Source organism: Bradyrhizobium sp. 2TAF24, assembly GCF_052115025.1.
Classification (GTDB): Bacteria; Pseudomonadota; Alphaproteobacteria; order Rhizobiales; family Xanthobacteraceae; genus Bradyrhizobium_A.
Map to the genome: position 1 here is coordinate 55,444 of NZ_JBFRFW010000016.1, position 57,671 is coordinate 113,114.

The following is a 57,671-nucleotide window of genomic DNA, read 5'->3' on the forward strand; positions in this document are numbered from 1 at the left end:
CCGAATTGGCAGACGGGATAGTTGCCGGCGGAAGCGGGGGCCGTGCTCATCGCTGTCGCACCGATCCCGATGGCGAGGGCGGACATCGCGCCCAACACAATGCTACGCATTTCAACCTCCTGCCGACTCGCGGCGCTTCGAACTGTCCTCTGCACCAAGCCGCTCCCGCCGATTTTCGTCAAGACACGTTTGCGCGTGCCATCGTCGCAATGCAGCCACCTTCCGTCTTAGGCGCCCGGAGCGGCCGTTCCGTTCAAATGAAGATGAAAGCTCTGTGCGGCAGGCTCGGATTTCGGACTTGCGATGTCGGGGCGCGGCAACATATTGGGGCGATGGGACGTGCCTTGCACCTGACGATGTTCGCTGCCACCGCGCTCTGCTGTGCGGTGGTTCTCGGTTTTCTCGCTCACGACGGGCTCGGCTTCTCCGATCAGGTGATCCGGCGGGACGCGCTGGAGGGGGCAACCTTCGTCAGTCTTGCGCTGTTATGTGGTGTGCTGCTGCCCAGGCGCCGGTAATCCAGTCCACCACGGCCACCATCCAACCCGGTCACCGTTAACCAACCGCGCCGACTGTCCGCCGCAGCGTCGGAGGCTGCTTGACTCTTTGAACAAAAAGAGAACAATGTTCTTCATATGTTCCTGAGCTCTCCAGGCCAGGGGCGATCCGTCACCAGGTCAGATCAAGGGGTCCGCCATGTTGAGAACATTTGTCGAGGAAGCCGCCGCGCTGACGTCGATCGTTCTGTTCGTCGGAATGGTCGCGATCTGGGCCCAGGTGCTGCCGCAGCTCTGAGCTCGGGGCTCTGAGCTTTGGGCAAAGGGGCAGAGGATAAGGGGGATCGCAGGGCCACCTGCGCGATCCGTCGTGGACAGCCCGACGTCCGCACTTCACGATCGGTGGCCGAGTCGGCACAACACGGTTCGCGATCGATCGCGGGCCGGGCGTTCGCCGCACGGCCGGTCCCCGCGGGGACGTTCTCCAGCTGATCACTGTTGCCATGGCCTCTGCCGGTTTCGTCCATCTCCACGTCAATTCTGCCTATTCGCTGCTGCGCGGCGCGATGAAGATCGCCAAGCTTGCGGAACTGGCGAAGGCCGATCACCAGCCGGCGCTGGCACTGACCGACACCGACAACATGTTCGGAGCGCTGGAGTTCTCCGACAAGATGGCGGGGTCGGGCATCCAGCCGATCGTCGGCTGTGCCCTTGCGATCGACTTCGGCGACGTCGAGCAGGGCTCGCGCAGCATCCTTGCCAATTCCCACGGTCGCCTGGTGCTGCTGGCGGCGCGTGAGGCCGGCTACCGCAGCCTGATGCGGCTGAATTCGCGCGCGTTCCTGGAGACGCCGGTCAACCAGGCGCCGCACATCAAGTACGAGTGGCTGCACGGGGAGACCGAGGGCCTGATCGTGCTCACCGGCGGGCCGGACGGCCCGATCTCCCAGGCGATCGCCGCCGATCAGGCAGGTCTCGCCGCCACGCGCTGCGAGCGCCTGCGCGAGCTGTTCGGTGACCGCCTCTATGTCGAGCTGCAGCGTCACGGTCTCGACAAGGAGCGCCGCGCTGAGCCGGTCCTGATCGACATCGCCTATGATCAGGGGCTGCCGCTGGTCGCCACCAACGAGCCGTATTTCGCCAGCGCCGACGACTATGAGGCCCATGACGCGCTGTTGTGCATCGCCGGCGGCCGGCTGATCGCCGAGGCCGACCGCGACCAGCTCACGACGGATCACCGCTTCAAGACGCGCGCCGAGATGTCGGTGCTGTTCGCCGACATGCCCGAGGCGCTGGCGTCCACGGTCGAGATCGCCGAGCGCTGCGCCTACCGGCCGCTGACCCGCAAGCCCATTCTGCCGCGCTTCACCGTCGGCGCCAGCAGCGGCGGTGATGCGGCGGCGGAAGAGAACGCCGAGGTGCGGCGCCAGGCGGAGGAGGGCCTCGCGGCGCGCCTTGCGGCGCATGGCATGGCGCCGGGGCTGGCCGAGGAAGAGTATACCAAGCGGCTCAATTTCGAGCTCGATGTCATCACCCGCATGAACTACTCCGGCTACTTCCTGATCGTGTCGGACTTCATCAAGTGGGCGAAGTCGCAGGGCATTCCGGTGGGGCCGGGCCGAGGTTCGGGCGCCGGCTCGCTGGTCGCCTACGCGCTGACCATCACCGACCTCGACCCGATGCGCTTCGCGCTGCTGTTCGAGCGCTTCCTCAATCCCGAGCGCGTGTCGATGCCGGACTTCGACATCGACTTCTGCCAGGACCGCCGCGACGAGGTGATCCGCTATGTGCAGGAGCGCTACGGCCGCGACCAGGTGGCGCAGATCATCACCTTCGGAACGCTGCAGGCACGCGGCGTGCTGCGCGACGTCGGCCGCGTGCTGCAGATGCCCTACGGCCAGGTCGACAAGCTGACCAAGCTGGTGCCGCAGAACCCGGCTGCGCCGGTGACGCTCGCAGCCGCGATCGAGAGCGAGCCCAAGCTGCAGGCGGTGCGCGACGAGGATCCGGTGGTGGCGCGCGCCTTCGACATCGCCCAGAAGCTCGAGGGCCTCAACCGCCACGCCTCGACGCATGCCGCCGGCATCGTGATCGGCGACCGCCCGCTGAGCGAGCTGGTCCCGATGTACCGCGATCCGAAATCGGACATGCCGGTCACCCAGTTCAACATGAAATGGGTCGAGCCCGCGGGCCTCGTCAAGTTCGACTTCCTCGGCCTCAAGACGCTGACCACGCTCGACGTCGCGGTGAAGCTGCTGCGCCAGCGCGGTGAGATCGTCAATCTCAGCCAGCTCAAGATCGATGACTCCGAGAGTTATGCGATGCTGGCGCGCGGCGAGGTGGTCGGCGTGTTCCAGGTTGAAAGCCAGGGCATGCGGCGCGCGCTGATCGACATGCGCCCCGACCGTTTCGAGGACATCGTCGCGCTGGTCGCGCTGTACCGCCCGGGCCCGATGGCCAACATCCCGACCTACTGCGCGCGCAAGCACGGCGACGAGCAGCCGGAATACCTGCATCCGATCCTCGAGCCGATCCTCAAGGAAACCTTCGGCGTCATCATCTACCAGGAGCAGGTGATGCAGATCGCGCAGGCGATGTCGGGCTACTCGCTCGGCGAAGCCGACCTGCTGCGCCGCGCCATGGGCAAGAAGATCCGCGCCGAGATGGACAAGCAGCGGGTGCGCTTCGTCTCCGGCGCCGTCGAGAACGGCGTGCCGAAGGAGCAGGCCGACACCATCTTCGATCTGCTCGCGAAGTTCGCCGACTACGGCTTCAACAAGAGCCACGCGGCGGCCTATGCGCTGGTGTCGTTCCAGACCGCCTACATGAAGGCGCATTATCCGGTCGAATTCCTGGCCGCGTCGATGACGCTCGAAATGAGCAACACCGACAAGCTGTCGGAATTCCGCGCCGAGGCGCAGCGGCTCGGCATCAAGGTCGAGCCGCCGTCGGTCAACCGCTCCGGCGTCAATTTCGATGTCCGGGACGGCAAGATCCACTACGCGCTTGCCGCGCTCAAGGGGGTCGGCGCACAGGCGGTGCAGCAGGTCGTCGAGGCGCGCGGCGACAAGCCGTTCACCTCGGTCGCGGACTTCGCCTCGCGCGTCAATCCGCGCGCCATCAACAAGCGGGTGCTGGAGAGCCTGGCGGCGGCCGGCGCGTTCGATGACCTGGAGCCCAACCGCGCCAGCGTGTTCGCCGGCGCCGACGCCATTCTCGCGGCATGCCAGCGCAGCCATGAGGCGGTGACGAGCGGGCAGAACGACATGTTCGGCGGCCTTGCCGACGCGCCTTCGGTGATCCTGCCTGCGGTCGAGCCCTGGCTGCCGGCCGAGCGGCTGCAGCGCGAGTACGACGCCATCGGCTTCTTCCTGTCGGGACATCCGCTCGACGACTACCGCACCGTGCTGAAGCGACTCAACGTGCAGTCCTGGGCGGAATTCTCCCAGGCGGTGAAGAACGGCCGCACCGCGGGCAAGGTCGCCGCCACTGTGGTGTCGCGCATGGAGCGCCGCACCAAGACCGGCAACAAGATGGGCATCATCGGCCTGTCCGATCCCAGCGGCCATTTCGAGGCGGTGCTGTTCTCGGAGGCGCTCGGGCAATTCCGCGACATGCTCGAGCCGGGCCTTGCGGTGCTGCTGCAGCTCGCCGCCGAGCTGCAGGGCGAGGACGTTCGCGCCCGCATTAACAATGTCGAGCTGCTCGACCAGGCCGCCGCCAAGACCTCGATGGCGCTGAAGATATTCGTGCGCGATACCAAGCCGCTCGACTCCATCGCCAAGCGGCTGGCGATGTCCGAGGCGCCGCCGTCGGCAGTCCCCCGGGCGCCGGCGCCGCGGCCGGCCGCGCGGACCGGCGGCGATGGCGAGGTGACGGTGGTGATGATGCTCGATCTCGAAACCGAGGTCGACATGAAGCTGCCGGGGCGCTTCAAGGTGTCGCCGCAGATCGCAGGCGCCCTCAAGGCGGTGCCGGGGGTGGTGGACGTCCAGACCCTCTGACGCGACGGCTTGCCGCCGGTGGCTGCGGCGCGGGCACGCGGGATTGCGCAATCGGCAACGTTTCTGTTCAACTGGTGTTCAGCCAGCGATCCGCTCTATATGCGGATTGTCCGCCTCGTCACCGGGAAGAAAAGCCATGCCGCTCGCCCGCGTTCTGTCCGTCGTGCTCGCCTGCCTCGTCACGCTGGCCTCGGCCGGCCTGCCACGGACCGCATCCGCCCAGCAACAGGAGAAGCGCATCGCGCTGGTGGTCGGTGACGGCGCCTATGCCAGGTCGCCGCTCGCCACCGCCGCCAACGATGCCGGCCTGATCGCCCAGACCCTGCAGGCCGCAGGGTTCGACGTGACCGGTGCCCGCGACCTCGACGGCGATACGCTGCGCAAGAGTTTTCGCGATTTCGTGCAGAAGGCGGAAAGCTCCGGTCCCGGCACCGTGGCGATGATCTATCTCTCCGGCTATGGCGTGCAGCTTGCCGGCGAGAACTACTTCATTCCAGTCGACTCCAATGTCACGCGCGACACCGACATTCCGACCGAGGGGCTGCGGATCAGCGACTATGTCCGCCAGCTCGCCGCCCTGCCGCTCAAGGCCAATATCGTCGTGCTCGACCTCGCGCGGCAGCAGCCATTCGTCGAGGGCGGTCAGCCGATCGCCAGCGGCCTTGCCCTGGTCGAGCCGGACGCCAACACCCTGATTGCCTTCAACGCCGCGCCGGGCACCGTCGCGCCGCCGGAGCAGGGAGCGTACGGCATCTATGCGCAGTCGCTGGCGGAAATGATCCGCACCGGCGGCCTGCCGCTGACCGAGCTGTTCAACCGTCTGCGGCTGCGCGTCAACGAAGCCAGCAAGGGCGCCCAGGTGCCGTGGAACGCGCAGAAGGCCGATCTGCAGTTCACGTTCTTCGATCGCGGGCCGGATGCCCCGGCTGCGCCGCCGCCGGATCAGGTCGCGGCGATGCGCAGCCGGCCGATGCGCGACCTCGGCGTCCAGGATGCCTACGCCGCAGCGCTCGAGCGCGATACACTGCCGGGCTATGAGGATTTCCTTGCGGCGTACCCGACCGATCCGCTCGCCAAGCGGGTGAGGGCGATCGTCGCCGCGCGGCGTGAAGCCATCACCTGGCGGCGGACCTATCGGGCCGACACGCCGGAAGCCTACTGGTCGTACCTGCGCCGCTATCCGCGCGGGCCGCATGCGGCTGACGCGCGTCGTCGTCTCGCCATTCTCACCGCACCGGTCGAGCCGCCGCCGACCTTTGCCGCGATCGAGTACGATGTGCCGCCGCCGCCGCCGGACGAGATCGTCTATGTCGATCGGCCCGTGCTGGTGTTTAGCGATCCGGTGTTCGACTTCGTGCCGCCACCGCCGCCGCCGGTGTTCTTCCTGCCGCCGCCGCCGCCGGATTTCATCGTGCTGCCGCCGCCGCCGCCGCCGATCGGTCTGTTCGTGCTGCCGCAGCCGTTCTTTGTGCCGATCCCGGTCTATGTCCAGCCGCCGGTGTATGTGGCGCCGCCGCCGAACAACATCATCTTCAACAACATTCACAACACCACGATCATCAACACGGTGATCAACAACCGGCCTGCTGCGCCGGCGCCCGGTGCCCCGGGTGCTGCGCCAGGGGCGCCCGGAGCACCGCCGGTCACGCCGGGCGGGCCCGGTCAGGCTGCAGCCGCAACGTCCGCGGTGGGGCCGGCCCTGCCGGGCGCAGCCGCGCAACGGGCCTCGCTGATCCAGCAGGGCAAGCTGCCGGTTCCCCGCAGCCAGACCATGATGAGCCCGGCGTTCAAGCCGGGCACGCCCGGTGGGCCGGGGCAGGCGACCCAGCAGCCGGTGAGTGCGCCCGGTGGAGCCAGCACGGCGGCGCCGGCCAATACCCTGCCCAATACCCTGCCCAAGGCCAACGCCCTGCCGGTTCCGGGAACCAAAGGCACGCCGCCGCCGCCCGCGGGTACTGGCGGGGCCATCGCACCTCAGCAAGTCCCTCATCCGAATGCGACTCTGCCGGCCCAACAGGCACATCCGGGGCCGACCCCGCCAGCCGGCGCAGCGCCGCCCCATGCCACGGGAGGCGCCGGTGCACCGCCTGCGGCGGGGCCGAAACCGCAGGTCGCTCCGGGCAGGCCGGCGGGTGGGGGCTCGGCCGCCGCACGGGGGTCTAAGCCTCAGGTGACTTCGCCGCGGCCCCAGCCGCCGGCCCGGCCGCAGGTGCAGAACAGGCCTCCTGTCCAGCGTGCGGCCCCGCCACCGCGACCGGCGCCTCAGCGCGCGGCGCCTCCGCCGCGGCCGGCACCGGTCGCACGGCCCGCACCACCGCCGCGGCCGGCGCCGCCCCCGCGGGTCGCTGCTCCGCCGCGTCCAGCCCCCCAGGCGGCGCGTCCGGCACCGCCGCCACGGCCGGCACCGCCGAAACGGTGCCCGCCCAACCAGCCGAGGTGCTGACCGCTCCACGTGCCAATGCCGTCATCCGGCCGGGTTCCATTGTGGGATCCGGCCGGTCCTGTTCAGGGGCGGGGCCGGCCCCGATTGTGACGGGAAATCCTTGCTTTGCGGCCGACGCGCCGCTATACAGCGCGCCATCTCACACGGAAACATGGCTTGAAAGGCCGTCCGGTGGCATCCGGGCCGCGAGGCTCGTTATGCTCACACGTTTCCGGAGGAACCAACCGGAGAATACAAAATGTCGATTCCTGATTTTTCGATGCGTCAGCTGCTCGAGGCTGGCGTTCACTTCGGCCACCAGGCTCACCGCTGGAATCCGAAGATGGCCGATTTTATTTTCGGCACCCGCAACAACATCCACATCATCGACCTCGCGCAGACCGTGCCGATGCTGCACCGTGCGCTGCAGGCGGTGAGCGACACCGTCGCGCGCGGCGGCCGCATCCTGTTCGTCGGCACCAAGCGTTCGGCGCAGGATGGTGTGGCCGATGCTGCCAAGCGCTCGGCGCAGTACTTCGTAAACTCGCGCTGGCTCGGCGGCACGCTGACCAACTGGAAGACCATTTCCGGTTCGATCAAGCGCCTGCGCCACCTCGAAGAGATTCTGTCGTCGGCGGAAGGCCAGGCCTACACGAAGAAGGAGCGCCTCGACCTGCAGCGCGAGCGCGACAAGCTCGATCGCTCGCTCGGCGGCATCAAGGACATGGGCGGTCTGCCCGACCTGATCTTCGTGATCGACACCAACAAGGAAGACATCGCGATCCAGGAGGCCCAGCGCCTCAACATTCCGGTGGCGGCGATCGTCGACACCAACTGCGATCCGAAGGGCATCACCTATGTCGTGCCGGGCAATGACGACGCCGGCCGCGCCATCAGCCTGTATTGCGACCTGATCGCGCGTGCGGCGATCGACGGCATCTCCCGTGCGCAGGGCGAGGCGGGCATCGACATCGGTGCGCTGGCCAACCCGGCTCAGGAAGACCTGTCGGGCGCCGAGGGTGGTGGCTTCCAGGGCCTGCCGGGTCCGCGCGGCGTCGCCGACGACCTCAAGAAGCTCACCGGCGTGTCCGGCGCGATCGAGAAGAAGCTCAACGATCTCGGCATCTTCCACTACTGGCAGCTCGCCGAGCTCGACCACGACACCGCTCACCACATCGGCGAACAGGTCGGTCTGCCCGGCCGTGCCGACAGCTGGGTGGCCAAGGCCAAGGAACTCACCGCGGAAGCGGAGTAACAATCTGACGGTCGATTGTTTCGGGATGGTCGCCAGCGGCCATCCCGATGTCGGCTGTCGAGACAGGTTTCGCGGCCGGTACACACTGGCCGGCTAGTGTCCCGCTTCGCGAGTTCGCTGCATTTCCGATTCGGGACGTGACGTCGTTGATGGTCGCCGTCGGGCGGGCGGCGTTCGCAGGCAAAGGATATTCAAGATGGCAACGATTACAGCTGCACTGGTCAAGGAGCTGCGCGACAAGACCGGCGCGGGCATGATGGACTGCAAGCAGGCGCTCAATGAGACCGCCGGCGACATGGAGGCCGCGGTCGACTGGCTGCGCAAGAAGGGCCTGTCGAAGGCCGCCAAGAAGGCCGGCCGTGTCGCGGCCGAGGGTCTCATCGGCGCGATCGTCGAGGGCGCCAAGGGCGTGCTGGTCGAGGTCAACTCCGAGACCGACTTCGTCGCCCGCAACGACCAGTTCCAGGGCCTCGTCAAGATGATCGGCCAGGTGGCGCTGCATTCCGGCACCACCGACGTCGAGGCGATCAAGGCCGCCAAGGTCGGCAGTGCCACCGTGGAGACCGCGATTTCCGAGGCGATTGCGACCATCGGCGAGAACATGACGCTGCGCCGTGCGGCCGCGCTGTCCGTCGGGCAGGGCGTGGTGGCAAGCTACCTGCACAATGCCGTTACCGACGGCCTCGGCAAGCTCGGCGTCATCGTCGCGCTGGAATCGACCGGCCAGGCCGACGAGCTGACCGCGCTCGGCCGCCAGATCGCGATGCATATCGCTGCCACCAACCCGGCTGCGCTCGATGCCGCCGGCCTCGATCCGGAGGTGGTGCGCCGCGAGAAGGACGTGCTCGCCGACAAGTACCGCCAGCAGGGCAAGCCGGACAACGTGATCGAGAAGATCGTCGAGTCGGGCCTGAAGACTTACTACAAGGAAGTCTGCCTGCTGGAACAGGCCTTCATCCACGACTCCGGCAAGTCGGTCGCTCAGGCCGTGAAGGAAGCGGAAGGCAAGGTCGGTGGACCGGTGAAAATCACCGGCTTCGTGCGCTATGCTCTGGGCGAGGGAATCGAGAAGCAGGAATCCGATTTCGCCGCCGAGGTTGCCGCAGCCGCCGGACAGGGGTGATCCCAAGGCAATGGCGGCCCGCGAGGGCCGCCATTGTTCTGGTATGTAATGCAACGGCCTTGAATCGGACTCGTCGCTTTATCAGTTTGTTCGGGTAGGATCTTTTTCCGGTTGCGGCCGGAGGGCCCCCGAAGGGGAGCGCACCATGGGTGAGCCGGTTTATCGTCGTGTCGTGGTCAAGCTCTCCGGCGAGTATCTGGCCGGACCGCAGCCCTTCGGTATCGACCAGCCCACCATCGATCGCGTCGCTGGCGACCTGATCGCCGCCCGCGAGCTCGGGGTCGAGATTGCCGTCGTCATCGGTGGCGGTAACATTTTCCGTGGCGTGGAAGTCTCGGGCCGCGGGGTGTCGCGCCCCACCGGCGACACCATGGGCATGCTGGCGACCATGATGAACTGCCTCGCCCTCGAGGCCGCCCTCGAGCGCAAAGGGCAGCCGGCCCGCGCGCTCTCGGCCTTCGTGATGCCGCAGATCAGCGAACTCTTCACCCGCACCGCCGCCCACAATGCCCTTTCCGAAGGGCGCATCGTCGTGCTCGGCGGCGGCACCGGCAACCCGTTCTTCACCACCGATACCACGGCGGTGCTGCGTGCCGGCGAGATCGGCGCCGAGGCCGTGCTCAAGGCGACCAATGTGGACGGTGTCTACAGTGCCGATCCCAAGACCGATCCGTCGGCCAAGCGTTTCGAGCGGCTGACGCATTCGCAGGCATTGGAAGGCGGGTATAAGGTCATGGATGCGACGGCGTTCGCTCTTGCCCGCGAGACCGGGGTGCCTATCATCGTGTTCTCGATCGCCGAGCCTGGCTCCATCGGCGCGATTCTGAGCGGCGGCGGCCGGGGGACCATCGTCGCAGGCTAGGCGACGCCATGCATGGCCAGCCGGCCAGACGAACTTTCGATCAATAAGGACAAAGACCATGGCAACCGGGACTTTCGATCTCAACGAGTTGAAGCGCCGCATGCAGGGCGCGATCCAATCGCTGAAGCACGAACTCGGTGGCTTGCGCACCGGCCGAGCCTCGGCGTCGATGCTGGAGCCGGTCCAGGTCGAGGCCTATGGCAGTCACATGCCGCTCAACCAGCTTGCGACTGTCAGCGTTCCCGAGCCGCGCCTGCTGTCGGTACAGGTGTGGGACAAGTCGATGGTGCACGCGGTCGAGAAGGCGATCGTCAATTCCAACCTCGGCCTGTCGCCGGCGACCGAGGGCCAGGTGCTGCGCCTGCGCATTCCCGAGCTCAACCAGGAGCGCCGCAAGGAGCTGGTGAAGGTCGCCCACAAATATGCCGAGGCGGCCCGCGTGGCGGTGCGTCACGTGCGCCGTGATGGTCTCGATGTGGTCAAGAAGCTCGAGAAGAATCACGAGATTTCCGAGGACGATCAGGAGCGTTTCGCCAACGACATCCAGAAGGCGACGGACGCGACCATCGCGGAGGTCGATCAGCTGCTTGCGACCAAGGAAAAGGAAATCCTCACCGTCTGAGGCCGCACGCGATGTCCACCGTCGTTTCGTCCCATTCCGATGAGCCGGCCCGGCACGAGGCGCCGCGGCACGTGGCGATCATCATGGACGGCAACGGACGCTGGGCGGCCGCTCGCGGCCTGCCGCGCGGCGAAGGTCATCGCCGCGGTGTCGAGGCGCTGCGCCGTGTGGTGCGCGCCGCCAGCGAGCTCGGCATTTCCTACCTCACCATCTTCTCGTTCAGTTCCGAGAACTGGTCACGGCCGGCCACCGAGATCGGCGACCTGTTCGGGCTGCTGCGCCGCTTCATCCGCAACGACCTCGCGACGCTGCATCGCGACGGCGTGCGCGTGCGCGTGATCGGCGAGCGCGAGGGCCTCGAGCAGGACATCCGCGCGCTGCTCGCCGAAGCTGAAGAGCTGACCAAGGCCAACACCGCGCTGACGCTGGTCGTTGCGTTCAACTACGGCTCGCGGCACGAGATCGCACGCGCGGCCCAGCGCCTCGCGCGCGAGGTGGCGGACGGGCGCCGCAGCATCGACAGCATCACCGAAGAGGCGATCACGCAGAACCTCGACGCTCCGGATCTGCCCGATCCCGACCTGATCATCCGCACCAGCGGCGAGCAGCGTCTGTCCAATTTCCTGATGTGGCAGGCCGCCTACAGCGAGCTGGTGTTCGTGCCGATCCATTGGCCGGATTTCGACCGCGCCGCGCTCGAGAGCGCGATCGCCGAATACGCCCGGCGCGAGCGGCGTTTCGGCGGCCTTGCCGCCAAGACCGGATCGTGATCGGCGTGCCGCAGGACAACGCCGCGCCAGCCACCGCGACCGAGCAGGGCGCGCGCAATCTCTTGATGCGTGTCGCCGCCGCCGTGGTGCTGGCGCCTCTGACCATCGCTGCGGCCTATCTCGGTGGCTGGCTGTGGGCCGCCCTCGTGCTGATCGCCGCCGCCGGGCTCTATGTCGAATGGCTGATGATCGTCGGGGCCGCGGGCAACGTCGCGGTCCTCATTGCGGGATTGGCCGCGCTGATCGTCGCCGGCCTGTGCACCATGGGCTGGCTGATGATCGCGGTCGTGGCGCTCCTTGTCGGGGTCGCGGTCGTCGCCATTTTCGGCGGCGCCCAACGGCTGTGGGTCTGCGGCGGGCTCGCTTATGCCGGCCTTGCGCTGCTGGCTTCCGATCTCGTCCGGTTCGACGCGTCCGCCGGGTTCCTGGCGCTGATGTTCGTGCTGCTGATCGTCTGGGTCACCGACATCGGTGGCTATTTCGCGGGGCGCGGCATCGGCGGGCCGAAGCTGTGGCCGCGGGTCAGCCCGAAGAAGACATGGGCCGGCGCCATCGGCGGTCTTGCGGGCAGTCTCCTGATCGCCTTGGCGTTCGCAGCTCTCGGCTTCGGCCGCACCTGGCCGCTGCTGGGTCTCGCGGCCGTGCTGTCGGTCGTCTCGCAATTGGGGGATCTGTTTGAATCGGCGGTGAAACGCACGTTCGGGGTGAAGGATTCCAGCCATATCATCCCCGGGCATGGCGGGCTGCTGGACCGGCTCGACGGCTTTGTGGCGGCGATCGTTTTTGCCGTGCTGGTCGGAGCCTTGCGCGGCGGTATCGATGGTGTCGGCCGCGGTCTTATGGTTTGGTGAGGACGATGAGCGCAGTACCCTTGAAAACTCTCGACCAGACGCGGTCCCAGCAGGAGCGGGTGGTCACGGTTCTCGGCGCGACCGGATCGATCGGCGACAGCACCATGGACCTGCTGCGCCGCGGGCGCGATCGGTTCCGCGTCGAGGCCGTCACGGCCCACAGCAATGTCGATGCGCTGGCCAAGCTCGCCCGCGAATTCGAGGTCGGCTACGCGGCGATCGCGGACGAGACGAAATTCGAGGCGCTGAAGTCGGCGCTCGCAGGGACCGGCATCGCCTGCGGCGCGGGCGATGCGGCGGTGGTCGAGGCGGCGGCGCGGCCGTCCGACTGGGTGATGGCGGCAGTGAGCGGCGCGGCCGGGCTGAAGCCTGCGCTAGCGGCGGTCGATCGCGGCGCCACCGTCGCGCTCGCCAACAAGGAATGCCTGGTCTGTGCCGGCGAGATATTCATGCAACGCGCGGTGTCGGCCGGCGCACAGGTGCTGCCGGCGGATTCCGAGCACAACGCGCTGTTCCAGGCGCTGAGCTCCGGTAACCGCGAGGAGCTCACCCGCGTCATCATCACCGCATCGGGCGGCCCGTTCCGCACCTGGTCGGCCGAGGCGATCGAGCAGGCGACGCTGGAGCAGGCGCTCAAGCATCCGAACTGGTCGATGGGCCAGAAGATCACGATCGATTCCGCCTCGATGATGAACAAGGGCCTCGAGGTGATCGAGGCTGCGCACCTGTTCGCGCTGACGCCCGACGAGATCGACGTGCTGGTCCATCCGCAGTCGATCATCCACGGCATGGTCGAGTTCGCCGACCGCTCGGTGGTGGCGCAGCTCGGCGCGCCGGACATGCGCACGCCGATCGCTCACTGCCTCGGTTGGCCGGACCGCATTCCGGGCCCGGCGGCGCGTCTCGACCTTGCCGCGATCGGCCAGCTCACCTTCGAGGTGCCGGATCTGAATCGCTTTCCCGGTCTGCGGCTCGCTTACGACGCGTTGCGCGCCGGGGGCGGGGCGCCCACGGTCTACAATGCTGCCAACGAAGTGGCCGTCGCCGCGTTCGTCGATCGCAAGATCCGATTCGGCATGATCGCGCGCCTGGTCGAGGCCACGCTGGAGAAGGCACTCAAGGATGGGACGGCCAAGGCGCCGCACACTGCCGACGACGCGCTCGCTGTTGACCATGGTGCGCGATATATCGCTGCCACCCTCTTGCCTCAAATTGCCGCAAAGGCATCCTAAAGGTTTCCAGGCGGAGTTTCGGTACTCCGTGACGAGGATCGGATGATCGAGACTTTAATTCACAATTTCAATAGCTTGAGCCACATTATTGTCGGCTATGGCATTCCGTTCTTGTTCGTCCTGACCATCGTCGTCTTCTTCCACGAGCTCGGCCACTTCCTGGTGGCCCGCTGGACCGGCGTGAAGGTGCTCACCTTCTCCCTCGGTTTCGGACCGGAGATCGTCGGCTTCAATGACCGCCACGGCACCCGCTGGAAGATCTCCGCGATTCCGCTCGGCGGCTATGTCAAATTCTTCGGCGACGAGAGCGAAGCCAGCACCCCGTCCGCGACCTCCCTGGCGGCAATGACCGCCGATGAGCGTGCCCAGAGCTTCCACTATAAGAAGGTCGGCTCCCGCGCTGCGATCGTCGCGGCCGGCCCGATCGCCAATTTCGTGCTGGCGATCGTGATCTTCGCTGCTTTGTTCATGTCTTTCGGCAAGCCCTCGATCACCGCCCAGGTCGAGACGGTCGAGCCGGGCAGTGCCGCTGCCGAGGCCGGGTTCCTGCCCGGCGACGTCGTGACCGCCATCGACGGCACGACGATCGAGAGCTTTTCCGACATGCAGCGGATCGTGGCGACCAGCGCCGGCGAGATGTTGACGTTCACGGTGCAGCGGAGCGGGGCGACCATCACACTCAAGGCCACGCCGCAACTGCAAATGGTCAAGGATGGCTTCGGCGGCTCCCATCGTCAGGGGCTGCTCGGCATCAAACGGGGCGGCCCGGTGGAAGTGGCCGCCAAGCCGGTCGACCCGCTGAACGCTGTCTGGCTCGGGGTCAAGGAGACCTGGTTCCTGATCAAGCAGACGGCGCTCTACATCGGCCGTCTCTTCACCGGCCGAGAGGCGACCGACCAGCTCGGTGGTCCGATCCGAATCGCGCAGATTTCGGGACAGGTCGCGACGCTTGGACTGCCGGCACTGATTCACCTGGCGGGCGTGCTGTCCGTCTCGATCGGCCTTTTGAACCTGTTCCCGGTGCCGCTGCTCGATGGCGGTCACCTTTTGTTCTATCTGGTCGAGGCGGTGCGGGGGCGGCCGCTGTCGGAACGGGCCCAGGAGATGGGATTCCGCTTTGGCCTCGCCATTGTGCTGATGCTGATGATCTTTACGTTCTACAACGACCTGGTCCACCTGCCAGGTTCATGACAGGTTGATGTGAATCTTTTGCCGGCGTGGCCGTTAGGCAACGTGTTGGTGAGAAATTGGAAATACGGCATCAAACGCCGTTTGCCAGCCGGTGAAAATTGGCTACAAGCGTCGTCGAATTGGGGAATCTCCCGACCAGCTGGGGAGCAGGTCGGGACTTGGAATGATAAGGTCGCTTGGCGCATGAAAGTTGGTCTGCGAGTGCTGAGGCGGGGCATCCTTGCCGCCCTGGTCATGTTCGCTCTGCCGGTCACCGGGTCGGTGACGGGGGTGCTCGTTTCGTCGCCGGCAATGGCCCAGTCCGTTTCCTCGATCGTGGTTGAGGGCAACAGGCGTGTAGAGGCGGACACCATCCGCTCCTACTTCAAGCCTGGCCCCGGCGGCCGGCTGGACAGCGGGCGGGTCGATGACGCGCTCAAGGCGCTCTATGAGACCGGCCTGTTCCAGGACGTGAAGATCAATCAGGCCGGTGGCCGGATCATCGTCACGGTGGTGGAAAACCAGGTGATCGGTCGCGTTGCCTTCGAAGGCAACAAGAAGGTCAAGGACGACCAGCTGTCGGCGGAAATCCAGTCCAAGCCGCGCGGCACCTTCTCCCGCCCGATGGTGCAGTCTGATGCCCAGCGCATCGCCGAGATCTATCGCCGCTCGGGCCGTTATGACGTCCGCGTGGTGCCCCAGGTCATCGAGCAGCCCAATAACCGCGTCGACCTGATCTTCGAGGTCACCGAGGGCAACAAGACTGGCGTCAGGAGCATCAATTTCGTCGGCAACAGCGCGTACTCGTCGTACCGCCTGCGGGACATCATCAAGACCCGCGAATCCAACCTGCTCAGCTTCCTGGGCAACAACGACATTTATGATCCGGATCGCGTCGAGGCCGATCGCGACCTGATTCGCCGCTTCTACCTGAAGAACGGCTATGCCGACGTGCAGGTGGTGGCCGCGCTTACCGAGTATGATCCGGAAGGCAAGGGCTTCATCGTCACCTTCAAGATCGAGGAAGGCCAGCAGTACCGCGTCGGTTCGGTCAACTTCCGCACCAGCATCCAGTCGCTGGACGCGAATTCGCTCGCCAGCCTGTCGCGCGTCAGCGTCGGCTCGGTTTACAATGCCGAGGCGATCGAGAAGTCGGTCGAGGAAATGTCGATCGAGGCGTCGCGCCGCGGTTATGCCTTCGCGGTGGTGCGTCCGAACGGTGAGCGCAACTTCGAGGCGCACACCGTGTCGATCGTCTTCACGGTCGACGAGGGCCCGCGCAACTACATCGAGCGCATCAACGTTCGCGGCAACACCCGCACCCGTGACTATGTGATCCGCCGCGAGTTCGACATCTCCGAGGGTGACGCCTACAACCGCGCGCTGATCGACCGCGCCGAGCGCCGCCTGAAGAACCTCGACTACTTCAAGACCGTCAAGATCACCACCGAGCCGGGTTCGTCGAGCGATCGCGTGATCGTCAACGTCGACCTGGAAGAGAAGTCGACCGGCGAATTCTCGGTGTCCGGCGGCTACTCGACCTCGGACGGCTTCCTCGGCGAGGTCAGCGTCTCCGAGCGCAACCTGCTGGGCCGCGGACTCTATGCCAAGGCGTCGGTGCAGTACGGCCAGTATGCCCGCGGCTACTCGCTGTCGTTCGTCGAGCCGTACCTGCTCGACTACCGCGTCGCGTTCGGCGTCGACGTCTATCAGCGCCAGCAGCTCGCCAACAGCTACGTCTCCTACAACACCAAGACCGCGGGCTTCAGCACGCGCCTCGGCTTCCAGCTCCGCGAGGACCTGACGCTGCAGCTGCGCTACTCGCTGTTCCAGCAGGAGATCACGCTGCCGTCGCAGCTCGCCAACTGTAACAACAACCCGGCCAACACGCTCCTGCCGGTGTTCAACACGCCGACGGCGGCTCAGGTCGCGGCTGGTAACCTCCTGTGCTATTCGGACGGCGAAGCGTCGCTGCCGGTCAAGATTGAGCTGGCGCAGGGCCGCACGCTGACCTCGGCGCTGGGCTACACGCTGACCTTCAACACCCTCGACAACAACAAGAACCCGACCTCGGGCCTTCTGGTTGACTTCCGGCAGGATTTCGCCGGCGTGGGCGGCGACGTCAGCTATCTGAAGTCGACCGGCGACGTGAAGTACTACCAGCCGCTGGTGGCTGACATCGTCGGCCTGATCCACCTGCAGGGTGGCATCATGAACCAGCTCGGCGACAAGAGCATCCGCATGCTCGACCAGTTCCAGATGGGTCCGCAGCTGGTGCGCGGCTTCGCTCCGCAGGGTATCGGTCCGCGTGACATCACGCCTGGCACCACCAACGACGCCATCGGCGGCACCATGTACTGGGGCGCTTCGGCCGAACTGCAGGTGCCGTTCTGGTTCCTGCCCAAGGAAGTGGGCCTGAAGGGTGCCGTGTACGCCGATGCCGGTTCGCTCTGGAGCTATAAGGGGCCGACGTCGTGGGCGCAGACGGCGGAGACGATGACCTTCTCCGATAGCAACACCATCCGTTCGTCGGTGGGTGTGGGCCTGATCTGGGCATCGCCGTTCGGTCCGCTGCGGTTCGACTATGCGATCCCGACGACCAAGGGTCCGAACGATCGCGTCCAGCAGTTCCGCTTTGGTGGTGGAACCTCGTTCTGAGTGTGACCACGAGCCGGGCTGCGGCAGGTGGAATGACGGATCTGACATTCTTCGCGCAGCCGGCCGGGGCGACCCTGGCCGAGATCGCTACGCTGACCGGCGCCCAGCTTGTGGACGCCGGTCGCGCCGAGCACCGCATCGGCGGTCTCAGCCCGCTTGAGGGGGCGGGGCCTCGCCACCTCACGTTCTGTGACAGCAAGAAGTATGCGGGCCAGCTCGCTGCGACCCATGCGGGGGCCTGCCTGGTCTCCGAGCGCATGGAGGCGACCGTGCCGCCCCATGTGGCGGTGCTGCGGGTCGCCGATCCCTATCGCGCCTTTGTCCGCATCGCCCGCCAGTTCTATGACGACAGCCTGCGGCCGCGGTCGTCGTTCGGCAACGACGGGATCGCCCCGTCGGCGGTGATCCATCCGACAGCCCACCTCGAGGAAGGTGTCGTCGTCGATCCCCTGGCGGTGATTGGTCCGGACGTCGAGATCGGCGCGGGAACGGTGATCGGATCCAACGCGGTGATCGGGGCCAATGTGAAAATTGGCCGCGACTGCAGCATCGGGATCGGATCTTCGATCATCTGCGCCCTGATCGGCAACGGGGTGATCATTCATCCGGGGTGCCGGATCGGCCAGGACGGCTACGGCTTCGTTCCGGGACCGGATGGCCACCTGAAAATTCCCCAGACCGGCCGGGTTGTGATTCAGAATGGGGTCGAGATCGGGGCGGGAACCACGATCGATCGCGGCGCGATGAGCGACACGGTGATCGGCGAGGGGACCAAGATCGACAATCTGGTTCAGATCGGCCACAACGTGGTGATCGGGCGTCATTGTATCGTGGTCAGCCAGAGCGGCGTCGCCGGCAGCTCGGTCCTCGGCGACGGGGTGGTGCTGGCGGCGCGGATCGGCGTCAGCGACCATGCGGTGATCGGCGACGGTGCCCAGATCGCCGCCCGCAGCAGCGTGGTCGGCGAGGTTCCGCCGGGCGTGAAGTGGGGCGGCTCGCCGGCCAAGCCGATCAAACAGTTTTTCCGTGAGCTGTTCGAGGTCGAGCGCCTCGGACGTGAAGGATCGCCAAATGCAAAGATGTCCCGGGCAAGGACGTCGGGTGCCGACGACAAGGAAGGGCAGGGTTGATGGACGCGCCGATTACCATTGAGGCCGTGGATATCGCCCTGATCCTCAAGACGCTGCCGCATCGTTTCCCGTTCCTGCTGATCGACCGCGTGCGCGACATCCGCAGCGACTTCAGCGGCGTCGGCATCAAGAACGTCACCATCAACGAGCCGCAGTTCACCGGGCATTTCCCCGGCCGTCCGATCTTTCCGGGCGTGCTGATGATCGAGGGCATGGCGCAGACTGCCGGGATCATCGGCATGCTGTCGACCGGCGAGACCGAGCGGCCGACGGCTGTCTATTTCCTCACGATCGACAAGTGCAAGTTTCGCAAACCGGCACTGCCGGGCGACACCATCGAATATCACATGCGCCTGATCACCCGGAAAAAGGCGATGTGGTGGTTTCACGGCGACGCCAAGGTCAACGGCAACATCGTCGCGCAGGCCGATATCGGGGCGATGCTGGCCGACTGAGGCCGCTGTCATCGGACGTAACAATTGATGATTCCGCGCGTCGCCGGTTTCGTCGTAGGTCGTGGCGGCGTCGTCGCAAGACGACGTCCGCGGCGAAGCGATTGCTGGATAGCTGATTGATGACCAAGATCGATTCCACCGCCCGCATCGAGGATGGCGCCGTCATCGGCGAGGGCGTGACCATCGGGCCGTACTGCGTGATCGGCGCCAACGCGACGATCGGCCCCGAGTGCCAGCTGCTGTCGCACGTCACCGTGTCCGGGCACACCACGCTCGGCGCCGGCAGTGTCGTGCATCCGTTCGCGGCGCTCGGCGGCGCGCCGCAGGACATCGGCTATCGCGGTGAGCCGACGCGGCTCGATATCGGCGAGCGCTGCACCATCCGCGAATCCGTCACCATGAATGTCGGCACCGTGAAGGGCGGCGGCCTCACCAAGGTGGGCGCGCGCGGCTTCTTCATGGCCTACAGCCATGTCGGCCATGACTGCCAGGTCGGCAACGATGTCATCTTCGCCAATTCGGCGACGCTGGGCGGCCACTGCGAGGTCGGTGACTACGTCTATATCGGCGGCCTGTCCGCGGCCCATCAGTTTGTGCGCATCGGTCCGCAGGCGATGATCGGCGGCGTGTCCGGCCTGCGTGGCGACGTCATTCCCTACGCGATGGTCAGCGGCCAGTTCGCGCATCTTGAGGGCCTGAACGTCGTCGGCATGCGCCGCCGCAAGTTCACCCACGCCCGACTGCAGCTGGTGCGCTCGTTCTACAACGACCTGTTCCACGCGCCGGGCGTGTTTGCCGAGCGCCTCGCACGGGCGCAGTCTCGCGCCGGCGAGGATCCCGCCATCGCCGAGATCCTGGCGTTCATCGATGCAGGCAAGAAGCGCCCGCTGTGCATGCCGTCCGAGGTTTATGGCACGGCCAGCGACCGGACGACCGCCGAGACGCAATGAGCACGCCGCCGTCATCCGCGTCGGTCGGGGTGATCGCGGGTGCGGGCAGCCTGCCGTTCGCGGTGGCGGAGTCGTTGCGTGGGCAGGGACGTACCCCGGTGCTCTATGCCATCCGCGGATTCTGCGATGCCGCACGCGTCACCGCCTACCGCCATCACTGGGTCGCGCTGGGGCAGGTCGGACGCCTGACGCGCCTGCTGCGCGTCGAGGGCTGCCGTGACGTCCTGTTTATCGGCGGCCTGGTGCGTCCGGGACTGTCCGAAATCCGTCTCGACTGGGGTACGCTGAAAGTCATCCCGAGCATTGCCGCGGCGCTGCGTGGCGGCGATGACCATCTGTTGACGGGCATTGCGCGCATCTTCGAGCAGCATGGCTTTCGTCTGGTCGGCGTCCAGGACATCGCGCCAGATCTCCTGATGCCGGCGGGCGCTCTGACGCGTGCGACGCCGGATGTCGCGGCCCGCGCCGACATCGACAAGGGCCTCGCGGCGCTTCACGCCATGAGCCCATTCGATATCGGCCAGGCGCTGGTGGTGATCGACGGCCATGTCGTCGCGGTCGAGGACATCGAGGGCACCGATGGGCTGCTGGCCCGCGTCGCGCGGCTGCGTGACCAGGGCCGCATCCGTGCCAAGGCCGGCACCGGCGTGCTCATCAAGGCGCCCAAGAGCAGTCAGGACCTGCGCTTCGACCTGCCGACCGTGGGCCCACGCACCATCGAGGGCGCCATCGCCGCCGGCCTGCGCGGCGTCGCGATCACCGCCGGCCGCGCCATCGTCGCCGAGCCGCAGGCCATGATCGCGAGTGCCGACAAGGCCGGCCTGTTCGTCACCGGTGTCGCCGCATGAGCGCGAAACGCCGGATATTCCTGGTGGCGGCGGAGGAATCGGGCGATCGTCTCGGCGGGGCGCTGATGGCGGCGCTGCGGGCGCGCTGCGGTGACACGCTGGAGATGGTCGGCGTCGGCGGTCGCGACATGGCGGCCCAAGGCCTCGTGTCGCTGTTTCCCATCGAGGCGCTGTCGATCATGGGGCTGCTCTCGATTCCGCGAAAGCTGCCGATGATCCTGCGCCGCATTCGCGAGACCACGGATGCCGTGCTGGCGCGGCCGCCGGATGCGCTCGTGATCATCGACAGCCCGGACTTCACCCATCGTGTGGCGCGGCGGGTGCGGGCAGCCAATCCGGCGATCCCGATTGTCGACTATGTGTCGCCCACCGTGTGGGCGTGGCGGCCGGGGCGGGCGCGGGTCATGCGCCGCTATGTCGATCATGTGCTGGCGCTGCTGCCGTTCGAACCACAGGCCCACCGCGAGCTCGGCGGACCGCCGTGCACCTATGTCGGCCATCCGCTGATCCAGCAGCTCGACACCCTGCGGCCGAATGCTCTGGAGCAGGCGCGGCGCGATGCGTCGCCGCCGGTGCTGCTGGTGCTGCCCGGCAGCCGGCGGGTCGAGATTCGCCATCACATGCAGGTGTTCGGCGAGACGCTGGCGCGCCTGCGCGCCGAGGGCGTGCCATTCGAGGCGGTGCTGCCGACCACGGCGCACCTCCGCGACAGCGTCACGGCCGCGCTTGCCGACTGGCCGGTGCAGCCGCGCCTTGTCGTCGACGACGCCGAGAAGCGCGCCGCCTTTCGCGCTGCGCGTGCGGCGCTTGCCAAGTCGGGCACGGTGACGCTCGAGCTCGCGCTCGCCGGGGTGCCGATGGTCACCGCCTACAAGGGCAGCGCGTTCGAGGCCTGGGTGGCGCGGCGCATGGTCCGTGTGCCGACCGTGATCCTTGCGAACCTCGTGATCGGCGACAGTGTCGTGCCCGAATTCCTGCAGGAGGATTGCGTGCCCGAGCGCCTCCTGCCGGCGCTGCGCGACGTGCTCGGCTACACCGACGCGCGCCGTCGTCAGGTCGAGGCCTTCGCCCGGCTCGATACCATCATGTCGACCGGGGCGCAGTCGCCGAGCGAGCGCGCCGCCGAGATCGTGCTCGCGAGCCTGCGTTCTGCGGCAGCCTGACGGCATCGGCCGTCTTATTCCAGATCATTGTGAATTGCGGGCGTGAGCCGGCGGCAAAAGCAAACGGCCGGCGCATGGGCGCCGGCCGTTTGTCGTCGATCGATCGGATCGAGGGATCAGGTCCGCTTGTCGAGCGGCACGTAGTTCCGCGAGGTGTCGCCGAGGTAGAGCTGGCGCGGGCGCGAGATCTTGTAGTTCGGCTCCTGGATCATCTCGTTCCACTGGCTGATCCAGCCCACGGTACGGGCGACCGCGAACAGCACGGTGAACATCGAGGTCGGGAAGCCGATCGCCTTGAGGGTGATGCCCGAGTAGAAGTCGACGTTCGGATAGAGCTTGCGCGAAACGAAATACTCGTCGTTGAGCGCGATCTTCTCCAGCTCCAAGGCGACCTTGAGCAGCGGGTCGTCCTGGTGGCCGGTCTCCTTCAGCACCTCGTGGCAGGTCTGCTGCATCAGCTTGGCGCGCGGATCGTAGTTCTTGTAGACGCGATGGCCGAAGCCCATCAGGCGGATCTTGCTGCTCTTGTCCTTCACCGCCTTGATGAAGTCCGGAATGCGGTCGACGGTGCCGATCTCGGCGAGCATCTGCAATGCCGCTTCGTTGGCGCCGCCGTGCGCCGGGCCCCACAGGCAGGCGATGCCGGCCGCGATGCAGGCGAACGGGTTGGCGCCCGACGAGCCGGCGCTGCGCACCGTCGAGGTCGAGGCGTTCTGCTCATGGTCGGCATGCAGGATGAAGATGCGGTCCAGCGCCTTCGACAGCACCGGATTGACCACGTACTCCTCGCACGGCACGGCGAAGCACATCCGCAGGAAGTTGGAGGTGTAGTCGAGCGAGTTCTTCGGATACACGAAGGGCTGGCCGACGGCGTACTTGTAGGCCATCGCGGCCAGCGTCGGCACCTTGGCGATCATGCGCATGGAGGCGATCATGCGCTGCTTCGGATCGTTGATGTCGGTGGAGTCGTGGTAGAACGCCGCCAGGGCGCCGACCGAGGCCACCATCACCGCCATGGGGTGCGCGTCGCGGCGGAAGCCCTGGAAGAAGCGGGCCATCTGCTCGTGCACCATGGTGTGGTTGGTGACGCGGTGGTCGAAGTCTTTCTTCTGCGCCGGGGTCGGCAGCTCCCCATACAGCAGCAGATAGCAGGTCTCCAGGAAGTCACCCTGGGCAAGCTGCTCGATCGGGTAGCCGCGATACAGCAGCACGCCGGCGTCGCCATCGATATAGGTGATCTTGGATTCGCAGCTCGCCGTCGAGGTGAAGCCGGGGTCGTAGGTAAACATTCCGGTCTGGGCGTAGAGCTTGCTGATGTCGATCACATCAGGGCCGACCGAGCCGCCATAGACCGGGAATTCGAAGCTCTTGTCATCGACCGTGAGCGTCGCCTGCTTTGTATTTTTTGCATCCATCGTGATTGTCCCCGGATGTGATCGTTAGAAACGCGACGAGCTCGGGAGCTTCAGAACGGAGCACGGCGAGCCAGCCAGATTGCCGGGATGAATGGGTAGCTTATTGCTGTGTGCACTGCAAGATGCGGACAAATCGGCTGCTTTACACCTTAAGGTGAGCCTGATCTGCCAGCCGTTCCAGGCATTCCGCCTGCCCAAGGACCGCCAGCACGTCGAAAATGCCGGGCGAGGTGGTTCGGCCGGTCAGGGCGGCCCGCAGCGGCTGGGCGATGGCGCCGAGCTTCAGCCCGCGCTGCTCGGCAAAAACCCGCACCGCGGCCTCGGTGGCCTGCGCCGTCCAGGGCGTGACGGCGGCGAAGGCGTCCCGCAGCTCGCCCAGCAGCGTCCGCGCCTCCGGCGTCAGCAACGCCGCCGCCTTGGGCTCGAGCGGCAGCGGCCGCTCGGCGAACAGGAACGCGGCACTGTCGACCAGCTCGACCAGCGTCTTGGCACGCTCTTTCAAGCCGGGCATCGCCTGCAGCAGCTGGGCGCGGGTGGCCTGGTTGAGCTTGGCCGTGGTGGCCTCGCCGCCGGGGATGTAGGCGAGCACGTCCTCGAACGCGCTCAAGAGCGCCGCGTCGTCGCTGTTGCGGATGTAGTGACCGTTGAGGCTCTCGAGCTTGGCGAAGTCGAACCGCGCGGCCGAGCGGCCGATCGCCGGCAGGTCGAACAAGTCGATCATCTCCTGCGTCGAGAAGATCTCCTGGTCGCCATGGCTCCAGCCAAGGCGCACGAGATAGTTGCGCAGCGCCGCCGGCAGGTAGCCCATCGCCCGGTAGGCATCGACCCCCAGCGCGCCGTGGCGCTTGGACAGCTTGGAGCCGTCCGGGCCATGGATCAGCGGAATGTGCGACATGCTCGGGGTGTCCCAGCCCAGCGCATCATAGATCTGCTTCTGGCGGGCGGCGTTGATGAGGTGGTCGTCGCCGCGGATGACATGGGTGACGCCCATGTCATGGTCGTCGACCACCACCGCCAGCATGTAGGTCGGGTTGCCGTCGCTGCGCAGCAGCACCAGGTCGTCGAGATTCTCGTTCTGCCAGACGACGCGGCCCTGGACCTGGTCCTCGATCACGGTTTCGCCGGTCAGCGGCGCCTTGAGGCGGATGGTCGGCTTCATTCCGGCGGGCGCCTCGGACGGGTCGCGGTCGCGCCAGCGGCCGTCATAGAGCTTGGCGCGGCCCTCGGCACGTGCCTTCTCGCGCATCTCGGCGAGTTCCTCGGTGGTCGCGTAGCAGCGATAGGCCCTGCCGGCGGCGAGCATCTGCTCGGCGACCTCGCGGTGCCGCGCCGCGCGGGCGAACTGGTAGACCGTCTCGCCGTCCCATTCGATGCCCAGCCACTTCAGGCCGTCGAGGATCGCCGCGATCGCGGGCTCGGTGGAGCGTTCACGATCGGTGTCCTCGATCCGCAGCAGCATCTTGCCGCCGCGCCCGCGGGCGTAGAGCCAGTTGAACAGGGCGGTGCGTGCCCCGCCGATGTGCAGGAAGCCGGTCGGCGAGGGGGCAAAACGGGTAACGATGGGAGCTGTCATTTCGGCGATAAATCGATCTCGGGAGACGGGGTTTCGCGGCATGTACCACAACCGTTCCCCCCTGTCTCACAGCGAATGCTGGTTGCCCCACTCCGCGCCCGAATCGTGAAATACGCAGCTGCCGCGCGCCCAGGGCGACGCCGGCGCGCCGGGTGCGGCGTGCTTCGGGCCTGCCTGTTCCCCGGCCCGGCCACGGGCTGCGCCGTGCGGTCCCGGCACTTGGCGCGGGGCCGCCGATTTGGCACATAGGTCCCAGCTTGAAAGGAATACGATGACGGACGAAACGGGATCTGAAGCCGGCCGCGACTTCATCCGCGATATTGTCGCTGCGGACCTTGCTTCCGGAAAGACCGGGAGTGTGGTGACGCGCTTCCCGCCGGAGCCCAACGGCTACCTGCACCTCGGCCATGCCAAGTCGATCTGCCTCAACTTCGGCATCGCCGAGGAGTTCGGCGGGCGCTGCCACCTGCGGTTCGACGATACCAACCCGACCAAGGAGGAGCAGGAATACATCGATGCCATCGAGCATGATGTGCGCTGGCTCGGCTTCGACTGGGGCACGCACCTGCACTTCGCGTCCGACTATTTCGAGCAGCTTTATGCCTGGGCGCAGGATCTGATCCGGGCCGGCAAGGCCTATGTCGACGACCAGTCCCAGGAGGAGATCCGCGTCAGCCGCGGCACGCTCACCGAGCCCGGCCGCAACAGCCCGTACCGCGATCGTTCGGTGGACGAGAACCTCGACCTGTTCGCGCGCATGCGCGCCGGTGAGTTCCCGAACGGCGCGCGGGTGCTGCGCGCCAGGATCGACATGGCCTCCGGCAACATCAACCTGCGCGACCCCGTGCTGTACCGCATCCTGCATGCGCACCACCCGCGCACCGGCGATGCCTGGAGCATCTATCCGAGCTACGATTTCGCCCATGGCCAGTCGGATGCCATCGAGCACATCACCCACTCGATCTGCACGCTGGAGTTCGAGGATCACCGGCCGCTCTACGACTGGTGCCTGGAGAACCTGCCGGTGCCGTCGCGGCCGCGGCAGTATGAGTTCGCCCGCCTCAACGTCACCCACACGCTGCTGTCGAAGCGGGTGCTGACGGAGCTCGTGCGCAGCGGGCGCGTCACGGGCTGGGACGATCCGCGGATGCCGACGCTCGCCGGCCTGCGGCGGCGCGGCGTGCCGGCGGCGGCGCTGCGTGAGTTCGTCAAGCGCATTGGCGTCGCCAAGGCCAACAGCACCGTCGACATCGGCATGTTCGATTTCGCCGTGCGCGAGACGCTGAACAAGACCGCGCCGCGCCGCATGGCGGTGCTACGGCCGTTCAAGGTGGTGATTGAGAATTATCCGGAAGGCCAGACCGAGGAGGTCGAGGCCGTCAACCATCCCGACGACGCCGCGCAGGGCGCGCGGCGCATCACCTTCGGCCGCGAGCTCTACATTGAGCGCGACGACTTCATGGAAGATCCGCCCAAGAAGTTCTTCCGTCTGGCGCCCGGCCGTGAGGTGCGGCTGCGCTATGGCTATTTCATCACCTGCCGCGAGGTGATCAAGGACGCGAGCGGCGAGGTGGTGGAGCTGCGCTGCACCTACGATCCCGCGACGCGCGGCGGCAATGCGCCGGACGGCCGCAAGGTCAAGGCGACGATCCACTGGGTCAGCGCCGCCGAGGCGGTGCCGGCCGAGGTGCGGCTCTACAACCTGCTGTTCAGCGATCCGTCGCCGGACGGGGCGAACTTCACCTCCCAGCTCAATCCGGACTCCCTGGAGGTGCTGCAGGGCTGCATGGTCGAGCGGGCGCTGGCGACCGACAATTCCGAAGCCGCCGTGCAGTTCGAGCGCCAGGGCTATTTTGTCCGTGACCGGGATTCGACGCCGGGCAGGCTGGTGTTCAACCGCACGGTGGGCCTCAAGGATACCTGGGCCAAGGTGGCGGGCGGCGGGGCTGGCTGAGCGCCGTCCGGAGAAAAAATCGCCGGCCGTCTCCAGATGCGGCTGGCGGGCGCCGGCTGCTGAGATAGCATCGCCTCCTCGGGCAGTCTGGGGATCGGCGGACGGTCATGGCGCCGCAAGGGGGCAGGGGACGCAGCCGCACGCGAACGTGGCCGGTGCCGACCGGCCCGGTCGTGCCGGCGGTCGTCGGCATCGGCGCCGGCGTCACACCCTGGACGGCGTGGCTCAGCCGCCTGCTCGACCTCGTTCGCGCCGAAGCCGGACCCGGGCGGCTGCTGCCCTGGGTTCCCGTCGCCTTCGGAACCGGCATCGCCATCTATTTCGCGGCGGATCACGAGCCGGTGCTGTGGATCGCCGTGGCGACGGCTGTCGCGCTCGCCATTGCCTGCATCCTGCTGCGTCGCCATGCGGTGTTTCCGCTGATGGTGATGCTGGCGGCGGTCGCGGCGGGGTTTGCCAACGCGACCATCAGGACCGCGCGCGTCGCCCATCCGGTCCTGACGCGGCCGACGGCCGCCCTCAGCATCAAGGGCTTCGTCGAAACCTATGAGGTGCGCGAGCGCACCGATCGTTTCGTGCTGCGCGTGACCGAGATGGAGGTGCCGCGGCATGAGACGACGCTCTCTCGCGTCCGCCTCTCGGTGCGCAAGGGAGCGGGACCGGCCGTCGGCAGTTTCGTCGAACTCAAGGCGCGGCTGTCGCCGCCGATCGCGCCGCTGCGGCCCGGCTCCTACGATTTCGCGCGCGACCTGTTTTTCCAGGGGATCGGCGCCTCTGGATTCGTCATGGGGGCGATCAAGGTGACGCAGGCGCCGCCGCAAGGCGGCGGGCTGTGGCTACGCTATGCCGCGGCGCTGCAGGGCATGCGCGATGCGATCGATGCACGCATCGGCACCACACTGAGCGGCGACTCCCGGGCGATCGCCACTGCGCTGCTGACCGGGCGGCGTGATGCGATCACGACGCCGGTCAACGACGCGATGTTCATTTCCGGGCTCGGCCATGTGCTGTCGATCTCCGGCTACCATATGGCCGTGGTCGCCGGTGCGGTGTTCGGCATCGTGCGGGCGCTGCTGGCGCTGATCCCACAGCTTTCGGCGAGCCATCCGATCAAGAAATGGGCGGCCGGCGTCGCGCTCTTCGGAGCCGCGTTCTACCTCGTGCTGTCGGGTTCGGAGGTGGCGACGCAGCGATCCTTCCTGATGACGGCGGTGGTGCTGCTGGCGATCATGGTCGATCGTCGCGCCATCACCTTCCGCACGCTTGCGATCGCGGCGATGGTGGTGCTGGTCGTCGCACCCGAGGCGCTGGTGCATCCGAGCTTCCAGATGTCGTTCGCCGCGACGCTGGGGCTGGTGGCACTGGTCGCCCATGGCATGCCGCGGCTGTTTGCGACGGCCGACAACTCGCTTGTCGCGCGGGTGGCGCTGTGGGGCGGTCGCGAGCTGGTGGTGCTGCTGTTTGCCTCCTTCGTGGCAGGGCTCGCCACCACGCCCTATGCCGCATTCCATTTTCATCGCATCACGCCCTATGGCGTGCTCGCCAATCTCGCCGCGATGCCGGTGGTATCCGGGCTCGTCATGCCGGCCGGCCTGCTCGGGCTGGTGGCGATGCCGTTCGGGCTCGACGGCATCTTCTGGTCGCTGATGGATGTGGGGATCGCCTGGATGGTCCTCGTGGCGCAGTGGGTGACGGCGCTGCCCGGGGCGATCGGGCGCATGGCGGCGTTCGGCACCGGGCCGCTGCTGCTGGCGACAGCGGGGATGCTGGTGCTGGCGCTGTGCCGCACGGCGCTGCGCTGGAGCGGCGTGGCCGTCATGGTGGGGGCAACAGTCTGGGCGCTCGTGACGCCGCAGCCGGACGTGCTGGTGTCGTCGGACGGGCAGAATGTTGCCGTGCGGGGCAGAGACGGTCGGCTGCACCTGATGCGGCTCGGCAAGGACGCGTTCCTGCTCAAGGAGTGGCTCGCGGCGGACGCGGACGCCCGCCTCCCCACCGATCCGTCGCTCGGCGAGGGCGTCTCCTGCGACGTGACGGGGTGCATCACGGCCTTGCGTGACGGCGCCCTGGTGGCGCTGTCGATCCGGCCTGACGGCTGGGCGGACGATTGCGTCCGGGCCAGCCTGATGGTCTCGCGCGCCCGCCCGCCGCCGAGCTGTGCGGCACAGGTGATCGACCAGGCGCGGATCCGTCGCTTCGGAGCGCTGGCCCTGCGGCGGACCGACGTGGGCTTTGCTGCGGACGCCCAGAAGCCGACGGGGCGTGACCGCCCATGGTCGCCGGAAGTGGCTGGCGAGGACAATGCCGGCCCGATTGCGGCAGGACGGCCTGTCGATGCGACGCCGGTCGATGCCGATCGCCAGTCCGATGACTGATGGGCGTTAGTCACCGCGGTACAGGCTGATCAGCCTGCCGTGGGGTGCGCACGCGGCTCCGCGGCAGGTTTCAGTGCACCAGTCATGCGCGCATGGCTGGCGTTGACACAATTACAGGTGGAACACAGTATCTGGCGGGGTGTCGCTCAGTGGGGGGATTGAGTCGTGCCAGGACCGCTTCATCGCTTGGAATCGCCGACTCAAACGGTAGCTGACGCGCAGGCCCAACAAAGTTCCATGGAAATTTGGGGTAAGCCGGGATCGAATACGGCCCAAAGCAGCTTACCTGCGGTTAAGGCCTACAAGAGTAGCTTGCCAAGTGGGAAGCGGGGTGTTGAATTCGACACGCCGGTCAGTCCCACCCCCGGGTCTGGAACCCCATTTGAAGCGAGATGGTATCTTGGAACTTCGGGGGTGCTGCAACGAACAGACGCGAATGGCACGACATGTGCTGCAATCCCGCTGTCGAGGTTCGTGAATGGCCAACCGTGACTGGATTGGACTCAAATGATCAAGCCAATCGAGTGTCTCAGCGTCGAGGTCATCCCGCAGGCGATCATTTCGTTGCCGGTTGATCAAATTCTTTCAGGACGAGCCAAGATCACGCAAGGGGTCGATGATCTCGACCACTTTGAAGGAGCATCGTTCAGGCTGGACAACGGTATCGAAGTTGCGGTTCGCCATTATCGTGGCCATCCCAAGGATACCGCGACGATCTATATCGACAGCCGGCAGCGGGACGTGGAGCGCATCACGCATCTTGTTCGCCGGATTCTCAGAGATCTCCATGTCCCCCTCACGGCGCTTAGCTGGGAGCGTCAACAGAATCCAGAAATGTGATTGATCGGGAACTGGGCCGCTGACGTCGGCGGCCTGTGGCGGCCGGCGCTTGCGGTCGAGACCCTGAAGCCGAAAGGGCGGGATTGGCCGCCGTCGCTGGAGGTGCTCAGCGACAAGGATTTGATAGGCGGCGCCGGGCTTTGGTGGCCCGTCGATGCGACGCCGGTCGAGGCCGATCGCCAGTCTGATGACTGAGGTGGCCTCAGTAGCGACGGTACAAGCTGATCAGCTTGCCCTGGATGCGCACGCGGTTGGGCGGCAGGATCCGCACTTCATAGGCGGCGTTGGCCGGCTCCAGCGCGATCGAGGCGCCGCGACGGCGGAAGCGTTTCAGCGTCGCCTCTTCCTCGTCGATCAGGGCGACGACAATGTCGCCGGTGTCGGCGCTCTCGGTGCGCTGGATCAGCGCCATGTCGCCGTCGAGGATGCCGGCCTCGACCATCGAGTCGCCGCGTACTTCCAGCGCATAGTGTTCGCCGGAGCCCAGCATCTCGGGCGGCACGTTGATGGTGTGGCTGCGGGTCTGCAGTGCCTCGATCGGCGTGCCGGCGGCGATGCGGCCCATCACCGGGATTGCGACGGGACGGCCGCCTTCATCCTCGGAGGTGGTACGCACGACACGGCCAAGGTTGCCCTCGATCACGCTGGGGGTGAAGCCGCGGCGGGCGCCGCCGCCGCCGGAGGCGGCCTGCTCGGGCATCTTGATGACTTCGATGGCGCGCGCGCGATTCGGCAGGCGGCGGATGAAGCCGCGCTCCTCCAGGGCTGTGATCAGACGGTGGATGCCGGACTTGGAGCGCAGGTCGAGCGCATCCTTCATCTCGTCGAATGAGGGCGGCACGCCCGCTTCCTTCAGCCGCTCATTGATGAAGCGGAGAAGTTCGTACTGCTTGCGTGTGAGCATCTTAACCAATCCCCCAAATACGGTGCTGCGAACGCTGACCGTCAGACGTCTCGGGCGGTAAGGACTCGCTCGAAACAAATCATGAACGGACCCTATATGTTCGATATGTGTTCCGCAACCTCTTAATTTGACGTCAACAAAACACCGGCGGCCTACAGGGGAAGCTTAAGGATGACGCACGCCGAGCCCGCCGGGGCGGCTTGCGCGAACGGCGGGCGCACGATCAGGGCGCCGGCGGCCGCGAGGTGGCCGAGGAGCGAGCTGTCCTGCTGGCGCACCGCCGTGGCCACGGGAGGGCCATCGGCGCGCAGTTCGAGGCGGGCGCGCAGGTAATCCTGGCGCTGGTCGTTGGCCGGCAGGTCGGAACCGAGCACTGCCGGTTCCAGCGGCGTGTGCAACTCGCTGCGGCCGGCGAGGGCGCGCAGCAGCGGCACGACGAACAGGAAGCCGCAGACATAGGACGACACCGGGTTTCCCGGCAGGCCGAGCAGGCGCATGCCGCCGAGCCGGCCGTGCATCATCGGCTTGCCGGGGCGCAGCGCGATCTTCCAGAACGCGATGTCGACGCCTTCGGCGTCGAGCGCGCGCTTGACCACGTCATGGTCGCCGACCGAGGCGCCGCCGGTGGTGACGAGCACGTCGGCGCCGCTGTCACGGGCCTGCCGGATCGCTGCGCGGGTCGCCTCCATGGTGTCGCCGACGACGCCGAGGTCGAGGACGTCGGCGCCCTCGGCGCGGACCAGGGCGCGCAGCGCATAACCGTTGGAGTAGACGATCTGGCCGGGGCCGGGCTGGCCGCCGGGCATCACCAGTTCGTCGCCGGTCGCCACCAGCGCGACCTTCGGCCGGCGGCGCACCGGCAGCGCGGTGTGGTTCATGGAAGCCGCCAGCGACAGGGCGCGGTCGGTGAGGCGGGTCCCGGCGCGCAGCAGCACGTCGCCTTCGCGAAAGTCGACGCCGGCCGGGCGGATGTGGCGGCCGGCCACCGCAGCCTCCTGGACGGTGACGGTATCGCCGTCGCGTGCGGTGTCTTCCTGGATGACGATGGCGTCGGCCCCGTCAGGCACCACGCCGCCGGTGAAGATGCGCAGCGCCTCGCCCGGACCCAACTGACCTGCGAACGGCCGTCCGGCGGCGATCTCGCCCGTGACGGTCAGGCGCGCCGGCACGCTCGCGGCATCCGCCGCACGCACGGCGTAGCCGTCCATGGCCGACATCGCCGCCGGCGGCTGGGTGCGCAGCGCAACCACATCGCGCGCCAGCACGCGGTGATAGGCGTCGTCGAGCGTGACGGTTTCCTCGGGCAGCGGCTCGACACCGGACACCACCGCCGCGAGCGCGTCCGCAACCGGCATCAGCGCCATCGTTCAACTCCCTCGTGGGTGAGGCGACCACTGCCGCCGATCTGATCGGGCTGCGGGCGCGCCAGTTTCGGGTCCGGCGCGGATCAGGTCCGGTTGAACGGATCGTGGCCGAACTCGTCGTGACCAAACTAGTCTTGGCCAGATTTGTAATGCCCGGACTTGCCGCCTTGCTTTTCGATCAAGCGGATGGCGTCGATCCGCGCGCCCCGCTCGACCGCCTTGATCATGTCATAGATCGTCAGGCAGGCAACCGAAACCGCCGTCAGCGCTTCCATCTCGACGCCGGTCGGCCCCGTCACCTTGACGGTCGCAGTAACACGGCAGCCCGGCAGCGCGGCGTCCGGTTCGATGTCCACGGTGACCTTCGACAGCGCCAGCGGATGGCACAGCGGAATGAGCTCTGAAGTCCGCTTCGCCGCCATGATGCCGGCGATCCGCGCGGTGCCGAGCACGTCGCCCTTCTTCGCCTGGCCGGAGACCACGAGATCGAGTGTGTCCTTCGACATCACGACACAGCCTTCGGCGACCGCGAGGCGCTCGGTCGCCGGCTTGTCGGATACGTCGACCATGCGCGCCTCGCCCCTGGCGTCGATGTGCGTGAGGCCGGCCTTGGGCGCGTTGGTCATCGTTTCAACCGTCAGTGAGCGGCGGCGCGAGCTGCGGCATCACGCGCGAGCAGGGCGCGTGTCGCCGCGGTGACGTCCTGCTGGCGCATCAGGCTTTCGCCGACCAGGAAGGTCGACATGCCGACGCGGGCGAGGCGCGACAGGTCCGACGGCGTGAAGATGCCGCTCTCGCCGACGGCGATGCGGTCGTTCGGGATCAGCGGCGCGAGCGCCTCGCTGGTCGCCAGCGTCGTCTCGAAGGTGCGCAGGTTGCGGTTGTTGACGCCAAGCAGCGGCGAGCGCAGCTTGAGCGCACGGTCGAGTTCGGCACGGTCGTGGACTTCGAGCAGCACGTCCATGCCGAGCGCGAGCGCTGTGTCCTCGATGTCGCGCGCGGCCGCGTCGTCGAGCGCCGCCATGATGATCAGGATGCAGTCGGCACCATGGGCGCGCGCCTCGACCACCTGGTAGGTGTCGAACATGAAATCCTTGCGCAGCACCGGCAATTGCGTCGCGGCGCGCGCCGCCACCATGAAGTCGAGATGGCCCTGGAACGAGGGCGTGTCGGTGAGCACCGACAGGCAGGCGGCGCCGCCGGCCTCGTAGGCGCGGGCGAGCGCCGGCGGATCGAAGTCGGGGCGGATCAGGCCCTTGGAGGGCGAAGCCTTCTTGACCTCGGCGATCAGGGCATAGTCGCCGCGCGCGAGCTTGCGGCGGATCGCGTCAGCGAAGCCGCGTGGCGCAGGGGCGGCCTTGGCGGCTGCCTCCACCTCGGCGAGCGGCCGGGCGCGCTTGGCGGCGGCGATTTCCTCGCGCTTGTAGGTCTCGATCTTTGTCAGGATGTCGGACATCGGCGGCGTCACGCGTTGGAAACGGCGATGAGGTGCTCGAGCTTGCGCAGCGCCGCCCCGCTATCGAGCGACTGCTGCCCGAGCGTGACGCCTTCGGCCAGCGTGTTGGCGCGGCCGGCTACCATCAGCGTCGCCGCCGCATTGAGCAGCGCGACGTCGCGATACGCGCCGGGCTTGCCGTCGAGCACCGCCTGCAGGGCCTCGGCGTTGGCCTCGGCCTGGCCGCCCTTGAGCGCGCCAGGCTCGACGCGAGACAGCCCGACCTCTTCGGGGGTGATCTCGAAGGTGCGGATCTCGCCGCCTTCGAGCGCGGCGACGAAGGTCGGGCCGGTGAGGGTGATCTCGTCGAGGCCATCGGAGCCGTGCACCACCCAGGCGGCATCGGAGCCGAGGTTCTTGAGCACCTGCGCCAGCGGCTGCACCCACTGGCGGGAGAACACGCCGACCAGCTGGCGCTTGACGCCGGCCGGGTTCGACAGCGGTCCCAGCAGGTTGAAGATGGTGCGTGTGGCGAGCTCGGTGCGGGTCGGGTTGACGTTCTTGGTCGCCGGATGATGGGTCGGCGCGAACATGAAGCCGATGCCGGCCTCGGCGATGCAGCGGCCGACGTCATCAGGGGTGAGGTCGATGCGCACGCCGAGCGCGGCGAGGCAGTCGGCCGCGCCGGATTTCGACGACAGTGCCCGGTTGCCGTGCTTGGCGACAGGCGTGCCGGTGCCGGCGACGATGAAGGAAGCGCAGGTCGAGACGTTGACCGAGCCGGAGCCGTCGCCGCCGGTGCCGACCACGTCGACCGCATCCGGCGGCGCCTTCACCCGCAGCATCTTGGCGCGCATCGCCGACACCGCGCCGGTGATCTCCTCGACGGTTTCGCCGCGCACCCGCAGTGCCATCAGCAGGCCGCCCATCTGCGAGGGGGTGGCCTCACCCGACATCATGCGGTCGAAGGCGACGGCGGCTTCCTGCTGCGACAGCGTGGCGCCGGTCGCCACCTTGCCGATGATCGCTTTGAAATCGTCCATGGGATCAGTTGCTGTTGGCTGCGCCGGTCGCGACTGCGAGCGCGGTCTGATTGATGGTGACGCCCAGGTCGGTCTGGAGGCGAGCGATGTATTGACCGATCTGCTCGTCGGCGAGCGTCTGCCGCAGGCCGTCCTTCATCTTCTTGAGGTCATCGGCCGCGAGGTCGAGGGTCGGCACGCCGATCGCGGTGACGCGATACACGATGATTTCCGTCGACGAGGCGCCCGGCGACTGCCCATAGCCGTCCTTGGCCGTGCGGAAGGCGGCCTCGGCCAGCGTGGCCGGCACGCCCTCGCTGCGAGCATCGCGCTTCAGCGGTGCCGACGTTTCCACCTTGACGCCGGAGGCCGTGGCCTGATCGGCAAGGGTCGCGCCGCCCTCGAGCTTGGCGACCATGTCCTTGGCCTTGTCGCGCAGGCGGCTCGCGATCTGGTCGTCCTTCCAGCGGGTCTCGACCTCAGCCTTGACCTCGTCCAGCGTCCGGTCGCGCGACGGCGTGACGTCCAGCACGTCGTACCAGAGGTAGCCGCCATTGTACTGCTGCGGATCGTTCTCGACATTGACGTTGCTGGCGAAGGCGGCGCTCACGAGGTCGAAGCCCTGGGGCAGGCCCTGGACCTGCTGGCCGTTCGGCGTGCGACCGGAGCGGTCGACGGCGTCGATGGTGATCGCCTTCAGCCCGGCCTTCTGCGCCGCCTCGACCACGCCAGCGCCGCCGCCGCGCTCGTCTTCCATCTTGTTGTAGAGATTGCTGATCGCAGCCTTGGCCTGATCGAGCGCGAGGTCGCGCTTGAGCTTGGGGGCGACCAGCTCGTAGCTCGGTGTGGTGCCGGGCTCGACCTTGCTCACCTTCACGAGGGCGACGCCGAAGCGGCCCTGCACCGGCTGGCTGACTTCGTCGGCCTTGAGCGCGAACGCGGCATCGGCGATCGCAGCGTCGATGATGGCCGACTTCGCCACGAGGCCGAGATCGACGTCGGCGGCGCTGAGCTTGCGCTCCCTGGCGAGGTCGTCGAACGACAGGCCGCCGGCAATGCGCTCGCGCGCCGCCTTGGCTTCGTCCGCGTTCGGGAACACGATCTGCGACACCTGCCGCTTCTCCGGGGTCGACAGGCTGTCGAGCCGCTCCGAATAGGCTTTCCTCGCGTCCTCGTCGGACACCGCCGTCCACTTGGCGAGCTCATCCGGCGTTGCGATCACGACGGCGATCTTGCGGTATTCGGGCGCACGGAACGCGGCTTTGTGTTCCTCGAAATAGCTCGCCAGCGCCTCGGGCGAGGGCGCCTCGATGGCGCCGACCTGTGCCGCGGAAAGGCGCAGGAAGTCGACCGTGCGCTGTTCGTTCTGATAGCGGTTCAGCACGTCGAGCTGGGTCTTGGCCGGCTCGAGGTCGGCGTTGTAGGTCGCGGCGATCTGCCGGCGCAGCGACACCTTGCGCTGCTCGGCGATGTAGCGCTGCTCGGAATAGCCGAACTGGCGGATGATCTGGGCGAATCGGGCCGGGTCGAAGCTGCCGGTGGCGCCCTTGAAGTTGGGGTCGTTGTGGATGCTGCGGATGATCTCGGCGTCGGACTGGCCAAGGCCCATGCGCCGGGCGCCCTCGTCGAGGGCAGTCTCCGCGATGGTCTGCTGCAGCAGCTGGCGGTCGAGGCCGAAGGCGCGAGCCTGCTCCGAGGTCAGCGGACGGCCGAACTGGCGGCTGATCTGTTGCAGCTTGTCGTTATAGAGCTGGCGGAACTGCTCGGTCGAGATTTCGACGCCGCCGATCGTTGCGAGTTTGGACTGCCCGAAGCCGCGGAAGATGTCGGCAATGCCCCAGATACCGAAACTGATGATCAGCACACCCATGACCGTGGCCATGATGGTCTTGCCGAGCCAATTGGATGAGGCTTTTCGCATTCCTCGAAGCATCGCAACCGTCTTGTCTGGAGAACAGGGAACCGGGGCGCCTTATACGCGCCAGCACGTTGTTTTGCATCATAAAGACGGCCTTTACCCCCCGCAACCTCATGACGTCTCCCGCGTTGGCTCGCGCGCCACGCCGGATGTCTCTTTCCGGGAAGCGCGGGCTTGAAAAGCGGTACTGAAATCATGGATTTGCCCGTGTCGTTCGGCGGCGCTCGCCGGCTTCGGGTCGGGCGGAATCCGGTCGTGGACGGTGGCTGCGCCACTCTGGCGCGGTGGGGATGGGTCTGCTAGCTGACAGCCGGAACACATCAGGAGCCGCCATGACCGCCACGCTGCGTCCGCTGATCGCGGGAAACTGGAAGATGAACGGGCTGAAGGCGTCGGCCGTGGAATTGGCGGCGATTGCACAGGGCGCAGACGATCTCGGCCGCAAGGTCGACCTGATGATCTGCCCGCCGGCAACCCTGCTGTCGCGGGCGGCTGGCGTGGTGGCGGGATCGAAGGCGACCCTCGGCGGCCAGGACTGCCATGCCGCGGCCTCCGGCGCCCACACCGGTGACGTCTCGGCCGAGATGCTGGCGGATGCCGGCGCTACGGCGGTGATCGTCGGCCACTCCGAGCGCCGCACCGATCATGGCGAGAGCGATGCGGTGGTTCAGGCCAAGGCGCAGGCCGCCTGGCGGGCCGGTCTGGTCGCGATTGTCTGCGTCGGTGAGACACGGGAGCAGCGCGACGCCGGCGAGGCGCTCGCGGTGGTCGGCGCCCAGCTTGCCGGATCGGTGCCGGACGGTGCCACGGCGGGGAACCTGGTGATCGCCTACGAGCCGGTCTGGGCGATCGGGACAGGGCTGACCCCGACAGTGAAAGATGTCGAGGAAGTTCATGGCTTTATCCGTAAAAAGCTCAACGAGCGCCTGAGCAAGGAGGGGGCGGGCGTCCGCATCCTCTATGGCGGCTCGGTGAAACCATCGAACGCCGCCGAGCTGATGGCGGTCGAGAATGTCAATGGCGCCCTGGTCGGTGGCGCCAGCCTGAAGGCTGCCGATTTCCTTGCGATTGCAAAAGCCTGCCCCTAGATGAAGGGGGCCGGCGGAAAACCGGTGGCCAGCGTCGCGTTTCGTGCGTGAGGGGTGGCCATCGCGGCTTCCATCGTGTAGACACCGCGCAACCTCAAACTCCCGCAAGCGTTTCTGATCGCCGACGTCACGGCGGAGAATCGTGTGTGACGGAAGGATCCGATGCAGACCGTCATTATCGTCATTCATCTCATGATCGTCGCTACCCTGATCGGGGCCGTGCTGCTGCAGCGCTCGGAAGGCGGAGGCCTTGGGATCGGCGGGGGCGGCGGTTTCATGACCAGCCGCGGCACGGCGAATCTGCTGACGCGGACCACGGCGATCCTGGCGGCTGGTTTCTTCGTGACCAGCCTGTTCCTGTCGTGGCTCGCGAGCTACGACCGCAAGCCGTCGTCGATCATCAATCCCGGCCCGGCGCCGATCTCGGCGCCCGGTTCGGCGACGCCGGTGGCGCCGCCGACGAGCGGCGGCATTCTCGACCAGCTCCAGAAGCAGGAGCCCGCGCCGGCCCCGTCGGCGCCGCAACCGCCGCGCTCGCAATAACGCATTGCAGCCATCGGTTGTCCTGGTTCCGGGCGATCTGAAAAGGTCGCCCGAATTTCTTGAAATGGCTTCGTTTTCGAAGTCACCCACAGCGTAGAATTCTGGTCACGGCAAAGCGCGATTCGTTTTGCGAATCGCGCGCGGAGCGTTAAAGGTAAGGTCCCATGGCGCGGTACATCTTCATCACCGGCGGCGTGGTTTCCTCGCTCGGAAAAGGCCTGGCATCGGCGGCGCTCGGCGCCCTGCTGCAGGCGCGAGGCTACAAGGTCCGCCTTCGCAAGCTCGACCCCTATCTCAACCTCGATCCCGGAACGATGTCGCCGTACCAGCACGGCGAAGTGTTCGTCACCGACGACGGCGCGGAGACCGACCTCGATCTCGGTCATTACGAGCGCTTCACGGGCCGACCGGCGAGCAAGCAGGACAACATCACCACCGGCCGCATCTACCAGGACATCCTGACGAAGGAGCGCCGCGGCGACTATCTCGGCGCTACCATCCAGGTGGTGCCGCACGTCACCAACGCCATCAAGGACTTCATCCGCAGCGGCAACGACGACTACGACTTCGTGCTGTGCGAGATCGGCGGGACGGTCGGCGACATCGAGGGGCTGCCGTTCTTCGAGGCGATCCGCCAGATCAAGAACGACCTGCCGCGCGACCAGGCGATTTATATCCACCTGACGCTGTTGCCCTACATCCCGAGCGCGGGCGAGCTGAAGACCAAGCCGACCCAACACTCGGTCAAGGAGCTGCGCTCGATCGGCATCCAGCCGGACATCCTGCTGTGCCGCACCGACCGGCCGATTCCGAAAGAGGAGCGGCGCAAGCTCGGCCTGTTCTGCAACGTGCGCGAAAGCGCCGTGATCGAGGCGCGCGACGTCGACAACATCTACGCGGTGCCCGAGGCCTATCACGCCGCCGGCCTCGACGACGAGGTGCTGGCCGCGTTCCACATGACGCCGAAGAGTGCGCCGGTTCTCAAGAGCTGGCACGAGATCAATGAGCGCGTCCGCAATCCCGAAGGCCAGGTGACGATCGCCATCGTCGGCAAGTACACCGGCATGAAGGACGCCTACAAATCCCTGATCGAGGCGCTCGCCCACGGCGGCATCGCCAACAAGGTCAAGGTCAATCTCGACTGGATCGAGAGCGAGGTGTTCGAGAACGAGGACCCGGCGCCGTTCCTCGAGCACGTCAACGGCATTCTGGTGCCCGGCGGCTTCGGCCAGCGCGGCGCCGAGGGCAAGATCCGGGCGGCGCGGTTCGCCCGCGAGCGGCGCGTGCCGTATTTCGGCATCTGCTTCGGCATGCAGATGGCGGTGATCGAGGCGGCTCGCAATCTCGGCGGCATCGAGGCGGCGAACTCCACCGAGTTCGGCCCGACCACCGAGCCGGTGGTCGGCCTGATGACCGAATGGCTGCGCGGCAACGAACTCGAGAAGCGCAACTCGGCCGGTGATCTCGGCGGCACCATGCGCCTTGGTGCTTATCCGGCCTCGCTGGTGCGCGGCAGCCGGGTGTCGTCGATCTACGACAATGCGCTGGAGATCTTCGAGCGCCACCGCCACCGCTACGAGGTCAACACCGCGTACAAGGATCGCCTGGAGCAGCACGGCCTGCGGTTCTCCGGCCTGTCGCCCGATGGCCTGCTGCCGGAGATCGTCGAGTACGAGAACCATCCCTGGTTCATCGGCGTCCAGTTCCACCCCGAACTGAAGTCGCGGCCGTTCGAGCCCCACCCGTTGTTCGCCTCCTTCATCCAGGCCGCGGTGGTGCAGAGCCGCCTGGTCTGACGGTGCTCGTTTCGCGGCGCCTTTGACGGTTCCGCGGATTGCTGCGACAACAGCGCGCCTGCGCCGGATGGTCCGGTGCCGCATCCATGGTCGTCGAACCATCAGAACAAGGGGAAAAGCCCGATGATTTACGAAATGCGCACCTATCACTGCGTGCCCGGCCGTCTGCCGGCGCTGCTCAAGCGTTTCGAGACCATCACGTTGAAGCTTTTCGAGAAGCACGGCATTCGCCAGGCCGGTTTCTTCACCACGCTGATCGGCGAATCCAACCAGACGCTGACCTATCTGCTTGCGTGGGAGTCGCTTGCCGATCGCGAGAAGCGCTGGAATGCGTTCGTCGTCGATCCGGAGTGGACGACCGCCCGCGCCGAAACCGAGAAGGACGGCCAGATCGTCGATCGCATCGCCAACCAGTTCCTGGCGCCGACCGCGTTCTCGGCGGTGAAGTGAGCGCGTCGCGCGCAAGATAGCTCGTACCGGAAAGGATCGCCCGTGAACGCCACCGTCTCCGCAGCACCCGTGGTCGCCGTCGGATCCGTCCAGTTCGGCAATGCGCTGCCGCTGTCGATCATTGCCGGGCCGTGCCTGCTGGAGAGCCGGGCGCATGCCCTGGAAGTCGCGTCCGCGCTCAAGGAGATCGCGGCGCGGCTCGGCGTCGGCCTCGTCTACAAGACCTCGTTCGACAAGGCCAACCGCACCAGCCTGTCCGGCGCTCGTGGCGTCGGGCTCGACCAGGCGCTGGCGATCTTCGCCGAGATCCGCGCCTCGCTCGGCTTGCCGGTGCTGACCGATGTGCATGAGCCGGAGCAGTGCGCCCGCGTCGCCGAGGCGGTGGACGTGCTGCAGATCCCGGCATTCCTGTGCCGCCAGACCGACCTGCTGCTGGCGGCCGCCGCCACCGGCAAGGTGGTCAACGTCAAGAAAGGCCAGTTCCTGGCGCCCTGGGACATGAGCAATGTCGTGACCAAGCTGACCAGCGGCGGCAACCGCAATGTCATGGTCACCGAGCGCGGCGCCTCGTTCGGCTACAACACGCTGGTGTCCGACATGCGGGCGCTGCCGATCCTCGCCCGCACCACCGGCGCGCCGGTGATCTTCGACGCCACCCATTCGGTGCAGCAGCCCGGCGGGAAGGGCGGATCCTCGGGCGGCGAGCGCGAGTTCGTGCCGGTGCTGGCGCGGGCCGCCGTCGCGGTCGGTGTCGCCGGCGTCTTCATCGAGACCCATCCCGATCCCGACCATGCGCCCTCCGACGGCCCCAACATGGTGCCGCTCAGGGAGTTCGAGGGGCTGGTCAGGACGCTGATGGCGTTCGACCAGCTCGCCAAGTCGGGATCGAAGTAAGGGGGTGGAAGGCGAGCGGCCCGCGGATCAGCCGCGGCCGCGATAGGGCGTGACGCCCTGGTCCGGCAGCCACAGCCCCTTGGGCAGCTTGCCGGTCTGCCAGAACACGTCGATCGGAATGCCGCCGCGCGGATACCAGTAGCCCCCGATCCGCAGGAACTTGGGTTTGATCTCCTTCACCAGCCGCTTGCCGATCGCAACCGTGCAGTCCTCATGGAACGCGCCGTGGTTGCGGAAGCTGAGCAGGTAGAGCTTCAGCGATTTGGATTCGACGAGAAACGGCCCCGGCGCCATGTCGATGACGATGTGGGCGAAGTCCGGCTGGCCGGTGACCGGGCAGATCGAGGTGAATTCGGGCGTCGTGAAGCGCACCAGGTAGTCGGTGTCGGCCTGGGGATTGGGAATGCGGTCGAGCCTGGCCTCGTCCGGGGAGTTGGGCAGGTGGGTTTCCCGGCCGAGCTGCAGGGGCGCAGGGGTGGGCGCGGGGGCGGCTGAACGTGGCTTGCGTGGCATCATATGGTCTCCGTAAAGCCCTGATACCCAATCCAAACGCCCGGGTCACGGGGGACCGTGGCCGGCGGCCTTTTCCGCCTGCGGCGCTTCCTGTAGAAGCACCCTCGTTTTCCGACCTTGCAGCTCCAAAGGGATCTCCATGACCGCCATTATTGACATCATCGGCCGCGAAATTCTCGACAGCCGCGGCAACCCGACCGTCGAAGTCGACGTGGTGCTCGAGGACGGCTCGCTCGGGCGGGCTGCGGTGCCGTCGGGCGCCTCGACCGGCGCCCACGAGGCGGTGGAACTGCGCGACGGCGACAAGGCCCGCTATCTCGGCAAGGGCGTGCAGAAGGCGGTCGCGGCGGTCAACGGCGAGATCCTCGAGGCCATCGGCGGCATGGACGCCGAGGAGCAGGTGCTGATCGACGAGACCCTGATCGCCCTCGACGGCACGCCCAACAAGAGCCGGCTCGGCGCCAACGCCATCCTCGGCGTGTCGCTGGCGGTCGCCAAGGCGGCGGCGGAAGCCAGCGCCCTGCCGCTCTATCGTTATGTCGGCGGCACCTCGGCGCGTACCCTGCCGGTGCCGATGATGAACATCATCAATGGCGGCGTCCACGCCGACAATCCCATCGACTTCCAGGAATTCATGATCATGCCGGTCGGCGCCAAGAGCTTCGCCGAGGGCCTGCGCTGCGGCGCCGAGATCTTCCACACCCTGAAGGGCGAACTGAAGAAAGCCGGCCATAACACCAATGTGGGCGACGAGGGCGGCTTCGCGCCGAACCTGCCGTCGGCGGACGCCGCGCTCGAGTTCGTGATGAGCGCCATCGGCAAGGCCGGCTACAAGGCCGGCGAGGACGTCATGCTGGCGCTCGACTGCGCTTCGACCGAGTTCTTCAAGGACGGCAAGTACGTCTATGGCGGCGAGGGCAAGACCCGCACCCGTTCCGAACAGGCGCAGTACCTCGCGGACCTCGTCGCGCGCTATCCGATCGTGTCGATCGAGGACGGCATGTCCGAGGACGACATGGACGGCTGGAAGGAGCTCACCGACATCGTCGGCAGCAAGTGCCAGCTGGTCGGCGACGACCTGTTCGTCACCAACGTCACCCGTCTCGCCGACGGCATCAAGCACGGCCGCGCCAACTCGATCCTGGTCAAGGTCAACCAGATCGGCACCCTGACCGAGACGCTGGCGGCAATCGAGATGGCCTACAAGGCCGCCTACACCGCGGTGATGTCGCACCGCTCCGGCGAGACCGAGGACTCCACCATCGCCGACCTCGCGGTCGCCACCGGCTGCGGCCAGATCAAGACCGGCTCGCTGGCGCGCTCCGACCGTACCGCCAAGTACAACCAGCTGCTGCGCATCGAGCAGGAGCTGGGAACCCAGGCGCGTTACGGCGGGCTCGCGGCCATCAAGGGTGCTGCGGCGCGTTTCGGCAAGAACTGAAGCCCGCTCCGCCGGCCGCGTGACGGCCGGATGACGTCTTCCTGCGGTGGTCGCGCACAGCGCGATCACCGTTTTGTTTTTCTGACGCGCTTTCAGAGAACGTTAACTGCGCCGCGGCATCGTACCGGCATGGTTTCCCGTACCCGCCTCAAAGCGATCATGACCGGGCTCGCCCTCTATGCGATGGCGGCGGCGATGATCGCGTATTTCGGCATCAACGCCTACACCGGGCGGTACGGCCTGACCGCGCGGGTCGAGCTCGACCAGGAAATCGTCGCACTCACCAACGAGCTCGCGCGTCTCAAGAGGGAGCGCGCCGACGCCGAGCAGCGCGTCTCGCTGCTGCGTTCCGATCGGCTCGATCCGGACATGCTCGACGAGCGCGCACGCTTCCAGCTCGACTACGCCAACCCGCGCGATCTCGTGCGCATGGTGACCCACTAAGCCTTCGCATCGTCCGGCGTGGCCGCGGCGCATATCGTCGCGCATGCCTGCTCTGACGTGCGACGGAAATTTTGCGATCCGGCAGGATTCTGTTTCGTATGCGTGCGAATGATCCCGCGTGCTGGGTGGCTGCGTCGCCTCACCGCAGGGGCGTGCGTTAAATTTCAAAAAGCCATCGAATTGCTTGCACAAATTGCGTGCGGTGCGTCGCTGTCGTCGCTGCACTGCGAGATGAGTTGTCCGCGCGGCGGCATACACGGCTTTCACGCCGATTGGAGTTAAGGTAGAGAGGACTCACCCACAGTCTTCTTCTCTCATCCGGATTGATCATGGCCGCTGCCAAGAAAAGCGTCGCTCAGGAGGCGGGGAATGGCGCCCGTCCCATCGCAAATCTCAAGTTCACCAAGGAGCAGGAACTCAGCGCGTTGCGCGAGATGTTGCTGATCCGGCGCTTCGAAGAGAAGGCGGGACAGCTCTACGGCATGGGCGCGATCGGCGGCTTCTGCCATCTCTACATCGGCCAGGAGGCGGTTGTCGTCGGCGTGCAGATGGCGCTGAAGGACGGCGACCAGATCATCACCGGATATCGTGATCACGGCCACATGCTGGCTTGCGGCATGGACGCCAAGGGCGTCATGGCGGAGTTGACCGGCCGGCGCGGCGGCTACTCCAAGGGCAAGGGCGGCTCCATGCACATGTTCAGCAAGGAGAAGAACTTCTACGGCGGTCATGGCATCGTCGGCGCCCAGGTCTCGCTCGGCACCGGTCTCGCCTTCGCCAACCGTTACCGTGGCAACGACAACGTTTCGGTCGCGTATTTCGGCGATGGCGCTGCCAACCAGGGCCAGGTCTACGAGAGCTTCAACATGGCGGAGCTGTGGAAGCTGCCGGTGATCTACGTCATCGAGAACAACCGCTACGCCATGGGCACCTCGGTGTCGCGCTCCTCGGCGCAGCAGGATTTCTCCAAGCGCGGCGTGTCGTTCAACATCCCCGGTGAGCAGGTCGACGGCATGGACGTCCGCGCGGTCAAGGCCGCGGCCGATGCTGCGGTGCAGTGGTGCCGTGAGGGCAAGGGCCCCTATATCCTCGAGATGCAGACCTACCGCTATCGCGGCCACTCGATGTCCGATCCGGCGAAGTATCGCACCCGCGAGGAAGTCGAGAAGGTTCGCCACGACCAGGATCCGATCGAGCAGGTGCGCAATCGCCTTCTCGAACTGAAGGTCAGCGAGCAGGAGCTCAAGGCGATCGACGCCGAGGTGCGCGAGATCGTCAACGCCTCCGCCGACTTCGCACAGACCGATCCGGAGCCGGATGCGTCCGAGCTCTACACCGACGTCTATCGCTGATCAGCCCGCACGAGAGCCCCATGCCGATCCAAGTTCTGATGCCTGCACTCTCGCCGACCATGGAGAAGGGCAACCTCTCCAAGTGGCTGAAGAAGGAAGGCGAGACCATCAAGTCCGGCGATGTCATTGCCGAGATCGAGACCGACAAGGCGACCATGGAGGTCGAGGCGACCGACGAAGGGACCCTCGGCAAGATCCTGGTGCCCGAAGGCACCGCCGATGTCGCCGTGAATACGCCGATCGCCACCATCCTCGGTGACGGCGAGAGCGCCGACGATCTCGCCAAAGCTCCGGCGGCTGCGCCGCCGRCCAAGGCCGAGGCTCCCGCCGCCGACAAGCCGGCGCCTGCGCCGGCCACCCAAGCACCGGCGGCGCCGGCCGCGGTGGTCGCCTCCGATCCGGATATTCCGGCGGGCACCGAGATGGTGACCATGACGGTGCGCGAAGCGCTGCGTGATGCCATGGCCGAAGAGATGCGTCGCGATGGCGATGTCTTCGTGATGGGCGAGGAGGTCGCCGAATATCAGGGCGCCTACAAGATCACCCAGGGCCTGCTGCAGGAGTTCGGCGACCGCCGCGTGATCGACACGCCGATCACCGAGCATGGTTTTGCCGGCATCGGCGTGGGCGCTGCCTTCGCCGGCCTCAAGCCGATCGTCGAGTTCATGACCTTCAACTTCGCCATGCAGGCGATGGACCAGATCATCAACTCCGCCGCCAAGACGCTGTACATGTCCGGCGGCCAGATGGGGTCGTCGATCGTGTTCCGCGGCCCCAACGGCGCGGCTGCCCGCGTCGCCGCGCAGCACAGCCAGGATTATTCGGCCTGGTTCTCGAACATTCCCGGCCTCAAGGTGATCGCGCCGTATTCGGCGGCCGACGCCAAGGGCCTGCTGAAGGCTGCGATCCGTGATCCCAATCCGGTGATCTTCCTCGAGAACGAGATTCTGTACGGCCACAGCGGCGAAGTGCCCAAGCTCGACGACTTCGTGCTGCCGATCGGCAAGGCGCGCATCGCGCGCGCCGGTCAGCATGTCACGATCATCTCGTGGTCGAACGGCATGACCTACGCCCTCAAGGCCGCCGAGCAGCTCGCCAAGGACGGCATCGAGGCCGAGGTGATCGATCTGCGCACGCTGCGTCCTCTCGACACCGAGACCCTCGTCGCATCGGTCAAGAAGACAGGCCGTGCCGTGACGGTCGAGGAAGGCTGGCAGCAGAGCGGCGTCGGCGCCGAGATCGCCGCGCGGCTGATGGAGCATGCCTTCGACTATCTCGATGCCCCGGTGGCGCGCGTGTCCGGCAAGGATGTGCCGATGCCGTACGCGGCCAATCTCGAGAAGCTGGCGCTGCCGTCGGTCGACGATGTCGTCCAGGCTGCCAAGGCCGTTTGTTATCGCTGACAGAGCAGGGCTGTTCCCATGCCGATCAATATTCTGATGCCCGCTCTTTCGCCGACCATGGAAAAGGGCAACCTCGCCAAGTGGCTCAAGAAAGAGGGCGACAAGGTGAAGTCCGGCGATGTCATCGCCGAGATCGAAACCGACAAGGCGACGATGGAAGTCGAGGCGGTGGACGAAGGGACCCTCGCCAAGATCCTGGTGCCGGAAGGCACCGCCGACGTGCCGGTGAACAACGTCATCGCCGTGCTTGCCGGCGAGGGCGAGGACGTCAAGGCGGCAGCATCCGGTGCTGCGGCCGCGCCCGCCGCCAAGGCCGAAGCCCCGAAGGCGGAGGCGAAGGTTGAAGCGCCGAAGCCGGCGGCCCCGGCCGCTGCGCCGACGCCCGCTGCTGCACCGCAGGCCGCGGCTGCGGCGGCGCAGGCAGCCGCTGCTCCGGCCACCGGCCAGCGCGTGTTCTCCTCGCCGCTGGCGCGTCGCCTCGCCAAGGAGTTCGGCATCGATCTGTCGCGGGTGCTCGGCAGCGGTCCGCATGGCCGTGTCGTCGCGCGCGATATCGACGCGGCGAAGTCCGGCCAGGGCCTCAAGCCGGCGGTTGCACCGGCTGCCGGCGTTTCCGCGCCGCCCGCGGGGCCGACCGACCAGCAGGTCCGCGCGCTGTTCGCCGAGGGCAGCTACGAGGTCATCCCGCACGACAACATGCGCAAGGTGATCGCCCAGCGCCTGACCGCAGCCAAGCGCGACATCCCGCACTACTATCTCACCACCGACTGCGATATCGGCAAGCTCGTCGCCGCGCGTGAGGAGATCAACGCGGCCGCGCCGAAGGACAAGGACGGCAAGCCGGCCTACAAGCTCTCGGTCAACGACTTCGTCATCAAGGCGCTGGCGGTGGCCCTGCAGCGCGTGCCGGATGCCAACGTCACATTCACCGACGGCGCCATGCTGCGTCACAAGGTGTCCGACGTCAGCGTCGCGGTGTCGATCCCGAGCGGCCTGATCACGCCGGTGATCCGCAACGCGCATATCAAGCCGGTGTCGGTGATCTCCGCCGAGATGAAGGACATGGCGGCGCGCGCCCGCGCGCGCAAGCTGAAGCCGGAAGAGTACCAGGGCGGCACCACCTCGGTGTCCAACCTCGGCATGTACGGCATCAAGGACTTCACTGCCGTGATCAACCCGCCGCAGTCGACCATTCTCGCGGTCGGCGCCGGCGAGGAGCGGGCGGTGGTGCGCAACGGCAAGATCGAGATTGCGACCGTCATGAGCGTCACGCTGTCGTGCGATCACCGCGCGATGGACGGTGCGCTCGGCGCCCAACTCGTCGCCGCCTTCAAGGCGCTGATCGAGAACCCGATCATGATGGTGGTGTGAGCCCGCTTCGGCGGGTTCTCTCCCCCTCAGACCTTCCTGCCTTCAGACCTTTCTGACCAAGATCCAGCCAGACAGAGATCCAGAGAATGGCCGATACATCCTTCGACGTCGTCATCATCGGCTCGGGGCCGGGCGGGTATGTTGCGGCCATTCGCGCTGCGCAGCTCGGCTTCAAGACCGCGATCGTCGAGAAGCAGTATCTCGGCGGCATCTGCCTGAACTGGGGCTGCATCCCGACCAAGGCGCTGCTGCGCTCGGCCGAGATCTACCACTACATGAAGCACGCCAAGGATTACGGCCTGTCGGCGGACAACATCGCCTACGACCCCAAGGCCGTGGTGCAGCGTTCGCGCGGCGTGTCGAAGCAGCTCAATGACGGCGTCGGCTTCCTGATGAAGAAGAACAAGGTCACCGTGATCTGGGGCGAGGCTGTCATCGACGCGCCCGGCAAGTTCACGGTGAAGGCGTCGTCTGTCGCCGCGCCCAAGGGGGCGCTTGGCGCCGGCAGCTATGACGCCAAGCACATCATCGTCGCCACCGGCGCGCGGCCGCGCGTGCTGCCGGGCCTTGAGCCCGACAAGAAGCTGGTGTGGACCTACTTCGAGGCCATGGTGCCGGAGAAGATGCCGAAGTCGCTGCTGGTCGTCGGCTCCGGTGCGATCGGTGTCGAGTTCGCCTCGTTCTACCGCACCATGGGCGCCGAGGTGACCATCGTCGAAGTGCTGCCGCAGATCCTCCCGGTCGAGGATGCCGAGATCGCGACCTTCGCGCGCAAGGCGTTCGAGAAGCAGGGCATCAAGATCCGCGCCAATACCAAGGTCACCAGGCTCGACAAGAAGAGCGACAGCGTGGTCGCCACCCTCGATGATGGCAAGGGCAAGACCGAGACCATCGAGGTCGATCGTGTCATCTCCGCCGTCGGCGTCGTCGGCAACATCGAGGGCCTCGGGCTCGAGAAGCTCGGCGTCAAGACCGACCGCGGCTGCATTGTCATCGACGGCTACGGCAAGACCAACGTGCCGGGCATCTACGCCATCGGCGATGTCGCCGGTCCGCCGATGCTGGCGCACAAGGCCGAGCACGAGGGCGTGATCTGTGTCGAGGCGATCAAGGGTCTGCACCCGCACGCCATGGACAAGAACATGATCCCGGGCTGCACCTACTGCCACCCGCAGATCGCGTCCGTCGGCCTCACCGAAGCGAAGGCCAAGGAAGGCGGCCGCGAGATCCGTGTCGGCCGTTTCCCGTTCATCGGCAACGGCAAGGCGATCGCGCTCGGCGAGGATCAGGGCCTGGTCAAAGTGATCTTCGACAAGAAAACGGGACAGCTGCTCGGCGCCCACATGGTCGGCGCCGAGGTCACCGAGCTGATCCAGGGTTATGTCGTGGCGATGAACCTCGAGACCACCGAGGAAGAGCTGATGCACACCGTCTTCCCGCATCCGACCCTGTCGGAGATGATGAAGGAAGCTGTGCTCGACGCCTACGGCCGCGTGCTGAATATGTAGCCGTCGGGCTCGCCTGACTGCAAAATCATCAAGCCGTTCACGTTCGCGTCAAAGATGGCGCGAACGTCGCCGTGTCGCATGCCATGCGGCGACCTCAGCTCCTATCTGTCGGACGAGCGCGCAGGACATGTCCGCTGCGCGGCTGCCTGCGCGCCGGGCGCAGGTGACAGGGTGGAGATTCTCCATGACGTACAGGTCTTTTACGGTTCTTTCGGCCGCGGCGTTGCTGATCGCGGCGGCGCATTCTGCCACGGCGGGCGATCGTGGCGATGCGCGTAGGACGCGTGGCGACGTGACAACAGATTCTCAGCAGCGTTCGCCGAGCGCCCGCACGCGGGACGCCTACGATGCGTGGCGGCCGCCGGTGCCGGCGGCGGCGCTCGACGAGGCTGCGCGCTATCGCGGCACCGTTCCGCAAATCGCGGGACACTGAACGGCGTGCTCCTCTTCGGGAGGCGCGCTGTGCCTCAGCGGCGCAGCACGAACAGGTTGCCGGCCAGAACGAAGGCTGCGCCCACGAGGATGCGTGTGTCGAGGTGCAAGCCCTCGAACAGCGCCGACAATCCCAGCGCGATCACCGGAACGACGGCGAGGGCGTAGGCGGCCTGACCCGGCCCGGTGCGCCGCACCAGCTCGAAGTACAGCATGAAGGCGACGCACGACCCCGCGACGGTGAGGTAGGCGAGGCTCGCCAGATACCGGAGCGAGCCGTCGAGCAGGAGCGGCGTGCCGGTGGCGAGCGCGAACGCCGCGCTCGTGGCCGCGCCAACCAGCGCGGCCCAGCCGAGCACGGCGACCGGCGGCAGTCCGGCGCGCTGGTTGCGTGCGCCCGTGACCGTGCCGCCCGCGGTCGCGATCGCGGCGGCGAGGGCCCACAGATACCCCGCGGCGTCGCCGGTGTCGGCACCGTGGATCTGCGGCGCGGCGATGATGGCGACGCCGGCGACCCCGCACCCGGCGCCCCACAGGAAGCCGGGCGTCAGCGGCGAGCCGAGCACGACCCGCCCCAGCAGCGCGGCGAACAGCGACGACAGCGACAGGATCACGGCGGCGAGGCCGCTGGGGATGTGGTGCACGGCTTCGTAGAAGGCGACGAAGGCGAGCGAGAAGAACAGCGCGCCCTGCAGCGCCACATAGATACGATCGCGGCCCGGGATGCCGAGCGACAGGCCGCGCAGCCGGCCGTAGCCAAGCAGCAGCATACCGGCGAGCGCCATGCGCAAGGCGACCGACCAGGAGGCCGGCGTGATGCCGGCCTGCATGGCTGTCGCCAGCGCGCCGCCGCCCCACAGCAGGGCGGTGATGGCGAACAGGAGACTGGTCATCGCCGGCCTGTGCGCTGCGCCAGCGCCTGCCAGCCGTCGGTCTCGATGCGCCGGCTGGTCTGCTCGAGCTTGTCCAGCGCGCCATCCAGGCAGTGACGTTCGCTGGTCGTCAGCGGTGCCAGCAGATCGGCCTCGATCGCGTGGCCGAGCGCCGCGATCTCGGCAAAGGCGCTGCGGCCACGCGCGGTGATGCGCAGGCTGGCGACACGGCGGTCGCGCCCGGCACTGCCACGGGTCGCGAAGCGAAGTTCGACCAGTTGCGCGATGCCGCGGCTGACCGCGAATGCATCGAGGCCACATGCGCGGCCGATGTCGGCGGCGCTCGCGCCGTCGTGCTCGGCGATGGCCGCCAGGATCCGCCAGCCGGCCTGACTGAGCCCGAAGCGTTCGCCATAGAACGCGGCGAGGGGGCGGGCGATCTGCGCCGCGACGATGAACAGGCGATAAGGCAGCCACGCGCCGAGGCGCAGCGGCAGGTCGGGCCGGGGGCGAGCCGGATGGCGGGCGGCTGGGCGCGTCATGAGTCTCTGCATAATGCTTGCATTGTGCAAGTATACATCAGGCAACGGGCGTCCCGCGAGACCAAAATACGGGCGGTGGCAACACCCGGTCGGCGTCGGCGCGACCATCGTGACACAGCTTCGGTGGTGGGAAGGGCGGCGTCGGCCGGCGGTGCGATCGTCAGGCCGTCACGGTCAGCACCGGGCGGCCGATCAGCACGAACGGCGCCCACGCCAGCGCGTCGGCGACCGTCGCGGCTGGTGCCTCGTCGTCGAGCGGGCCGAGCGACAGGTCGCGCCCGTTGCGGCGCTGGCCGCGTTCGCCGGCGCCGGCCATCCATTGGCGCAGGGCGGTGCGGGCTCCATCCATCGCCGCGACGAGGTCGATGACGCCGTCGTCGCGCTGCTGCAGGATGATCGCATACAGCTCCGTCATGAAGTGCTCGGCGACCGCGTCCTCGACCGGCCACAGGCAGGCGATGATGCTGGAGACGCCGGCCTCGGCGGCGGCGCCGGCGACGCCGGTCAGTTCGTGGCCATGCAGCGGACCGGCCACGGCGGTGCTGCAGCCCGACAGCACCGCGAGACGGATCGAGACGTCGCGGGTGAACAGCTCATGCAGGCCCACCCAGCGCGGACCGTCGGCATCGGCCAGCAGCACGCTGGCGCGGGCGCCGCGCCGGGCATCGCCCCGTCCGTGCAGGGCGAGATGCAGCAACTGATGATGGCCCGCCTGGAGGCGCGCCCGGATGTTGATGGCGCTGCAGTCGCCGCCGACCAGCGGCTCGGTTTTCAGCAGGTCGGCGATGGCCGCACACTCGCGCGCGGCGTGGGGCAGGTCGTGGCGGGAGTCGCCGCCGACCGTTGTGAGATCGCGCGGCGAGACGTCTCTTGCCGCGTACTGCAGCACGCCGATCGCCGGGATGGTGCTGATGGCAAAGCGTTCGCACCATGGCCGGCCGTCGAGCGGCACGAGATGTAGCGGGACGTTGACGAGGAAGCCCGATGCCGACAGCAGGACGCGGCAGCGCTCGGGCAGCGCGGCGGCAATGGCGCCGACAAAGGCGCGGAGGTCCGGGTCCTCGAGGCAATACTGCACCAGGCGACGTGGACGCTCGTTGATGTCGCCGCGATCGGCTTGGTGGCCGGCCGCGACATTGGCGGCCACATGCACGGCGCGCACCCCGGCCGCATCGACGAGATAGGCGGTCAGACCATCTTTTTCGACTGACAGCTCGGCGAATACGGTCGGCGCGGCGCCGCCGAGGTCGGCGAGCAGGCGGATCGCGTCGGCGACACGGGGAAGCGTCTCGGATGCCGCTCCGGCGCGCTTGGCGGCAGCTTCGCCGACCCGCCGCGCCTTGATGGCCTGCAGCGTTTCGAACGCCTGGTCCGGCTGGCCTGCAAGGCGCAGCAGACGTGCAAGCTTGGGAAACACATCGGCATGGCCGCGCGCCACGTCGGAGCGGCCATCGCCGATCAGCACCTGTTGCTTGAGCGCCTCCGCCGCCGCGCAGGCGTCGCGGAAGTGCCGGATGGCCCGCGGCGGATCGCTGTCGGTGTAGTGGTCGCCCAGCATGCGCTGGGCGACGAGGCGTCCGCGGATGGTCATCTCGCCCTGTTGCTGCAGCGTCTCGATCTCGTCGGCGGCCTGCTGCGCGACCGTGCTCTGACCCGATGCGCGGGCCGCCGCCCACAGGCCGGCGAGACGGTTGGGCAGCTCGAACGGAATTGTCGGACGCTTGCCCTGCGCGAACTGGACCATCGTCTGGTAATTCTTCCGGGCGATCGGAATCGCCTCCTGGAAGAACTGCATGGCGAGATCGTCGGCGTGATGTTCGGCGGCCATCTTGGCGAGCTGGGCGGCGACCGCGCCGGAATCCGCGGTTTCGAGCAGGCGTGTCGGCGCATCGACAGGATATTCGGCGACAATCCGGACATGGGTTTCGTGCAGCACCTTCGCACGGGCGTAAAGTCCAAGCGGGCCGAGCGGATCGGATGTGTCGGCGCCGCCGAGCAGGATCGACGCCAGCGTGCCCGTCGCCATCATCTCGGAGCGGGCGAGGCCGAGCTGGCTCGCCTCGGTGCGGATCCGCTGGATCAGAGCCAGCGCCGGGCCGAGCCGGTTTCTGTCCGACAGCATGGCGGCTTCGTTGGCCATGAAGCGCAAGGCGAGGGCGACATCGCCGGCGATGCGTGCATCCCGTGCGCCGCGCTGGAAGGCCGCTCTGCTCTCTTCCCAGCGGTCGGTGTCCTTGGTGAGGACGCCGTCGAAGAACAGGCTGTGGATCGGATGCCCGTCCGCCAGCCGCTGCTTGAGCGCGCGGGCAAAGCCACGGCGGTAGTGCGCGACGTCGATCGATTGCCGCGCGGCGGTCATATAGAGATCATAGGCGGTGCCGAACCAGGTCGCCGCCGCCGGGCGATCATCCAGCGTGACGTTGATGTTCGACAGGCTAAGCGCGTTGACGGCGCGCTGGTCCGCGGGGCCGTCGCGCAGCAGCACCTCAGCGCGCGTCAGCAGCGCCCTGGCCGTGGCGTGGTCGCCGAGGCGCGACAGCGCCATGGCGGCGTTGTCGAGCGCGATCGGCAGTTCGGGGCCTCCGCCGATCTCATCGAGATCGTCCACCTGCTGGCGCAAGACATTGGCGGCCAGCCGCAATTCGCCGATGTCGCCGAGCACGCGGGCATCGTTGGACCGAATGATGCGGCGGATCCGCGGATCGGTTTCGTGCGCGAGCGCCTCGCGATAACTGGCGCGCGCCGCGTCGAAATCGCCGAGATCCGCGAGAATGTTGCCGAGATTGTCGTGGGCGATGGAAATCGCCTTGTGGTCGCCGGCTGCTCCCGCCAGTGCACTCGCCTCGCGGTAGAGCAAGGCCGCGCCGCGCAGGTCGCCCGATTGCCGCCTCATGATGGCGGTCGCGAGGACAGCACGGACTTTCGCATCCTCGCGTTGCACGGCCATGACGACTCCGTTCGGAAACGACAGTGTTCGGAAACAAGAGTGTTCGGAAACGACAGTGCAAAGTGCTTTCCCGCGTGCGGGGAAGGCTGTATTCTACTCCTGGCTGTGGGGCATGGGAAGCATCCCGTGCAGTGCGGGTGGTGCAGGGATGGCGAGGGCGTTGTACGCACTGCTGGTCGGCATCGACAAGTATCGCGGGCCGGTCTCGCAGCTCGATGGCTGCGTCAATGATATCGAATGTGTCGAGACGTTGCTGCGTGGTCTCGCAGGACGCGGCGACTTCGATTTGCGTCTCGTCCGCCTGACCAACGAGCAGGCGCTGCGCGCCGCCGTCATCCGCCAGTTTCGTGAGCACCTCGGACAGGCCGGCGCCGACGATGTCGCGCTGTTCTATTACTGCGGCCATGGTTCGCAGGAGAAAGCCCCGCCTGAGCTGTGGCATCTCGAGCCGGATCGCCTCAACGAAACGCTGGTTTGTCACGACAGCCGCGGCGGCGACAACTGGGATCTCGCCGATAAGGAACTGGCGTTTCTGATCAGCGATGTCGCGCGCACGGGCTGTCACGTGCTGTGCGTATTCGACTGCTGTCATTCCGGCAGCGGCACGCGCGATGCGGCAGATGAGCAGCATGGCATCCGCCATGCCCCGGCCCATCTGCGCGAGCGCCCGCTCGCGACGTTTCTCGATGGCGATCTGGCGGCGCGGCTGAAGCAGGGCGACGCGGCGGCGCCCGGCGGCTGGATCGCGTGGCCGACCGGCCGGCACATACTGCTCGCGGCGTGCCGCGCGAACGAGACGGCCAAGGAAGTGATCGCGGGCGGGGTGCCGCGCGGCGCCTTCACGGTCGCGCTCCTTGCCGCGCTCGAACAGGCGCAGGGCCGCATCGGCTATCACGACCTCATCAAGCGCGTTGAGAGCGAGGTCCGGCGCGTTGCCAGCCAGCAGGTGCCGCGGGCCGAGGCGACCGATCCGACCGATCTGCTCAAGGGGTTCCTCGGCTGTCCGGCCGCGGCGGACCGGCTTGCGTTCACACTGCGCTATGACACGCAAATGGGATGGGTCGTCGACGCCGGCGCCATCCATGGGGTGACCTGGCCGCGTGGCGCGGACACCGCATGGTTCGCGATCACGGCGATTGCGGCTGATGCCGCCGTGTCCTCGGGCGTTCAGGCCTATGCGCGGGTGGCGGCGGTGCGGCCCGAACTGAGCCAGGTCGAGATCGCGCAAGGGCCGCCCCCCGGCCTGCCGACGGCGCAGGCGGGCGATGGCATGCTCGATCCCGGCACGACCTATCATGCGACGCTGGTATCGACGCCACGGCCGCCGGTGGCGGTCCGGGTCGGCGGTGACGCGCAAGCCACGGCTGCGCTGCGTGCCGCATTTGCAGCGCGCGATGACTGGTCGGCGATGGTCCGCGAGGGCGAGGCCGCCGATGCCACCATCGAGGCAACGGCGGCAGGCGGGGTCTATCGCATCCGCCACGTCTCGCCGCGCCGGTCGGCTGCGGCCAACGACGATGTTGCGGAGGTGGCGGATGCGGCACGTGCCGCGGCGCTGATCGCCCATCTCGCGCGCTGGGAGCTGGTCGCCGGGATCGACAATCCCGGCAGCCTGCTCGGTCCGCAGGCGGTGCAGATCGTGGTCCATCTGCCGGTCGCGACGAATGGCGCCGAGAGCTGGACCGAGGCGAACGCCACCGCCGGCCTGCGGCTCGTCTATCGGCAGGTCGGCGGCAACTGGCAGAAGCCGCGGCTGCGCCTTGCGCTGCGCAACGACACCGACCACGACCTGTATTGCGCGCTGGTGTGGCTCGGCGAGGACCATTCCATCAGTTCGATCCTGATGCCGGGCGGCGCCGAGTTCATTCCGGCGAAGCGGCTGTTCGCCCTGCATAACGGACGCGACATCTACGCCTCCATTCCCGACGACAAGTGGCAAGCCGGGCGCACGGAAGTGCGCGATGTGCTCAAGCTGTTCGTCAGCACCGAGCCGTTCGATCCGACGCTGTTCGACCAGCCGGCATGGCGGAGCGTGGCGACGCGCGGAACGGGGCGGCCGCCGCGCAACGTGTTGGGCTGGCTAACGGCGCGCACCCGGGCGTTTTCGCTGACGCCGACGGAGACTTTTCCCGAATGGGCGACGCACGAGCTGCGCGCCGCCGTGATGCGACCGGCGGAGGGGGCGGATGCCCGGCCGGGCGGACGCCATGGACAGGAGACGATGCCATGACCCGGACGATTGCCGAATGCCTTGCGCGCCTGTCGCCCGATCCCTGGCGCGCTGCGGCGCCGTTCAGCCAGGAAATGTTGGAGGCCAACGACAAGCTGTACGCCGCGCGCGACGAGGCCGAGGCGATCGCGGCGTTGCGCATCTGGCTCGGCAAATTCCAGCCCTGCCTGTTTGGCCGCATCGCCGCCAAGTCCAGCCTTCTCAGCTACTGCATCCTGACCGAGCAGGACCTGCAGTCGGACGACGAGACGATCCGCGGCAAGATCCAGGCGGCCCGTCAGCGCTGGACCCGTGAGGGCTATGAGGGCAAGAAGAGCGGCTTTGTCGTGCTGGCGGTGTCGCGCCGTCTCGCCGAGGCCGAGCCGGACAAGGCGATGCAGGATTTCGCGCTGCGGCTGTGCGAACTGTACTTGCTGGACGAGTTCACCACCGACACCATTCTGCTCGACCAGATCTTCCTGGAGAAGCCGGGCAAGGAGCGGGCGACGTGGATGTGGCGCACGGGGGTCAACGTGTTCGCCGCCGCCGCCGACAAACGATGGTGGCAGGACCACCGCATTCCCGGCGGTCTCGGCTTTTCGGTCAATTCGGTCGGCCACATGGTGAAGTCGGGGCGGCTGGCGGAAGCGACCAAGGCGCTCGACGCGGCGTTCGACGACAGCAGTGAGCCGTTCGCGCAGGGCACCGTCGATACCCTGGAGAAGGCGCTGGAGTTCGCGATGCGCACCATCGCCAACGCCTCGCCCGCCGTGTCCGGCAAGGCGACCGAACTGTTGCCGCGGTCCGAGGGGCTGCCGGCTTGCCCGGTGGCGCTGCCAGCCTTCCTCGCCGACAAGAACCACTGTGCGTACACCGGCTTCTACCACACCGACATCACGGTGCCGTCGGACTACTTCCGGCCGGATGTGGAGCGGCCGACGGATGTGCCGCGCATTCCGCTCGATTTCACCTATCTGTTCAATTCCCACGTCGACAATCCGGCGTATCGGACCATGGGGACGGGGACCCGCATCCGTGGCGAGGCGGCACCGAC

General features: G+C 67.2%; 48 protein-coding genes (2 of these 48 only partly in view). 35 read left to right on the top strand and 13 right to left on the bottom strand.

Annotation, left to right across the window (positions count from 1 at the left end; translation table 11 throughout):
* Window positions 1-110, bottom strand: partial view of a DUF3551 domain-containing protein gene (locus tag AB4Z37_RS23660; RefSeq protein WP_441519195.1) — the 5' portion only. The gene continues 178 nt to the left of window position 1, outside the view; only the first 110 of its 288 coding nucleotides appear in the window; the start codon lies at window positions 108-110; the stop codon falls past the left edge of the window.
* A gap of 222 nt (window positions 111-332) precedes the next feature.
* On the opposite strand from AB4Z37_RS23660, the gene AB4Z37_RS23665 reads away from it, so the two are divergent.
* The 17 genes from AB4Z37_RS23665 to lpxB all read left to right on the top strand — a co-directional run bounded on the left by AB4Z37_RS23665 (window position 333) and on the right by lpxB (window position 22,012).
* On the top strand, window positions 333-518 hold the full coding sequence (locus AB4Z37_RS23665; protein ID WP_441519196.1) for a hypothetical protein: 186 nt from the start codon (window positions 333-335) through the stop codon (window positions 516-518).
* 482 nt (window positions 519-1,000) lie between these two features.
* On the top strand, window positions 1,001-4,501 hold the full coding sequence (dnaE, locus tag AB4Z37_RS23670; protein WP_441519197.1) for a DNA polymerase III subunit alpha: 3,501 nt from the start codon (window positions 1,001-1,003) through the stop codon (window positions 4,499-4,501).
* A 136-nt stretch (window positions 4,502-4,637) separates the two neighbouring features.
* Window positions 4,638-6,944, top strand: a complete 2,307-nt coding sequence (locus AB4Z37_RS23675) for a caspase family protein (protein WP_441519198.1) — start codon at window positions 4,638-4,640, stop codon at window positions 6,942-6,944.
* 238 nt (window positions 6,945-7,182) lie between these two features.
* Window positions 7,183-8,178 carry a 30S ribosomal protein S2 gene (locus tag AB4Z37_RS23680; protein ID WP_441519199.1) on the top strand — a complete coding sequence of 332 codons (996 nt, stop codon included), beginning with the start codon at window positions 7,183-7,185 and terminating at the stop codon, window positions 8,176-8,178.
* Window positions 8,179-8,374: 196 nt separating this feature from the next.
* Window positions 8,375-9,301 carry a translation elongation factor Ts gene (gene tsf, locus AB4Z37_RS23685; protein ID WP_441519200.1) on the top strand — a complete coding sequence of 309 codons (927 nt, stop codon included), beginning with the start codon at window positions 8,375-8,377 and terminating at the stop codon, window positions 9,299-9,301.
* Between the two features lie 145 nt (window positions 9,302-9,446).
* A complete protein-coding gene (gene pyrH, locus AB4Z37_RS23690; protein ID WP_441519201.1) occupies window positions 9,447-10,163 on the top strand; it encodes a UMP kinase in 717 nt (238 codons plus the stop codon).
* A gap of 58 nt (window positions 10,164-10,221) precedes the next feature.
* Window positions 10,222-10,785, top strand: a complete 564-nt coding sequence (gene frr, locus AB4Z37_RS23695; protein ID WP_441519202.1) for a ribosome recycling factor — start codon at window positions 10,222-10,224, stop codon at window positions 10,783-10,785.
* Window positions 10,786-10,796: 11 nt separating this feature from the next.
* A complete protein-coding gene (locus AB4Z37_RS23700; protein ID WP_441519203.1) occupies window positions 10,797-11,555 on the top strand; it encodes an isoprenyl transferase in 759 nt (252 codons plus the stop codon).
* Between the two features lie 5 nt (window positions 11,556-11,560).
* A complete protein-coding gene (locus tag AB4Z37_RS23705) occupies window positions 11,561-12,406 on the top strand; it encodes a phosphatidate cytidylyltransferase (RefSeq protein ID WP_441519287.1) in 846 nt (281 codons plus the stop codon).
* 5 nt (window positions 12,407-12,411) lie between these two features.
* Window positions 12,412-13,638, top strand: coding sequence for a 1-deoxy-D-xylulose-5-phosphate reductoisomerase (gene dxr / locus AB4Z37_RS23710; RefSeq protein ID WP_441519204.1), 1,227 nt, complete (start codon window positions 12,412-12,414; stop codon window positions 13,636-13,638).
* A gap of 42 nt (window positions 13,639-13,680) precedes the next feature.
* A complete protein-coding gene (gene rseP, locus AB4Z37_RS23715; protein ID WP_441519205.1) occupies window positions 13,681-14,829 on the top strand; it encodes an RIP metalloprotease RseP in 1,149 nt (382 codons plus the stop codon).
* Window positions 14,830-15,012: 183 nt separating this feature from the next.
* A complete protein-coding gene (gene bamA / locus AB4Z37_RS23720; RefSeq protein ID WP_441519206.1) occupies window positions 15,013-17,466 on the top strand; it encodes an outer membrane protein assembly factor BamA in 2,454 nt (817 codons plus the stop codon).
* A 32-nt stretch (window positions 17,467-17,498) separates the two neighbouring features.
* Window positions 17,499-18,596 carry a UDP-3-O-(3-hydroxymyristoyl)glucosamine N-acyltransferase gene (lpxD, locus tag AB4Z37_RS23725; RefSeq protein ID WP_441519207.1) on the top strand — a complete coding sequence of 366 codons (1,098 nt, stop codon included), beginning with the start codon at window positions 17,499-17,501 and terminating at the stop codon, window positions 18,594-18,596.
* Window positions 18,596-19,051, top strand: coding sequence for a 3-hydroxyacyl-ACP dehydratase FabZ (fabZ, locus tag AB4Z37_RS23730; protein WP_441519208.1), 456 nt, complete (start codon window positions 18,596-18,598; stop codon window positions 19,049-19,051). The genes lpxD and fabZ overlap by 1 nt, the downstream gene beginning before the upstream one ends.
* Window positions 19,052-19,170: 119 nt before the next feature.
* The gene (gene lpxA, locus AB4Z37_RS23735) at window positions 19,171-20,001 is read left to right on the top strand and encodes an acyl-ACP--UDP-N-acetylglucosamine O-acyltransferase (protein WP_441519209.1); all 831 of its coding nucleotides are present in this window, start codon (window positions 19,171-19,173) and stop codon (window positions 19,999-20,001) included.
* Entirely contained in the window at window positions 19,998-20,849 is an 852-nt protein-coding gene (locus AB4Z37_RS23740; protein WP_441519210.1) for an LpxI family protein, read from the top strand. Before lpxA ends, AB4Z37_RS23740 begins: the two co-directional genes overlap by 4 nt.
* Window positions 20,846-22,012 (top strand): lipid-A-disaccharide synthase, encoded by a 1,167-nt coding sequence (gene lpxB / locus AB4Z37_RS23745; protein ID WP_441519211.1) that lies wholly within the window; start codon window positions 20,846-20,848, stop codon window positions 22,010-22,012. Before AB4Z37_RS23740 ends, lpxB begins: the two co-directional genes overlap by 4 nt.
* 116 nt (window positions 22,013-22,128) lie before the next feature.
* Here lpxB and gltA read toward each other — a convergent pair whose 3' ends face one another.
* Together gltA and gltX are read right to left on the bottom strand one after the other, a co-directional pair.
* Window positions 22,129-23,427 (bottom strand): citrate synthase, encoded by a 1,299-nt coding sequence (gene gltA, locus AB4Z37_RS23750; protein ID WP_441519212.1) that lies wholly within the window; start codon window positions 23,425-23,427, stop codon window positions 22,129-22,131.
* A 142-nt stretch (window positions 23,428-23,569) separates the two neighbouring features.
* On the bottom strand, window positions 23,570-25,000 hold the full coding sequence (gene gltX, locus AB4Z37_RS23755) for a glutamate--tRNA ligase (RefSeq protein ID WP_441519213.1): 1,431 nt from the start codon (window positions 24,998-25,000) through the stop codon (window positions 23,570-23,572).
* Between the two features lie 271 nt (window positions 25,001-25,271).
* Here gltX and AB4Z37_RS23760 point away from each other — a divergent pair, with 271 nt between their 5' ends.
* The 4 genes from AB4Z37_RS23760 to AB4Z37_RS23775 all read left to right on the top strand — a co-directional run bounded on the left by AB4Z37_RS23760 (window position 25,272) and on the right by AB4Z37_RS23775 (window position 30,364).
* Window positions 25,272-26,954 carry a glutamine--tRNA ligase/YqeY domain fusion protein gene (locus AB4Z37_RS23760; protein WP_441519214.1) on the top strand — a complete coding sequence of 561 codons (1,683 nt, stop codon included), beginning with the start codon at window positions 25,272-25,274 and terminating at the stop codon, window positions 26,952-26,954.
* Between the two features lie 107 nt (window positions 26,955-27,061).
* Window positions 27,062-29,329 (top strand): ComEC/Rec2 family competence protein, encoded by a 2,268-nt coding sequence (locus AB4Z37_RS23765; RefSeq protein ID WP_441519215.1) that lies wholly within the window; start codon window positions 27,062-27,064, stop codon window positions 29,327-29,329.
* A 507-nt stretch (window positions 29,330-29,836) separates the two neighbouring features.
* A complete protein-coding gene (locus tag AB4Z37_RS23770) occupies window positions 29,837-30,169 on the top strand; it encodes a hypothetical protein (RefSeq protein WP_441519216.1) in 333 nt (110 codons plus the stop codon).
* Entirely contained in the window at window positions 30,170-30,364 is a 195-nt protein-coding gene (locus tag AB4Z37_RS23775) for a hypothetical protein (RefSeq protein ID WP_441519217.1), read from the top strand.
* Between the two features lie 7 nt (window positions 30,365-30,371).
* On the opposite strand, the gene lexA is transcribed toward AB4Z37_RS23775, so the two are convergent.
* The 6 genes from lexA to AB4Z37_RS23805 all read right to left on the bottom strand — a co-directional run bounded on the left by lexA (window position 30,372) and on the right by AB4Z37_RS23805 (window position 36,815).
* A complete protein-coding gene (lexA, locus tag AB4Z37_RS23780; protein ID WP_441519218.1) occupies window positions 30,372-31,073 on the bottom strand; it encodes a transcriptional repressor LexA in 702 nt (233 codons plus the stop codon).
* A 152-nt stretch (window positions 31,074-31,225) separates the two neighbouring features.
* The gene (locus tag AB4Z37_RS23785) at window positions 31,226-32,437 is read right to left on the bottom strand and encodes a molybdopterin molybdotransferase MoeA (RefSeq protein WP_441519219.1); all 1,212 of its coding nucleotides are present in this window, start codon (window positions 32,435-32,437) and stop codon (window positions 31,226-31,228) included.
* 128 nt (window positions 32,438-32,565) lie between these two features.
* Entirely contained in the window at window positions 32,566-33,063 is a 498-nt protein-coding gene (gene moaC / locus AB4Z37_RS23790; protein WP_441519220.1) for a cyclic pyranopterin monophosphate synthase MoaC, read from the bottom strand.
* An 11-nt stretch (window positions 33,064-33,074) separates the two neighbouring features.
* Entirely contained in the window at window positions 33,075-33,893 is an 819-nt protein-coding gene (trpC, locus tag AB4Z37_RS23795) for an indole-3-glycerol phosphate synthase TrpC (RefSeq protein WP_441519221.1), read from the bottom strand.
* Window positions 33,894-33,901: 8 nt separating this feature from the next.
* The gene (gene trpD, locus AB4Z37_RS23800; protein ID WP_441519222.1) at window positions 33,902-34,915 is read right to left on the bottom strand and encodes an anthranilate phosphoribosyltransferase; all 1,014 of its coding nucleotides are present in this window, start codon (window positions 34,913-34,915) and stop codon (window positions 33,902-33,904) included.
* Window positions 34,916-34,919: 4 nt separating this feature from the next.
* Window positions 34,920-36,815 (bottom strand): SurA N-terminal domain-containing protein, encoded by a 1,896-nt coding sequence (locus AB4Z37_RS23805; RefSeq protein ID WP_441519223.1) that lies wholly within the window; start codon window positions 36,813-36,815, stop codon window positions 34,920-34,922.
* Between the two features lie 329 nt (window positions 36,816-37,144).
* On the opposite strand from AB4Z37_RS23805, the gene tpiA reads away from it, so the two are divergent.
* The 5 genes from tpiA to kdsA all read left to right on the top strand — a co-directional run bounded on the left by tpiA (window position 37,145) and on the right by kdsA (window position 41,583).
* Window positions 37,145-37,900 carry a triose-phosphate isomerase gene (gene tpiA, locus AB4Z37_RS23810; protein WP_441519224.1) on the top strand — a complete coding sequence of 252 codons (756 nt, stop codon included), beginning with the start codon at window positions 37,145-37,147 and terminating at the stop codon, window positions 37,898-37,900.
* Between the two features lie 162 nt (window positions 37,901-38,062).
* A complete protein-coding gene (gene secG, locus AB4Z37_RS23815) occupies window positions 38,063-38,443 on the top strand; it encodes a preprotein translocase subunit SecG (RefSeq protein WP_441519225.1) in 381 nt (126 codons plus the stop codon).
* A gap of 164 nt (window positions 38,444-38,607) precedes the next feature.
* Window positions 38,608-40,239, top strand: coding sequence for a CTP synthase (locus AB4Z37_RS23820; protein WP_441519226.1), 1,632 nt, complete (start codon window positions 38,608-38,610; stop codon window positions 40,237-40,239).
* A gap of 123 nt (window positions 40,240-40,362) precedes the next feature.
* Window positions 40,363-40,689 carry an NIPSNAP family protein gene (locus tag AB4Z37_RS23825; protein WP_441519227.1) on the top strand — a complete coding sequence of 109 codons (327 nt, stop codon included), beginning with the start codon at window positions 40,363-40,365 and terminating at the stop codon, window positions 40,687-40,689.
* 42 nt (window positions 40,690-40,731) lie between these two features.
* Window positions 40,732-41,583: a 3-deoxy-8-phosphooctulonate synthase gene (gene kdsA, locus AB4Z37_RS23830; protein WP_441519228.1), complete on the top strand. Its 852-nt coding sequence runs from the start codon at window positions 40,732-40,734 to the stop codon at window positions 41,581-41,583.
* A gap of 27 nt (window positions 41,584-41,610) precedes the next feature.
* Here the strand turns inward: kdsA and queF are convergent, their stop codons facing one another.
* Window positions 41,611-42,096 (bottom strand): preQ(1) synthase, encoded by a 486-nt coding sequence (gene queF, locus AB4Z37_RS23835; protein WP_441519229.1) that lies wholly within the window; start codon window positions 42,094-42,096, stop codon window positions 41,611-41,613.
* A 139-nt stretch (window positions 42,097-42,235) separates the two neighbouring features.
* Between queF and eno the strand changes: the two genes are divergently transcribed.
* From eno to AB4Z37_RS23870, 7 genes are all read left to right on the top strand, one after another.
* The gene (gene eno / locus AB4Z37_RS23840) at window positions 42,236-43,537 is read left to right on the top strand and encodes a phosphopyruvate hydratase (RefSeq protein ID WP_441519230.1); all 1,302 of its coding nucleotides are present in this window, start codon (window positions 42,236-42,238) and stop codon (window positions 43,535-43,537) included.
* A 129-nt stretch (window positions 43,538-43,666) separates the two neighbouring features.
* Window positions 43,667-43,981, top strand: a complete 315-nt coding sequence (locus AB4Z37_RS23845) for a septum formation initiator family protein (protein WP_441519231.1) — start codon at window positions 43,667-43,669, stop codon at window positions 43,979-43,981.
* A gap of 329 nt (window positions 43,982-44,310) precedes the next feature.
* Entirely contained in the window at window positions 44,311-45,333 is a 1,023-nt protein-coding gene (pdhA, locus tag AB4Z37_RS23850; protein ID WP_441519232.1) for a pyruvate dehydrogenase (acetyl-transferring) E1 component subunit alpha, read from the top strand.
* 20 nt (window positions 45,334-45,353) lie between these two features.
* Window positions 45,354-46,736 carry a pyruvate dehydrogenase complex E1 component subunit beta gene (locus tag AB4Z37_RS23855; RefSeq protein ID WP_441519233.1) on the top strand — a complete coding sequence of 461 codons (1,383 nt, stop codon included), beginning with the start codon at window positions 45,354-45,356 and terminating at the stop codon, window positions 46,734-46,736.
* A gap of 18 nt (window positions 46,737-46,754) precedes the next feature.
* Entirely contained in the window at window positions 46,755-48,107 is a 1,353-nt protein-coding gene (locus AB4Z37_RS23860) for a pyruvate dehydrogenase complex dihydrolipoamide acetyltransferase (RefSeq protein ID WP_441519234.1), read from the top strand.
* Between the two features lie 86 nt (window positions 48,108-48,193).
* Window positions 48,194-49,615 carry a dihydrolipoyl dehydrogenase gene (gene lpdA / locus AB4Z37_RS23865; RefSeq protein ID WP_441519235.1) on the top strand — a complete coding sequence of 474 codons (1,422 nt, stop codon included), beginning with the start codon at window positions 48,194-48,196 and terminating at the stop codon, window positions 49,613-49,615.
* Window positions 49,616-49,799: 184 nt separating this feature from the next.
* A complete protein-coding gene (locus AB4Z37_RS23870) occupies window positions 49,800-50,048 on the top strand; it encodes a hypothetical protein (protein WP_441519236.1) in 249 nt (82 codons plus the stop codon).
* A gap of 34 nt (window positions 50,049-50,082) precedes the next feature.
* Here the strand turns inward: AB4Z37_RS23870 and AB4Z37_RS23875 are convergent, their stop codons facing one another.
* From AB4Z37_RS23875 to AB4Z37_RS23885, 3 genes are all read right to left on the bottom strand, one after another.
* On the bottom strand, window positions 50,083-50,940 hold the full coding sequence (locus AB4Z37_RS23875) for a DMT family transporter (protein WP_441519237.1): 858 nt from the start codon (window positions 50,938-50,940) through the stop codon (window positions 50,083-50,085).
* The gene (locus tag AB4Z37_RS23880) at window positions 50,937-51,461 is read right to left on the bottom strand and encodes a MarR family winged helix-turn-helix transcriptional regulator (RefSeq protein WP_441519238.1); all 525 of its coding nucleotides are present in this window, start codon (window positions 51,459-51,461) and stop codon (window positions 50,937-50,939) included. Before AB4Z37_RS23880 ends, AB4Z37_RS23875 begins: the two co-directional genes overlap by 4 nt.
* A gap of 160 nt (window positions 51,462-51,621) precedes the next feature.
* Window positions 51,622-54,408, bottom strand: a complete 2,787-nt coding sequence (locus AB4Z37_RS23885) for a CHAT domain-containing protein (RefSeq protein WP_441519239.1) — start codon at window positions 54,406-54,408, stop codon at window positions 51,622-51,624.
* A gap of 148 nt (window positions 54,409-54,556) precedes the next feature.
* Between AB4Z37_RS23885 and AB4Z37_RS23890 the strand changes: the two genes are divergently transcribed.
* Window positions 54,557-56,638, top strand: a complete 2,082-nt coding sequence (locus AB4Z37_RS23890) for a caspase family protein (protein ID WP_441519240.1) — start codon at window positions 54,557-54,559, stop codon at window positions 56,636-56,638.
* Window positions 56,635-57,671 carry the 5' portion of a hypothetical protein gene (locus AB4Z37_RS23895; RefSeq protein WP_441519241.1) on the top strand. It continues 82 nt past the right edge of the window, so only the first 1,037 of its 1,119 coding nucleotides appear in the window; the start codon lies at window positions 56,635-56,637; its stop codon lies off the right edge, out of view. Before AB4Z37_RS23890 ends, AB4Z37_RS23895 begins: the two co-directional genes overlap by 4 nt.

Bases quoted from the DNA above. Each gene is read 5' to 3' on its own strand.
- AB4Z37_RS23665 (WP_441519196.1), top strand. From the start codon at position 333: ATGGGACGTGCCTTGCACCTGACGATGTTCGCTGCCACCGCGCTCTGC.
- dnaE (WP_441519197.1), top strand. From the start codon at position 1,001: ATGGCCTCTGCCGGTTTCGTCCATCTCCACGTCAATTCTGCCTATTCG.
- AB4Z37_RS23675 (WP_441519198.1), top strand. From the start codon at position 4,638: ATGCCGCTCGCCCGCGTTCTGTCCGTCGTGCTCGCCTGCCTCGTCACG.
- AB4Z37_RS23680 (WP_441519199.1), top strand. From the start codon at position 7,183: ATGTCGATTCCTGATTTTTCGATGCGTCAGCTGCTCGAGGCTGGCGTT.
- tsf (WP_441519200.1), top strand. From the start codon at position 8,375: ATGGCAACGATTACAGCTGCACTGGTCAAGGAGCTGCGCGACAAGACC.
- pyrH (WP_441519201.1), top strand. From the start codon at position 9,447: ATGGGTGAGCCGGTTTATCGTCGTGTCGTGGTCAAGCTCTCCGGCGAG.
- frr (WP_441519202.1), top strand. From the start codon at position 10,222: ATGGCAACCGGGACTTTCGATCTCAACGAGTTGAAGCGCCGCATGCAG.
- AB4Z37_RS23700 (WP_441519203.1), top strand. From the start codon at position 10,797: ATGTCCACCGTCGTTTCGTCCCATTCCGATGAGCCGGCCCGGCACGAG.
- dxr (WP_441519204.1), top strand. From the start codon at position 12,412: ATGAGCGCAGTACCCTTGAAAACTCTCGACCAGACGCGGTCCCAGCAG.
- rseP (WP_441519205.1), top strand. From the start codon at position 13,681: ATGATCGAGACTTTAATTCACAATTTCAATAGCTTGAGCCACATTATT.
- bamA (WP_441519206.1), top strand. From the start codon at position 15,013: ATGAAAGTTGGTCTGCGAGTGCTGAGGCGGGGCATCCTTGCCGCCCTG.
- lpxD (WP_441519207.1), top strand. From the start codon at position 17,499: ATGACGGATCTGACATTCTTCGCGCAGCCGGCCGGGGCGACCCTGGCC.
- fabZ (WP_441519208.1), top strand. From the start codon at position 18,596: ATGGACGCGCCGATTACCATTGAGGCCGTGGATATCGCCCTGATCCTC.
- lpxA (WP_441519209.1), top strand. From the start codon at position 19,171: ATGACCAAGATCGATTCCACCGCCCGCATCGAGGATGGCGCCGTCATC.
- AB4Z37_RS23740 (WP_441519210.1), top strand. From the start codon at position 19,998: ATGAGCACGCCGCCGTCATCCGCGTCGGTCGGGGTGATCGCGGGTGCG.
- lpxB (WP_441519211.1), top strand. From the start codon at position 20,846: ATGAGCGCGAAACGCCGGATATTCCTGGTGGCGGCGGAGGAATCGGGC.
- gltA (WP_441519212.1), bottom strand. From the start codon at position 23,427: ATGGATGCAAAAAATACAAAGCAGGCGACGCTCACGGTCGATGACAAG.
- gltX (WP_441519213.1), bottom strand. From the start codon at position 25,000: ATGACAGCTCCCATCGTTACCCGTTTTGCCCCCTCGCCGACCGGCTTC.
- AB4Z37_RS23760 (WP_441519214.1), top strand. From the start codon at position 25,272: ATGACGGACGAAACGGGATCTGAAGCCGGCCGCGACTTCATCCGCGAT.
- AB4Z37_RS23765 (WP_441519215.1), top strand. From the start codon at position 27,062: ATGGCGCCGCAAGGGGGCAGGGGACGCAGCCGCACGCGAACGTGGCCG.
- AB4Z37_RS23770 (WP_441519216.1), top strand. From the start codon at position 29,837: ATGATCAAGCCAATCGAGTGTCTCAGCGTCGAGGTCATCCCGCAGGCG.
- lexA (WP_441519218.1), bottom strand. From the start codon at position 31,073: ATGCTCACACGCAAGCAGTACGAACTTCTCCGCTTCATCAATGAGCGG.
- AB4Z37_RS23785 (WP_441519219.1), bottom strand. From the start codon at position 32,437: ATGGCGCTGATGCCGGTTGCGGACGCGCTCGCGGCGGTGGTGTCCGGT.
- moaC (WP_441519220.1), bottom strand. From the start codon at position 33,063: ATGACCAACGCGCCCAAGGCCGGCCTCACGCACATCGACGCCAGGGGC.
- trpC (WP_441519221.1), bottom strand. From the start codon at position 33,893: ATGTCCGACATCCTGACAAAGATCGAGACCTACAAGCGCGAGGAAATC.
- trpD (WP_441519222.1), bottom strand. From the start codon at position 34,915: ATGGACGATTTCAAAGCGATCATCGGCAAGGTGGCGACCGGCGCCACG.
- AB4Z37_RS23805 (WP_441519223.1), bottom strand. From the start codon at position 36,815: ATGCGAAAAGCCTCATCCAATTGGCTCGGCAAGACCATCATGGCCACG.
- tpiA (WP_441519224.1), top strand. From the start codon at position 37,145: ATGACCGCCACGCTGCGTCCGCTGATCGCGGGAAACTGGAAGATGAAC.
- secG (WP_441519225.1), top strand. From the start codon at position 38,063: ATGCAGACCGTCATTATCGTCATTCATCTCATGATCGTCGCTACCCTG.
- AB4Z37_RS23820 (WP_441519226.1), top strand. From the start codon at position 38,608: ATGGCGCGGTACATCTTCATCACCGGCGGCGTGGTTTCCTCGCTCGGA.
- AB4Z37_RS23825 (WP_441519227.1), top strand. From the start codon at position 40,363: ATGATTTACGAAATGCGCACCTATCACTGCGTGCCCGGCCGTCTGCCG.
- queF (WP_441519229.1), bottom strand. From the start codon at position 42,096: ATGCCACGCAAGCCACGTTCAGCCGCCCCCGCGCCCACCCCTGCGCCC.
- eno (WP_441519230.1), top strand. From the start codon at position 42,236: ATGACCGCCATTATTGACATCATCGGCCGCGAAATTCTCGACAGCCGC.
- AB4Z37_RS23845 (WP_441519231.1), top strand. From the start codon at position 43,667: ATGGTTTCCCGTACCCGCCTCAAAGCGATCATGACCGGGCTCGCCCTC.
- pdhA (WP_441519232.1), top strand. From the start codon at position 44,311: ATGGCCGCTGCCAAGAAAAGCGTCGCTCAGGAGGCGGGGAATGGCGCC.
- AB4Z37_RS23860 (WP_441519234.1), top strand. From the start codon at position 46,755: ATGCCGATCAATATTCTGATGCCCGCTCTTTCGCCGACCATGGAAAAG.
- lpdA (WP_441519235.1), top strand. From the start codon at position 48,194: ATGGCCGATACATCCTTCGACGTCGTCATCATCGGCTCGGGGCCGGGC.
- AB4Z37_RS23870 (WP_441519236.1), top strand. From the start codon at position 49,800: ATGACGTACAGGTCTTTTACGGTTCTTTCGGCCGCGGCGTTGCTGATC.
- AB4Z37_RS23875 (WP_441519237.1), bottom strand. From the start codon at position 50,940: ATGACCAGTCTCCTGTTCGCCATCACCGCCCTGCTGTGGGGCGGCGGC.
- AB4Z37_RS23880 (WP_441519238.1), bottom strand. From the start codon at position 51,461: ATGACGCGCCCAGCCGCCCGCCATCCGGCTCGCCCCCGGCCCGACCTG.
- AB4Z37_RS23885 (WP_441519239.1), bottom strand. From the start codon at position 54,408: ATGGCCGTGCAACGCGAGGATGCGAAAGTCCGTGCTGTCCTCGCGACC.
- AB4Z37_RS23890 (WP_441519240.1), top strand. From the start codon at position 54,557: ATGGCGAGGGCGTTGTACGCACTGCTGGTCGGCATCGACAAGTATCGC.